At 70.8% G+C, this 56,709-nt stretch carries 54 protein-coding genes (1 of these 54 only partly in view); 32 read left to right on the forward strand and 22 right to left on the reverse strand.

The window, feature by feature from the left end:
* The 5 genes from ABKW26_RS11205 to ABKW26_RS11225 form a co-directional block, all read left to right on the forward strand.
* Positions 1-877: hypothetical protein (locus ABKW26_RS11205; RefSeq protein WP_348593703.1), on the forward strand; the 877-nt coding region annotated here is incomplete at its 5' end.
* Positions 878-2,236, forward strand: a complete 1,359-nt coding sequence (locus ABKW26_RS11210) for a trypsin-like peptidase domain-containing protein (RefSeq protein WP_348593704.1) — start codon at positions 878-880, stop codon at positions 2,234-2,236. It abuts the gene before it with no gap.
* 46 nt (positions 2,237-2,282) lie between these two features.
* Positions 2,283-2,696, forward strand: coding sequence for a Sec-independent protein translocase TatB (locus tag ABKW26_RS11215; protein ID WP_348593706.1), 414 nt, complete (start codon positions 2,283-2,285; stop codon positions 2,694-2,696).
* A gap of 68 nt (positions 2,697-2,764) precedes the next feature.
* Positions 2,765-3,793, forward strand: coding sequence for a tryptophan--tRNA ligase (gene trpS / locus ABKW26_RS11220; protein ID WP_348593707.1), 1,029 nt, complete (start codon positions 2,765-2,767; stop codon positions 3,791-3,793).
* Positions 3,790-4,326, forward strand: coding sequence for a 2'-5' RNA ligase family protein (locus ABKW26_RS11225; protein ID WP_348593709.1), 537 nt, complete (start codon positions 3,790-3,792; stop codon positions 4,324-4,326). The genes trpS and ABKW26_RS11225 overlap by 4 nt, the downstream gene beginning before the upstream one ends.
* A 107-nt stretch (positions 4,327-4,433) precedes the next feature.
* On the opposite strand, the gene ABKW26_RS11230 is transcribed toward ABKW26_RS11225, so the two are convergent.
* The 4 genes from ABKW26_RS11230 to sdhC are packed head-to-tail and all read right to left on the reverse strand — an operon-like array spanning position 4,434 to position 7,904.
* Entirely contained in the window at positions 4,434-5,198 is a 765-nt protein-coding gene (locus ABKW26_RS11230; protein WP_348593711.1) for a succinate dehydrogenase iron-sulfur subunit, read from the reverse strand.
* Complete coding sequence (gene sdhA / locus ABKW26_RS11235; RefSeq protein WP_348593713.1) at positions 5,198-7,033, reverse strand: succinate dehydrogenase flavoprotein subunit; 1,836 nt, start codon at positions 7,031-7,033, stop codon at positions 5,198-5,200. Before sdhA ends, ABKW26_RS11230 begins: the two co-directional genes overlap by 1 nt.
* 38 nt (positions 7,034-7,071) lie before the next feature.
* On the reverse strand, positions 7,072-7,524 hold the full coding sequence (locus tag ABKW26_RS11240; protein ID WP_348593715.1) for a succinate dehydrogenase hydrophobic membrane anchor subunit: 453 nt from the start codon (positions 7,522-7,524) through the stop codon (positions 7,072-7,074).
* Complete coding sequence (gene sdhC, locus ABKW26_RS11245) at positions 7,524-7,904, reverse strand: succinate dehydrogenase, cytochrome b556 subunit (protein ID WP_348593717.1); 381 nt, start codon at positions 7,902-7,904, stop codon at positions 7,524-7,526. Before sdhC ends, ABKW26_RS11240 begins: the two co-directional genes overlap by 1 nt.
* 208 nt (positions 7,905-8,112) lie before the next feature.
* Between sdhC and ABKW26_RS11250 the strand changes: the two genes are divergently transcribed.
* From ABKW26_RS11250 to ABKW26_RS11320, 15 genes are all read left to right on the forward strand, one after another.
* The gene (locus ABKW26_RS11250; protein ID WP_348593718.1) at positions 8,113-9,240 is read left to right on the forward strand and encodes a mannose-1-phosphate guanylyltransferase; all 1,128 of its coding nucleotides are present in this window, start codon (positions 8,113-8,115) and stop codon (positions 9,238-9,240) included.
* The gene (locus ABKW26_RS11255; RefSeq protein WP_348593720.1) at positions 9,237-10,445 is read left to right on the forward strand and encodes an amidohydrolase; all 1,209 of its coding nucleotides are present in this window, start codon (positions 9,237-9,239) and stop codon (positions 10,443-10,445) included. The genes ABKW26_RS11250 and ABKW26_RS11255 overlap by 4 nt, the downstream gene beginning before the upstream one ends.
* 258 nt (positions 10,446-10,703) lie before the next feature.
* Complete coding sequence (locus tag ABKW26_RS11260; protein WP_348593722.1) at positions 10,704-11,795, forward strand: BMP family ABC transporter substrate-binding protein; 1,092 nt, start codon at positions 10,704-10,706, stop codon at positions 11,793-11,795.
* A 90-nt stretch (positions 11,796-11,885) separates the two neighbouring features.
* Positions 11,886-13,403 carry an ABC transporter ATP-binding protein gene (locus ABKW26_RS11265; protein WP_348593724.1) on the forward strand — a complete coding sequence of 506 codons (1,518 nt, stop codon included), beginning with the start codon at positions 11,886-11,888 and terminating at the stop codon, positions 13,401-13,403.
* Positions 13,400-14,722 (forward strand): ABC transporter permease, encoded by a 1,323-nt coding sequence (locus ABKW26_RS11270; RefSeq protein ID WP_348593726.1) that lies wholly within the window; start codon positions 13,400-13,402, stop codon positions 14,720-14,722. The genes ABKW26_RS11265 and ABKW26_RS11270 overlap by 4 nt, the downstream gene beginning before the upstream one ends.
* Positions 14,719-16,020: an ABC transporter permease gene (locus ABKW26_RS11275; protein WP_348593727.1), complete on the forward strand. Its 1,302-nt coding sequence runs from the start codon at positions 14,719-14,721 to the stop codon at positions 16,018-16,020. Before ABKW26_RS11270 ends, ABKW26_RS11275 begins: the two co-directional genes overlap by 4 nt.
* A gap of 2 nt (positions 16,021-16,022) precedes the next feature.
* Entirely contained in the window at positions 16,023-16,457 is a 435-nt protein-coding gene (locus ABKW26_RS11280; protein ID WP_348593728.1) for a cytidine deaminase, read from the forward strand.
* An 18-nt stretch (positions 16,458-16,475) separates the two neighbouring features.
* A complete protein-coding gene (locus tag ABKW26_RS11285; protein ID WP_348593729.1) occupies positions 16,476-17,816 on the forward strand; it encodes a thymidine phosphorylase in 1,341 nt (446 codons plus the stop codon).
* Position 17,817: 1 nt separating this feature from the next.
* Positions 17,818-18,189 (forward strand): DUF202 domain-containing protein, encoded by a 372-nt coding sequence (locus tag ABKW26_RS11290; RefSeq protein WP_348593731.1) that lies wholly within the window; start codon positions 17,818-17,820, stop codon positions 18,187-18,189.
* Between the two features lie 8 nt (positions 18,190-18,197).
* Positions 18,198-18,548 carry a hypothetical protein gene (locus ABKW26_RS11295; protein ID WP_348593733.1) on the forward strand — a complete coding sequence of 117 codons (351 nt, stop codon included), beginning with the start codon at positions 18,198-18,200 and terminating at the stop codon, positions 18,546-18,548.
* Positions 18,549-18,677: 129 nt separating this feature from the next.
* Positions 18,678-18,929 (forward strand): hypothetical protein, encoded by a 252-nt coding sequence (locus ABKW26_RS11300; RefSeq protein ID WP_348593735.1) that lies wholly within the window; start codon positions 18,678-18,680, stop codon positions 18,927-18,929.
* Between the two features lie 30 nt (positions 18,930-18,959).
* A complete protein-coding gene (locus tag ABKW26_RS11305; RefSeq protein WP_348593737.1) occupies positions 18,960-20,036 on the forward strand; it encodes an adenosine deaminase in 1,077 nt (358 codons plus the stop codon).
* A 46-nt stretch (positions 20,037-20,082) separates the two neighbouring features.
* Positions 20,083-20,850: a deoxyribose-phosphate aldolase gene (deoC, locus tag ABKW26_RS11310; protein ID WP_348593739.1), complete on the forward strand. Its 768-nt coding sequence runs from the start codon at positions 20,083-20,085 to the stop codon at positions 20,848-20,850.
* Positions 20,851-20,920: 70 nt separating this feature from the next.
* A complete protein-coding gene (locus tag ABKW26_RS11315; protein WP_348593741.1) occupies positions 20,921-21,685 on the forward strand; it encodes a siderophore-interacting protein in 765 nt (254 codons plus the stop codon).
* A 193-nt stretch (positions 21,686-21,878) separates the two neighbouring features.
* The gene (locus tag ABKW26_RS11320; protein ID WP_348593743.1) at positions 21,879-24,248 is read left to right on the forward strand and encodes a rhamnogalacturonan lyase; all 2,370 of its coding nucleotides are present in this window, start codon (positions 21,879-21,881) and stop codon (positions 24,246-24,248) included.
* 47 nt (positions 24,249-24,295) lie between these two features.
* On the opposite strand, the gene ABKW26_RS11325 is transcribed toward ABKW26_RS11320, so the two are convergent.
* The gene (locus ABKW26_RS11325) at positions 24,296-26,095 is read right to left on the reverse strand and encodes a phospho-sugar mutase (RefSeq protein WP_348593744.1); all 1,800 of its coding nucleotides are present in this window, start codon (positions 26,093-26,095) and stop codon (positions 24,296-24,298) included.
* A 1-nt stretch (position 26,096) separates the two neighbouring features.
* Positions 26,097-26,924, reverse strand: a complete 828-nt coding sequence (locus ABKW26_RS11330) for a purine-nucleoside phosphorylase (protein ID WP_348593746.1) — start codon at positions 26,922-26,924, stop codon at positions 26,097-26,099.
* A gap of 103 nt (positions 26,925-27,027) precedes the next feature.
* On the opposite strand from ABKW26_RS11330, the gene ABKW26_RS11335 reads away from it, so the two are divergent.
* Positions 27,028-28,509, forward strand: coding sequence for an NAD(P)H-quinone dehydrogenase (locus ABKW26_RS11335; RefSeq protein WP_348593748.1), 1,482 nt, complete (start codon positions 27,028-27,030; stop codon positions 28,507-28,509).
* 13 nt (positions 28,510-28,522) lie between these two features.
* Here ABKW26_RS11335 and ABKW26_RS11340 read toward each other — a convergent pair whose 3' ends face one another.
* The 8 genes from ABKW26_RS11340 to ABKW26_RS11375 form a co-directional block, all read right to left on the reverse strand.
* A complete protein-coding gene (locus ABKW26_RS11340) occupies positions 28,523-29,011 on the reverse strand; it encodes a hypothetical protein (RefSeq protein ID WP_348593750.1) in 489 nt (162 codons plus the stop codon).
* A gap of 41 nt (positions 29,012-29,052) precedes the next feature.
* Positions 29,053-31,026, reverse strand: coding sequence for an endonuclease/exonuclease/phosphatase family protein (locus tag ABKW26_RS11345; protein WP_348593752.1), 1,974 nt, complete (start codon positions 31,024-31,026; stop codon positions 29,053-29,055).
* 17 nt (positions 31,027-31,043) lie between these two features.
* Positions 31,044-32,384, reverse strand: a complete 1,341-nt coding sequence (gene efeB / locus ABKW26_RS11350; RefSeq protein ID WP_348593754.1) for an iron uptake transporter deferrochelatase/peroxidase subunit — start codon at positions 32,382-32,384, stop codon at positions 31,044-31,046.
* Positions 32,381-33,601, reverse strand: coding sequence for an iron uptake system protein EfeO (gene efeO, locus ABKW26_RS11355; protein WP_348593756.1), 1,221 nt, complete (start codon positions 33,599-33,601; stop codon positions 32,381-32,383). The genes efeB and efeO overlap by 4 nt, the downstream gene beginning before the upstream one ends.
* Positions 33,598-34,491, reverse strand: a complete 894-nt coding sequence (efeU, locus tag ABKW26_RS11360) for an iron uptake transporter permease EfeU (protein WP_348593758.1) — start codon at positions 34,489-34,491, stop codon at positions 33,598-33,600. Before efeU ends, efeO begins: the two co-directional genes overlap by 4 nt.
* A gap of 111 nt (positions 34,492-34,602) precedes the next feature.
* Positions 34,603-35,106, reverse strand: a complete 504-nt coding sequence (locus ABKW26_RS11365; RefSeq protein WP_348593762.1) for an NUDIX hydrolase — start codon at positions 35,104-35,106, stop codon at positions 34,603-34,605.
* 60 nt (positions 35,107-35,166) lie between these two features.
* Positions 35,167-36,948 carry a biotin carboxylase N-terminal domain-containing protein gene (locus tag ABKW26_RS11370; protein ID WP_348593764.1) on the reverse strand — a complete coding sequence of 594 codons (1,782 nt, stop codon included), beginning with the start codon at positions 36,946-36,948 and terminating at the stop codon, positions 35,167-35,169.
* 167 nt (positions 36,949-37,115) lie between these two features.
* Positions 37,116-37,814: a Maf family protein gene (locus ABKW26_RS11375; protein WP_348593766.1), complete on the reverse strand. Its 699-nt coding sequence runs from the start codon at positions 37,812-37,814 to the stop codon at positions 37,116-37,118.
* 136 nt (positions 37,815-37,950) lie between these two features.
* Here ABKW26_RS11375 and ABKW26_RS11380 point away from each other — a divergent pair, with 136 nt between their 5' ends.
* Positions 37,951-38,709 (forward strand): thioredoxin domain-containing protein, encoded by a 759-nt coding sequence (locus tag ABKW26_RS11380; protein ID WP_348593768.1) that lies wholly within the window; start codon positions 37,951-37,953, stop codon positions 38,707-38,709.
* An 84-nt stretch (positions 38,710-38,793) separates the two neighbouring features.
* Here the strand turns inward: ABKW26_RS11380 and ABKW26_RS11385 are convergent, their stop codons facing one another.
* A complete protein-coding gene (locus ABKW26_RS11385) occupies positions 38,794-40,509 on the reverse strand; it encodes a DUF885 domain-containing protein (RefSeq protein WP_348593770.1) in 1,716 nt (571 codons plus the stop codon).
* A 109-nt stretch (positions 40,510-40,618) separates the two neighbouring features.
* Between ABKW26_RS11385 and ABKW26_RS11390 the strand changes: the two genes are divergently transcribed.
* Positions 40,619-41,314 (forward strand): vitamin K epoxide reductase family protein, encoded by a 696-nt coding sequence (locus tag ABKW26_RS11390; protein ID WP_348593772.1) that lies wholly within the window; start codon positions 40,619-40,621, stop codon positions 41,312-41,314.
* A 4-nt stretch (positions 41,315-41,318) separates the two neighbouring features.
* On the opposite strand, the gene ABKW26_RS11395 is transcribed toward ABKW26_RS11390, so the two are convergent.
* From ABKW26_RS11395 to ABKW26_RS11405, 3 genes are read right to left on the reverse strand one after another with little or no spacing between them, the layout of a single operon-like run.
* Positions 41,319-41,564, reverse strand: coding sequence for an acyl-CoA carboxylase epsilon subunit (locus ABKW26_RS11395; protein WP_348593773.1), 246 nt, complete (start codon positions 41,562-41,564; stop codon positions 41,319-41,321).
* Positions 41,561-42,139, reverse strand: coding sequence for a hypothetical protein (locus ABKW26_RS11400; RefSeq protein ID WP_348593775.1), 579 nt, complete (start codon positions 42,137-42,139; stop codon positions 41,561-41,563). Before ABKW26_RS11400 ends, ABKW26_RS11395 begins: the two co-directional genes overlap by 4 nt.
* Positions 42,136-43,734, reverse strand: a complete 1,599-nt coding sequence (locus tag ABKW26_RS11405) for an acyl-CoA carboxylase subunit beta (protein WP_348593776.1) — start codon at positions 43,732-43,734, stop codon at positions 42,136-42,138. Before ABKW26_RS11405 ends, ABKW26_RS11400 begins: the two co-directional genes overlap by 4 nt.
* 154 nt (positions 43,735-43,888) lie before the next feature.
* Between ABKW26_RS11405 and ABKW26_RS11410 the strand changes: the two genes are divergently transcribed.
* The gene (locus ABKW26_RS11410; RefSeq protein WP_348593778.1) at positions 43,889-44,740 is read left to right on the forward strand and encodes a biotin--[acetyl-CoA-carboxylase] ligase; all 852 of its coding nucleotides are present in this window, start codon (positions 43,889-43,891) and stop codon (positions 44,738-44,740) included.
* Positions 44,741-44,804: 64 nt separating this feature from the next.
* Complete coding sequence (locus ABKW26_RS11415; RefSeq protein WP_348593780.1) at positions 44,805-45,845, forward strand: adenylate/guanylate cyclase domain-containing protein; 1,041 nt, start codon at positions 44,805-44,807, stop codon at positions 45,843-45,845.
* A 25-nt stretch (positions 45,846-45,870) separates the two neighbouring features.
* Here the strand turns inward: ABKW26_RS11415 and ABKW26_RS11420 are convergent, their stop codons facing one another.
* On the reverse strand, positions 45,871-46,641 hold the full coding sequence (locus tag ABKW26_RS11420; protein ID WP_348593782.1) for an SOS response-associated peptidase: 771 nt from the start codon (positions 46,639-46,641) through the stop codon (positions 45,871-45,873).
* A gap of 135 nt (positions 46,642-46,776) precedes the next feature.
* Between ABKW26_RS11420 and ABKW26_RS11425 the strand changes: the two genes are divergently transcribed.
* The 3 genes from ABKW26_RS11425 (at position 46,777) to ABKW26_RS11435 (ending at position 49,463) form a co-directional block, all read left to right on the forward strand.
* Positions 46,777-47,349, forward strand: coding sequence for a hypothetical protein (locus ABKW26_RS11425; protein ID WP_348593783.1), 573 nt, complete (start codon positions 46,777-46,779; stop codon positions 47,347-47,349).
* A 152-nt stretch (positions 47,350-47,501) separates the two neighbouring features.
* Positions 47,502-48,686, forward strand: a complete 1,185-nt coding sequence (locus tag ABKW26_RS11430) for a multidrug effflux MFS transporter (protein ID WP_348593829.1) — start codon at positions 47,502-47,504, stop codon at positions 48,684-48,686.
* Positions 48,687-48,725: 39 nt separating this feature from the next.
* Positions 48,726-49,463: a hypothetical protein gene (locus tag ABKW26_RS11435; RefSeq protein ID WP_348593785.1), complete on the forward strand. Its 738-nt coding sequence runs from the start codon at positions 48,726-48,728 to the stop codon at positions 49,461-49,463.
* 70 nt (positions 49,464-49,533) lie between these two features.
* Here ABKW26_RS11435 and ABKW26_RS11440 read toward each other — a convergent pair whose 3' ends face one another.
* Positions 49,534-51,138: a molybdopterin-dependent oxidoreductase gene (locus ABKW26_RS11440; RefSeq protein WP_348593787.1), complete on the reverse strand. Its 1,605-nt coding sequence runs from the start codon at positions 51,136-51,138 to the stop codon at positions 49,534-49,536.
* A 271-nt stretch (positions 51,139-51,409) separates the two neighbouring features.
* Here ABKW26_RS11440 and ABKW26_RS11445 point away from each other — a divergent pair, with 271 nt between their 5' ends.
* The gene (locus ABKW26_RS11445) at positions 51,410-52,057 is read left to right on the forward strand and encodes a hypothetical protein (RefSeq protein WP_348593788.1); all 648 of its coding nucleotides are present in this window, start codon (positions 51,410-51,412) and stop codon (positions 52,055-52,057) included.
* 10 nt (positions 52,058-52,067) lie between these two features.
* Here ABKW26_RS11445 and ABKW26_RS11450 read toward each other — a convergent pair whose 3' ends face one another.
* Positions 52,068-52,499, reverse strand: coding sequence for a VOC family protein (locus ABKW26_RS11450; RefSeq protein ID WP_348593790.1), 432 nt, complete (start codon positions 52,497-52,499; stop codon positions 52,068-52,070).
* Positions 52,500-52,703: 204 nt separating this feature from the next.
* Here ABKW26_RS11450 and ABKW26_RS11455 point away from each other — a divergent pair, with 204 nt between their 5' ends.
* Positions 52,704-53,726: a zinc-binding dehydrogenase gene (locus tag ABKW26_RS11455; protein WP_348593792.1), complete on the forward strand. Its 1,023-nt coding sequence runs from the start codon at positions 52,704-52,706 to the stop codon at positions 53,724-53,726.
* 78 nt (positions 53,727-53,804) lie between these two features.
* Here the strand turns inward: ABKW26_RS11455 and ABKW26_RS11460 are convergent, their stop codons facing one another.
* Entirely contained in the window at positions 53,805-55,103 is a 1,299-nt protein-coding gene (locus tag ABKW26_RS11460; protein WP_348593794.1) for a family 16 glycosylhydrolase, read from the reverse strand.
* A 753-nt stretch (positions 55,104-55,856) separates the two neighbouring features.
* Between ABKW26_RS11460 and ABKW26_RS11465 the strand changes: the two genes are divergently transcribed.
* Positions 55,857-56,294, forward strand: coding sequence for a hypothetical protein (locus ABKW26_RS11465; RefSeq protein ID WP_348593796.1), 438 nt, complete (start codon positions 55,857-55,859; stop codon positions 56,292-56,294).
* Positions 56,295-56,477: 183 nt separating this feature from the next.
* Positions 56,478-56,709, forward strand: the beginning of a protein-coding gene (locus ABKW26_RS11470) for a hypothetical protein (protein WP_348593798.1). 365 nt of this gene lie beyond the right edge of the window; the window shows 232 of its 597 coding nt (coding positions 1-232); its start codon is at positions 56,478-56,480; its stop codon lies beyond the right edge, outside the window.

Below are 56,709 nucleotides of genomic sequence, written 5' to 3' on the forward strand. Positions count from 1 at the left end.
CCCCGGACCCATCGCGGGGCAGCATCGGCACGGACGTCTCCGCAGAGCGCGCGAGTCTCTCCGCGGTCAGCTCTCCGAGGTGCGTCCGGACCCGGAGTTCATGTCGAGGCTCCTCGCGATGAGCTGCGGAGACGGCCCAAGGGTCCAGGCCGCCCCCGGCGCCCCGGCCGCGCAGGCCTTGCGCTCGAACGAAGAGCTCCCGGCCCGGTCTCTCGCGCTCTGCGGAGACGTCCGTGCCGATGCTGCCCCGCGATGGGTCCGGGGGGTGGCCCTCAGCGCCCTCGCCGCGACGGGGGTCGCCGCTGCGGGCCTGTTCGTCCTCGGTGAGCGCCCGGTCGTCGTGCCGTCGCGCACGACGACGGACGCGCTGTCCGTCCTGGCGTCCGCACCGCGGCCGGCGCTCTCGCTCGACGGGACCTCGAGCCTGGTCCTGGACCTCCCGGCCACGGCGGGCGACCTGCCGACAGAGGACGTCTTCGGCTGGATGGGGGAGCAGGGGTGGCAGCGCCCCGAGTCTCTCCCGGACGGTGTCCGCGTCACCCAGGTGCGATTCGTCGGCGAGGACGACCTCATCCTCGAGGTCGACCTGGAGAGCCCGCTCGGCAGGGTGGTCGTCCGCGAGCAGAAGGGGCAGCTGGACCTGTCGGTCCTCGACGGGACCACGCGGACGGTCGTCGACGGGAACCCGGTGTACGTCGTCTCCGAGGCGCCGGTCCACCTCGTCTGGCAGTCCTCGGACACCGTCATCGACGTCGTGTCGGAGATGGCGCTCGACGACGTGCTACAACTGGTGTCGACGTTCACCGTCGACGAGTTCGACACAGGATTCCAGGCGCGCGTGGGTCGTGGCTGGTCAACACTGACAGGAGTCCTCTAGGTGAACGAGAACCCTCGGTCCTCTGGGCTCCGACCCGTGCCGCCGCCGCCAGACCAGGACCCGACCGCCCAGCACCCGCAGGCCCTGCCCACGCCCCGCTCGGACCTGTCGCTCGACCCTGCCGCCGATCCGTCGCCCGACCGTGCCGCGTCACAGGACGAGCCTGCCTCGCCGCGCGAGCGTCTCGCCGGGGCGCACGAGAAGCCCTGGCTCTCCGAGAGCGCGGTCATGCTCCCGTGGCAACCCGCGCCGGTGCCGGCTCGGAGGAGCGGCGCCCGAGCAGGGCTCGTCGCGGTCCTCCTCGTCGCCGCTCTCGTCGTCGGCGCGGTCGGCGGAGTGCTCGCTCCGGTCGCCGTGGACGCGATCGCCGGACGACCCGACGACGCGAACCTTCCGACCGTGTCGCCCTCCGAGGACCTCACGCGGCCCGACGGGTCGATCGCCGACATCGCGGCCACCGTCGCTCCCAGCGTCGTGTCGATCCAGGTGTCTGGAGCCGACGGGCAGGGGACAGGCTCCGGCTTCGTCATCCGGGACGACGGCTACATCCTCACGAACAACCACGTCATCGCGGGTGCGGTGCCGGACGGCCGGATCCGCGTCACCTTCGTCGACGGCAGCGAGGAGGAGGCGACGCTCGTGGGCCGCACCGCCGACTACGACCTCGCGGTCCTCCAGGTCGAGCGGACCGGCATGGTCCCCCTCGTGCTGGGCGACTCCGACGGCGTCGTGGTCGGCGACCCCGTCATCGCGATCGGTGCGCCGCTCGGGCTCGACGGCACGGTGACGTCGGGCATCATCAGCGCGCTCAACCGCCCGGTCTCGGCCGGCGACGTCACGGACACGGCCTTCATCAACGCGCTCCAGACGGATGCCGCGATCAACCCCGGCAACTCCGGCGGGCCTCTCGTCAACGGGGCCGGCGAGGTCATCGGGATCAACTCGGCGATCGCGCAGCCACCGGGGCAGATGTCGGCCTCCGGCAGCATCGGTCTCGGTTTCGCCATCGGCTCGAACCAGGCGCGCCGCACGGCGGAGGAGCTCATCGAGACCGGCGTCGCAAGCTACCCGATCATCGGCGTGCTGCTCGACTCCGCATACGACGGCGAGGGCGTCAGGGTGTCCCCGGACGACCAGGGCGGCCTGGCCGCCGTGACCGTCGACGGCCCTGCGGCCGGAGCGGGGATCGTGTCCGGTGACGTGATCCTGTCGATCGACGGTCGCCCCGTGACTCAGCCGGACGAGCTCATCGTCGCGATCCGCGCGAAGGCTCCCGGTGACACGGTCGTCCTGCGCGTACGCTCAGGGGACGACGAGCGTGATGTGTCGATCGTCCTCGACAAGGCGACGAGCAGCTAGCAACGACCAGCCCACCCGGTACCAAGCGACGAGAACTGGACGGACCGTGTTCGGAATCAACGGCGGCGAGCTCGTCATCATCCTTGTGCTCGCGGTCCTCGTGATCGGGCCAGAGCGGCTGCCCGGCTATGCAGAGCAGCTCGCGACGCTCGTGCGCCGGGGGAAGGGCTACCTGGCCGAGGCCAAGGTCAAGGTCACCGAGGAGCTCGGTCCCGAGATCGGGGACGTGGACTGGGCGCAGCTCGACCCGCGACGCTACGACCCCAGGCGCATCGTGCGCGACGCGCTGCTCGAGGACACCGTTCTCGATCCCCGGGCGAAGTCGACCGTCTCAGCACCCGCAGCGCGCGCAGCGGTCGCGACCGGTGGCGTCGGCCTGACAAAGTCTCCGGCCTGGCCGGAACCCGCAGCGCCGCTCGCCGACGGAGCGACGGCTCCCTTCGACTCCGAGGCGACGTGACGCCTGGTCTCGCCTCGACGGTGCGGCGCTGATTCGGCATTGCCCGCCCTTGCTGCCAGAATGAGTGAATGGCCAACGACGCACTGCGCCCCAGGATCCTCTCGGGGATGCAACCGACCGACGACTCGTTGACGCTCGGGAACTACATCGGCGCTCTCACCCAGTGGGTGGCGCTGCAGGACTCGTACGACACGCTCTACATGATGGCTGACCTGCATGCGCTGACCGTGAACCCCGACCCGGCGAAGCTGCGGGAGCGCACGCGTCGGACGCTGGCCCAGTATCTTGCCGGTGGCGTCGACCCGGAGCGGTCCACCCTGTTCGTCCAGTCGCACGTGGCCGAGCACGCCGAGCTGGCATGGATCCTCTCCTGCCAGACCGGCTTCGGCGAGGCGAGCCGGATGACCCAGTTCAAGGACAAGTCGGCCAAGCAGGGGGCCGAGGGGACGACCGTCGGGCTCTTCACCTATCCGGTCCTCATGGCGGCCGACATCCTCCTCTACGACGCGGCCCGGGTGCCTGTCGGTGAGGACCAGCGCCAGCACCTCGAGATCACCCGTGACCTCGCGGAGCGCCTCAACACCCGCTTCGGGCCGGGCACCGTCGTCGTGCCTGAGGCGCACATCGTCAAGGCCGTCTCGAAGATCTACGACCTCCAGGACCCGACGGCCAAGATGAGCAAGTCCGCCACGGGCAAGGGCGTCATCTGGTTGCTCGACGACCCGGCCGTCTCCGCCAAGCGGATCCGTTCGGCCGTCACCGACGCGGGCTCGGAGATCCTCTTCGACCCCGCCACGAAGCCCGGGATCTCGAACCTCCTGACGATCTTCTCCTCCCTCACGGGCCAGACTGTCGAGGCGCTCGAGAAGGAGTACGCCGACAAGCAGTACGGGCACCTCAAGGTCGACCTCGCCGAAGTGATGGTCGACTTCCTCACGCCGTTCCAGGAACGCGCGAACCACTACCTCGCTGATCCCGCGGAGCTCGACCGGATCCTTGCTCGTGGCGCGGCGAAGGCGCGCGAGATCGCGCGCGTCACCGTCAGTCGGGTGTATGACCGGGTGGGCCTCCTGCCTGCGGTGGTCGAGTCCCGGTGAACATCCCCGAGCGTGTCGGCGACCAGCGGCGCGTGGGGGTCGCCATCGAGGTGCCTCCGCCTTTCGGCGCCGAGCTCCAGCATGCGCGCAAGAGGTTCGGCGACCCGTTGGCCGAGCTCATCCCTCCGCACATCACGCTGCTCGGCCCGACGATCCTCGAGCCGCAGGACGTGGAGACGGTCCACCTGCACCTCGCCCGGGTCGCCGCGTCGGCGTCGTCGTTCACGGTGCACCTGCGCAGCTCGGCGACGTTCCGGCCCGTCTCACCCGTCGTCTTCGTCCAGGTCGCCCAGGGGATCGCGGAGTGCGAGGCGCTCGAGCGCGCGGTGCGGTCCGGGCCGCTCGAGCAGCCGTTGCGCTTCAACTACCACCCGCACGTGACGGTCGCACACGAGGTGCCCGACGCGTCGCTCGACGTCGCGTTCGAGGAGATGGCCGACTACGAGGCGAGCTTCGACGTCGACGCGATCTCCCTCTACGAGCACGGCGACGACAACGTGTGGCGATCCGTGCGGACGTTCCCGCTCGGCTGATCTGCCCCGCTCTTCCGACCGGAGCCGGACTGGATTCGAGCGTGGCACAGGACGACGAAGGCGCCCCAGGCCGGTGAGCCTGGGGCGCCTTCGTGTGTCGCGGAGGGTCAGAACGCGCGCGTGATCATCGCTCGCTTGACCTCTTGGATGGCCTTGGTGACCTCGATGCCGCGGGGGCACGCCTCGGTGCAGTTGAAGGTGGTGCGGCAGCGCCACACACCTTCCTTGTCGTTGAGGATCTCGAGCCGCTGCTCTGCACCCTCGTCCCGGGAGTCGAAGATGAAGCGGTGCGCGTTGACGATCGCGGCTGGACCGAAGTACTGCCCGTCGGTCCAGAAGACCGGGCAGGAGGACGTGCACGCGGCGCAGAGGATGCACTTCGTCGTGTCGTCGAAGCGCTCGCGCTGCTCCGAGGACTGGATGCGCTCCTTGCTCGGCTCGTTGCCCGTGGTGATGAGGAACGGCATGATCTCGCGGTAGGACGCGAAGAACGGTTCCATGTCCACGACGAGGTCCTTGATCACCGGCAGGCCCTTGATGGGCTCGACGGTGATCGGCTTGTCCGGGTTGACGTCCTTGAGGAGCGTCTTGCAGGCGAGCCGGTTGCGTCCGTTGATGCGGACGGCGTCGGAGCCGCAGACGCCGTGCGCGCACGAACGGCGGAAGGTCAGTGAGCCGTCGTGCTCCCACTTGATCTTGTGGAGGGCGTCGAGGACGCGGTCCGTCCCGTACGCGGTGACCGTGAAGTCTTCCCAGTACGCCTCGTCGCCGCGCGACGACTCGGGCAGGTATCGGCGGAGGCGGATCGTGACCTCGAAGCTCGGGATCGCGCCCATCTCTGCCTGGGGTGCTTGTTCCATGGTTGCAGTCATCAGTACTTACGCTCCATCGGCTCGTACCTGGTCTGCGTGACGAGCTTTCCGCCCAGCACGACCTTGTAGTTCTCGAAGATGCTCTCTTCGGAGAAGGCACCTGCGGTGCCGTCCGCGCTCACCACGGTCGTGTCGCCGATCGGTCGGCGGTACGCCATCGTGTGCAGCATCCAGTTGGCGTCGTCTCGTTCGGGGTAGTCCTCCCGGAAGTGGCCACCGCGCGACTCCTTGCGGTTGAGGGCGCCGATGACGACGACCTCGGCGATGTCGAGGAGGAAGCCCAGCTCGAGGGCCTCGAGGAGATCGGTGTTGAAGAGCCGCCCCTTGTCCTGGACGCTCACGTTCTCGTAGCGCGCCTGCAGCGCACGGATGTCGGCGAGCGCCTGCCGCAGCGAGTCCTCGGTGCGGAACACCTGGGCGTTGAGGTCCATCGACTCCTGCAGCGCCGACCGCAGGTCGGAGACACGCTCACCGGTAGGCCGCTCGCGCATCTCGTCCAGCTGCGCCACCACGGAGGTGGTCGCGTCGGCAGGGATCTCGAGGTAGTCGACCGTCTTGGCGTACGCCGCCGCGGCCCGTCCAGCCCGCTTGCCGAACACGTTGATGTCGAGCAGGGAGTTGGTGCCCAGGCGGTTCGAGCCGTGGACCGACACGCAGGCGACCTCGCCGGCGGCGTACAGACCACGGACGGTGTCGGTGTTGTTGCGGAGCACCTCGGCGTCGACGTTGGTCGGGATGCCACCCATGGCGTAGTGGGCCGTCGGGTACACCGGGATCGGCTCCGTGTACGGCTCGATGCCGAGGTACGTCCGGGCGAACTCTGTGATGTCCGGGAGCTTGGCGTCGATGTGGGCCGGCTCGAGGTGCGTGAGGTCGAGCAGGACGTAGTCCTTGTTCGGGCCGCAGCCACGGCCTTCGCGGACCTCGAGGGCCATGGAGCGGGCCACGATGTCGCGCGGGGCGAGGTCCTTGATCGTCGGTGCGTAGCGCTCCATGAAGCGCTCGCCGTCGGAGTTGCGCAGGATCCCGCCCTCGCCTCGGGCTGCCTCCGAGAGGAGGATGCCGAGGCCGGCGAGGCCCGTCGGGTGGAACTGGAAGAACTCCATGTCCTCGAGCGGGAAGCCGCGGCGCAGGGCGAGCGCCATGCCGTCGCCGGTGAGGGTGTGGGCGTTCGACGTCGTCTTGAAGATCTTCCCGGCACCGCCGGTGGCGATGATGACGGACTTCGCCTGGAAGACGTGGATCTCGCCGGTCGCGAGGTCGTACGCGACCACGCCGGTGACGTTGACGGCCTCGCCGTCCGGGACGTGCCCGGCCGAGAGGTCGTGGTCGACGAGAAGGTCCAGGACGTAGAACTCGTTGAAGAACTCGACCTCCTGCTTGACGCACTGCTGGTAGAGCGTCTGGAGAATCATGTGCCCGGTGCGGTCCGCTGCGTAGCAGGAACGGCGGACGGCGGCCTCGCCGTGGTTGCGGGTGTGACCGCCGAAGCGGCGCTGGTCGATCTTGCCCTCGGGCGTGCGGTTGAAGGGCAGGCCCATGCGCTCGAGGTCGAGGACGGCGTCGATCGCCTCCTTGGCCATGATCTCGGCAGCGTCCTGGTCGACGAGGTAGTCGCCGCCCTTGACGGTGTCGAACGTGTGCCACTCCCAGTTGTCTTCCTCGACGTTGGCCAGTGCGGCGCACATCCCGCCCTGCGCGGCACCTGTGTGCGAGCGCGTGGGGTAGAGCTTCGAGATGACGGCGGTGCGCACCTCGCCGGATGACTCGAGGGCGGCGCGCATGCCTGCGCCGCCCGCGCCGACGATGACGACGTCGTACTGGTGGGTTTGCATCGTGGGCGATGCCTCCTCGAGGCGAGTTGGTAGGTGGGTCAGTCGAAGCAGATGGACGGCAGCAGGTCCGCCGGAGAGCCGACCGGGCACGGCTCGAAGGTGAAGACCACGAGCGTGCCGAGCACGGTGACGACGACGAACGCGACGTAGAGCGAGATCTTCAGCCAGAGCCTGACCATGGGGCGCTCGGCGTAGTCGTTGATGATCGTGCGCACGCCGTTGGTGCCGTGGATCATCGCCAGCCAGAGCATGAGCAGGTCCCAGACCTGCCAGAACGGCGAGGTCCACTTGCCTCCGACGAACGCGAAGTCGATCGCGTTCACCCCGTCGCCGACCATGAGGTTGACGAAGAGATGGCCGAAGACGAGGACGAGCAGGACGGCGCCCGAGGCACGCATGAAGACCCAGCCGTAGAGCTCGAAGTTCGAGCGCGTGGACTTCTGCCGCTTGTAGGAGTCGCGAGGGTTCGCGATGGCAGGTGCGGAGCTCATCAGTTCCCCCCGAAGACGTGCATGAGGTGGCGTGGCAGGAATCCGGCCATGGTCACGACGAAGAGGCCGAGGACCACCCAGAGCATCACGCGCTGATACTTGGGACCCTTGGCCCAGAAGTCGACCAGGATGATGCGGATACCGTTGAACGCGTGGAAGACGATGGCTGCGACGAGGCCGGCCTCGCCGAGACCCATCACCGGGGTCTGGTAGGTGCCGATCACCGCGTTGTAGGCCTCGGGCGAGACACGCACGAGTGCGGTGTCCAGCACGTGGACGAGCAGGAAGAAGAAGATCAGCACGCCGGTCACGCGATGCGCGACCCAGGACCACATACCTTCACGGCCGCGGTACAGCGTGCCAGCTGGTGCACTGGGCACTTTGGCGCCTCCTGTGGCGAGTCAGGGGGGCGGAACTGGCGAGTCCGGTGCTCCCGTTGAGGTACCAGGCATCGTTGCCCGGACCGTTTGTCAGCCTTCACTCTAGTGAGTGTTGGGCGGTGGTCGCGCCCGGGCGGTCGTCCCCCGGCGCCTCTGTTTGGCTTTTGTGACGCAATCCACAGACGAATCGTTGTTTATGCTCAGAGGTATGTCATCGACTCCCTCAGCCCGCGTCCCCAACTTCTATGCGGTCATCCCGGCCGGCGGAGCAGGGACGAGGCTGTGGCCGCTCTCGCGCTCGGGCGCGCCGAAGTTCCTCCACGACCTCACCGGGTCCGGTCGCTCCCTCATCCAGGCGACCATGGACCGGATCGTGCCTCTCTCCGGTGAGTCCGGTGTCGTCGTCGTCACGGGTGTGGCCCACGTCGAGGCCGTGAGCGCGCAGCTCCCCGAGATCGACGCGCAGAACCTCCTGGCCGAGCCGTCGCCGCGCGACTCCATGGCAGCGATCGGGCTCGCCGCCGCGGTGCTCGCGGAGCGTCACGGCGACGTCGTCATCGGCTCGTTCGCCGCGGACCAGGTCATCGCCGGCAAGGACTCGTTCGAGCAGGCCGTGCGCGAGGGCGTCCGCGCAGCCGAGGACGGCTACGTCGTGACCATCGGTATCGCGGCCTCTCGGCCGTCCACTGCCTTCGGCTACATCCACAGCGGCGAGCCGCTCGGTCTCGAAGGCGCACCGAGCGCGATGCACGTCGTGGGCTTCACGGAGAAGCCCGACGCCACGACCGCGCAGCAGTACCTGGCGACGGGGGAGTACCGCTGGAACGCAGGGATGTTCATCACGAAGGTCTCCGTGCTCCTCGACCACCTCGCGGCGCAGCGCCCCGCCCTGCACGCCGGGCTCCGGACGATCGCGAAGGCGTGGGACACCCCCGAGCGGGACGAGGTCGTCGCGCGGGTGTGGCCGGCGCTCGAGAAGATCGCGATCGACCACGCGGTCGCGGAGCCCGTGGCCGACGCGGGTGGAGTGGTCGTCGTCCCCGGCAACTTCGGCTGGGACGACGTCGGTGACTTCAACTCGCTCGCGGCCCTCCTCCCGGCGGCGGACGACTCCGGGTCCAAGGTCCTCGGCGACGCAGGCTCCGTCGTGCGCGTGCAGAGCGCCGGATCCGTCGTGGTCCCCGCGAGCGGGCGGGTGGTGACCATCCTCGGCCTCGACGACGTGGTCGTCGTGGACACCCCGGACGCGCTCCTCGTCACGACGCGCGCGCGGGCGCAGCAGGTCAAGGACATCGTCACCGAGCTGCGCGAACGCGGGATGGACGAGCTGCTGTGAGCTCTTTCGTCACGGCCGAGAGGATCAGGACGCTCGTCGAGGGCTTCCACGACGAGCTCGTCGCGATCCGGCGTGACATCCACGCGCACCCCGAGGTGGCGCGCACCGAGACCCGGACGACCGCCCTCGTCGCGGAGCGGCTCCGGCGAGCCGGGCTCGAGCCTCGGCTGCTCACCGGCACCGGTCTCACGTGCGACATCGGTCCCAGCGCGGCCCTCACCGGCCAGCGTCGGCTCGCTCTGCGCGCCGACATCGACGCCCTGCCGCTCACCGAGACGTCCGGCCTGCCCTACGCCTCCACCGTGCGTGGGGTCGCCCACGCCTGCGGCCACGACGTGCACACGACCATCGTGCTCGGTGTCGGCCTCGTCCTCGCCGAGCTGCACACGGCCGGCGAGCTGACCCGAGCGGTCCGGCTCGTCTTCCAGCCGGCCGAGGAGGTCCAGCCCGGGGGAGCCCTCGACCTGCTCGACCAGGGCGTGCTCGACGGTGTCGGCGAGATCTATGCGCTGCACTGTGACCCGAAGGTCGACGCGGGGACGATCGGGACGAGGATCGGTCCGATCACGTCGGCGTCCGACGAGGTGACCGTGACGATCACGTCGAGCGGAGGGCACACGTCCCGGCCGCACCTCACGGGGGACGTGGTCTACGCGCTCGGTCAGGTGATCACCCAGGTGCCGGCCATCCTCGGGCGCCGCCTCGACCCGCGCTCGGGCGTCAACCTCACCTGGGGGGCGGTCCACGCCGGGCAGGCGCACAACGCCATCCCCACGACGGGTACGGTGCGCGGCACCTTGCGCTGCCTCGACGTGCGGGCGTGGGAGCACGCGGCACAGGTCCTCCACGACGCCGTCGAGCAGGTCGCGGAGCCCTACGGCGTCGAGGTCGAGGTTCACCACCAGCGGGGAGTCCCGCCGGTCGAGAACGACGGTCGGTGCACCGGAGTGCTCGAGGCCGCCGCGCACGAGGTGCTCGGCGAGGACTCGGTGGTGCTCACCGAGCAGTCCCTCGGCGGCGAGGACTTCGCCTGGTACCTCACGAAGGTGCCGGGAGCGATGGCCCGCCTCGGGACGAGGACGCCCGGCGGCCACACCTTCGACATCCACCAGGGAGACCTGCGCGTCGACGAGTCGGCGATCTCCGCAGGGGTGGCGCTGCTGTCGCGGGTCGCCGCGAGCGGCGGCGACCGCCGGCCCCGATAGGGCCAGCGCGAGCCGTCCGGAGGCGCACAGGCGGGTAGATCCCGAGGCGTGGACCCTTGCGTCCCATGGGACAGACGGAGTTTTGCGCTTTGGTAACGAAGCGACGCTGTTACGTCCTAGTAACCTCGACGAGACAGATCGAACCGTATTCTTCGGGGGAACACGAGCCGTCCGACCACAAGAGCGCGCGTAGCAAGGGCGCTTGCCTTCTCTGGTTTCACCGGGCTGGTTCCTCAACGAGATCAACAGGAGTTCCACGTGAAGAGAGTTGCTCAGTTCGCGGCGACGGGTGCCATCGCAGCCTTGGCCCTGACCGCTTGTGGTAGCGCGCCGGAGGAGACGGCCGAGGGCACCGCGACCTCCGCCGTGGGTTCCGACTACCGCCCGTGCATCGTCTCGGACGAGGGCGGCTTCGACGACAAGAGCTTCAACCAGCTGAGCTACGAGGGCCTGGTCAAGGCCTCCGACGAGCTCGGTGCTGAGCACGCCGAGGTCCAGTCGGACTCCGAGACGGACTTCGCGCCCAACCTCGAGTCCCTCGTCTCAGAGGGTTGCGAGACCATCGTCTCGGTCGGCTTCGCGCTCTCCGCGGCCACTGTCGAGTCCGCGACCTCGAACCCGGACATCGACTTCGTCCTCGTCGACGACGCAGCCGACAACGACTTCGACGGCGTCAAGGACGCAGAGAACATCAAGCCCCTCGTCTACGACACCGCCCAGGCGGCGTTCCTCGCGGGCTACCTCGCGGCCGGCTACTCGGAGGCGGGCAAGGTCGGTACCTTCGGCGGCCAGCCGTTCCCGACCGTGACGATCTTCATGGACGGCTTCAAGCAGGGCGTCGACCACTACAACGAGGTCAAGGGCACCGCGGTCGAGGTCATCGGCTACACCGGCGGCGACCAGGGCTCCTTCACGGGTAGCTTTGCAGCGAACGACACGGCCAAGGAGACGGCAGCCGGGATCATCGACCAGGGTGTCGACGTCCTCCTCCCCGTGGGTGGCCCCATCTACCAGTCGGCCATGGACGCGATCGCGGACTCCGGCCGTGAGATCGCCCTCATCGGTGTCGACGCCGACGTCTTCGTGACGGACCCCAGCACGGAGGACCTCATCCTCACCTCGATCCTCAAGCAGATGGACGTCTCCGTCTACGACACGATCATGGCTGCGGGCAGCGGCTCCTTCGACGCCGAGGCGTACGTCGGGACCCTCGAGAACGGTGGGGTCGGACTGGCCGAGCTCCACAACTTCGAGGACAAGGTCGACCAGGAGCTCGTCGACGAGGTCGACGCTCTCAAGGAGTCGATCATCGCCGGTGACGTCACGGTCACCTCGTACCTCAGCCAGTGACACCCTGACGCTCTCCCCGCAGAGGACCTGCTCCTCCGCGGGGAGAGCGTCGTCGTGTCTCCCTCCTCCCGCTCGCAAGGATCGCGGTCAATGAAGCTCGAGCTCCGTGGCATCACCAAGCGCTTCGGTGCGCTGGTCGCCAACGACAACATCAACCTCACCATCGAGCCCGGCGAGGTGCACTGCCTCCTCGGGGAGAACGGTGCCGGCAAGTCGACGTTGATGAACGTCCTCTACGGCCTGTACACCGCCGACGAGGGCGAGGTGCTCCTCGACGACGTCGCCCAGCGCTTCGCCGGCCCCGGTGACGCGATGGCGGCCGGGATCGGGATGGTGCACCAGCACTTCATGCTCGTCCCCGTCTTCACCGTCGCCGAGAACGTCATGCTCGGCCACGAGCAGACCCGCGGGCTCGGACGGCTCGACCTCGATGCCGCGCGCGCCAAGGTCACGGAGATCGCCGCCCGCTTCGGCTTCCACGTCGACCCCGACGCGGTCGTCGAGGACCTGCCCGTCGGTGTCCAGCAGCGCGTGGAGATCATCAAGGCCCTCTCGCGCGACGCGAAGGTCCTCGTCTTCGACGAGCCGACCGCCGTCCTCACGCCCCAGGAGACGGACGAGCTCATGGGCATCATGCGCCAGCTCCGCAACTCCGGCACGGCGATCGTCTTCATCACGCACAAGCTGCGCGAGGTCCGCGCGATCGCGGACCGCATCACCGTCATCCGCCGTGGCGCGGTCGTCGGGGAGGCAGAGGCCACGTCCACCGACGCACAGCTGGCTGCCCTCATGGTCGGCCGCGCAGTCGAGCTCACCGTCCACAAGGACGCACCGCAGTACAGCAAGGCCGCACTCGAGGTGGAGAACCTCGAGATCACCGACCCCACCGGAGCCGTGCTCGTCGACGACGTGAGCTTCACCGTCCGTGGGGGCGAGGTGCTCGTCATCGCGGGCGTCCAGGGCAACGGTCAGACCGAGCTCGCCGACTCGCTCCTCGGGCTCGTGCAGCCGTCCGCCGGAAGCATCCGCCTCGACGGGCGGGACCTCGTAGGCCGGTCCGTCCGGAGCTTCCTCGACGCCGGCGTGGGCTTCGTGCCCGAGGACCGCAACGTCGACGGTCTCGTCGGGTCCTTCTCGGTCGCAGAGAACCTCATGCTCGACCGCACGGACGGGCCTCCCTTCGTGCGTCGAGGCGTCCTGCAGCTCAAGACCCGCGACGACTTCGCGCGCAGCGCGGTCGAGGAGTTCGACATCCGAACGCAGGGGATCGACGCGCTGGCCGGGCGCCTCTCCGGAGGAAACCAGCAGAAGGTGGTGCTGGCGCGCGAGCTGTCTCGCGACCTGCGGCTGTTCGTCGCCTCCCAACCGACACGCGGTGTCGACGTGGGCTCCATCGAGTTCATCCACAAGAGGATCGTCGCGACCCGTGACTCGGGCGTGCCCGTGATCGTCGTGGCGACCGAGCTGGACGAGGCGGTCGCACTCGGCGACCGCATCCTCGTGATGTACCGCGGACGCGTCGTCGGCATCGTGCCGTCGACGACGCCCCGCGACGTGCTCGGCCTGATGATGGCCGGCATCGCACCTGAAGGGACGGACGCGGCATGAGCACGCCGGACGAGCGCAACCAGTACGCCGCCGACGCGGACAACGAGGCCGCTGCAGCACCGCAGCAGCAACCGGCCGACGCCGCCGGGAAGCGCGACCTCGCCCCGCGCGACGGCGACGACACCCGGTGGGCCGACGCCTTCCATCGCATCATCTCGGGCAGCTGGCTCGTGTCCCTCGGAGCGATCGTGCTCGCCATCGTCGCGGGTTCGATCATGATCGCCACCACCGACGAGAACGTCCAGGCGGCCGCGAGGTACTTCTTCTCCCGGCCCGGGGACACCTTCTCCGCGGTCGGCACCTCCGTGGGTGAGGCATACGCAGCCCTGTTCCGCGGAGCCGTGTGGAACTACCGTGCGGACGACCTCGCGACGGCGATCCGACCGCTCACGGTCTCTCTGAACTACGCCACGCCACTCATCGGGGCGGGGCTGGGCCTCGCCCTCGGCTTCCGTGCCGGGCTGTTCAACATCGGTGGACAGGGCCAGATGCTCGTCGCCGCCATCGCTGCCGGCTGGGTCGGCTTCGGCCTCAGCATGCCGTGGCCGCTGCACATGCTCGTGGCCATGGTCGCGGGAATCGCGGCCGGTGCCCTGTGGGCCGGGATCGCCGGTCTGCTCAAGGCGTTCACCGGCGCGCACGAGGTGATCGTGACGATCATGCTCAACTACATCGCGTTCTACCTGCTCGCCTATCTGCTGGCGACGCCCGGCCTGCTCCAGGCCGCCGGTTCCTCCAACCCCAAGACGGCCCCGATGAAGGAGTCGTCGATCATGCCGCAGATCCTCGGCGACCAGTTCCCGCTGCACCTCGGCTTCGTCTTCGCGCTGCTCGCCGTCGTGTTCACGTGGTGGCTCCTCCAGCGCTCCCGGGCCGGTTTCACATTCCGTGCCGTGGGAGAGAACCCCGAGGCGGCACGCGTGGCAGGCATCGACGTCCCGCGCACGACCGTCTACGTCATGCTCGTCGTCGGCGGTCTCGTCGGCCTCGCCGGAGCGACCCAGGTGCTCGGCACCGTCACCACGGGCTTCAGCTCCGACATCGACTCGGGGATCGGCTTCGACGCGATCACCGTGGCGCTCCTCGGCCGGTCCTCACCGTTCGGCGTGCTCGCCGCAGCGATACTCTTCGGCGGGTTCAAGGCCGGGGGCTCCGTCATGCAGGCATCGCAGGGGGTCCCGATCGAGATCGTCTCCGTCGTCCAAGCGCTCATCGTCCTGTTCATCGCGGCGCCGCCACTCGTGCGCGCCGTGTTCCGCCTCCCGCAGCCCGGCGCCAAGCGCCGCACGCGTCGTGACAAGAAGGAGGTGGCAGCATGACCGCCGTCCACGCCGCACCGGTGCCCAGCGCAGGCCCGGTCTCCGACCAGCTCCGGCACGTCACCGTCACCAGCCCCAAGGCACCGATCGCGTTCTCGATCGTGACGGCGCTCTTCGCGCTGCTGCTCCTGCTCTCCTCACGGGAGGGCAGGACGTTGTTCCGCTTCTCCTCCGAGGGCGACTTCTTCCAGATCCCCGACGTCTCGGTGCCGGGCATGGGGGTCGCCTGGGCATGCGTCGTCGTCCTCGTGCTCCTCACGGTGCTGTCCTTCCTCAGGGTCCGGTCGAACAAGGCCGTGCCGGTCATCGTGTCGGTCGTCTTCGCCGTCCTCGTCCTCATCGCCTTCCTGGCATGGGCAGGGGCGGGGTCCTCCCGCGACTTCCCGGTGGTCCGGCTCATCGGCGGTGCGGTGCTGCTCTCGGTGCCGATCGTCTTCGGTGCTCTGGGCGGAGCGGTGGGCGAGAAGGCCGGGGTCGTGAACATCGCGATCGAGGGCCAGCTCCTCGCGGGAGCGTTCTGCGCTGCCGTCGTCGGATCGATCACCCAGAGCCCGTGGCTCGGTCTCGTGGCGGCGGTCGTGGCGGGGGCCCTCGTGGCGCTCGTCCTCGGTGTCTTCACGATCACGTACCGCGTCAACCAGGTGATCGTCGGCGTCGTGCTCAACGTGCTCGTCGTCGGCCTCACGGGGTTCCTCTACACGCAGGTGCTCGTCCCCGAGGCTGCGACGCTCAACAGGACGACCCGGTTCCCGACCGTCGAGATCCCGTTCCTCTCCGACATCCCGATCATCGGCCCGGCCCTGTTCGACCAGTCGGTCATCGTCTACCTCATGTACATCACCGTCCCCGCCGTGTGGTTCGCGATCTACCGGACCCGGTGGGGACTGCGGGTCCGCGCCGTCGGCGAGCACCCCAAGGCTGCCGACACCGTCGGCATCAAGGTCCAGCGGGTCCGCTACCGCGCTCTCGTCATCGCGGGAGCGATCGTCGGTGTCGGTGGCGCGTTCTACACGGTCGTCTCGGTCTCGTCCTTCGGCAAGGGCATGACGGCTGGTGCCGGGTACATCGCTCTCGCGGCCGTGATCTTCGGCAAGTGGGACCCCGTCCGGGCCGCGATGGCCGCGCTCCTCTTCGGTTTCGCGTCCAACCTCGAGGGTGCGCTGAGCATCGTCGGCGCCCCGGTGCCGAGCCAGTTCATGCTCATGCTCCCGTACGTCGTGACGCTTCTCGCGGTCGCCGGCCTCGTCGGTCGGTCGCGGCCACCGGGTGCGTCCGGCGTCGCGTACGTCAAGGAGTGACGATGAACGCCACACCTCAGGACCACCCCGACCAGGTCGACCTCGCGGTCGACTGGCCTGCCCTGCGTGCCGCGGCACGGGAGATCATGACCCGCGCGTACGCGCCGTACTCGCGGTTCCCTGTCGGGGCTGCAGCGCTCGTCGACGACGGTCGTGTGGTCGTCGGCTGCAACGTCGAGAACGCCGCCTACGGCGTCGTGCTCTGCGCGGAGTGCGGGCTCATCTCGTCGCTCGCCGCCACCGGCGGCGGTCGCCTCGTCGCGTTCACCTGCGTCGACGGCCACGGCAACACGCTCATGCCCTGCGGACGCTGCCGACAGCTCCTGTGGGAGCACGGCGGACCGCACCTGCAGGTCGAGACGACGAGCGGCATCAGACCCATGAGCGAGGTGCTGCCCGACGCCTTCGGCCCGGACGACCTCGTCGAACGAGCATGAACGATTGAGGACGAGACGATGAGCGAACAGACCACGAGCACCCTCCCCGCGAACGGAGCCGGCGCCGGGCGCGCCGAGGCCTTCGACGCGGTCGACGTGATCCGCGTCAAGCGCGACCACGGCACCCTGACCCCCGAGCAGATCGACTGGGTCATCGACGCGTACACGCGCGGCGTCATCGCCGAGGAGCAGATGGCCGCCCTGAACATGGCGATCCTGCTCAACGGCATGGACCGGGCCGAGATCGCGCGCTGGACCTCCGCGATGATCGCCTCGGGCGAGCGGATGGACTTCTCCTCGCTGTCCCGGCCGACGTCGGACAAGCACTCCACCGGTGGCGTGGGAGACAAGATCACGCTGCCTCTCGCCCCGCTCGTCGCCGTGTTCGGCGTCGCGGTCCCGCAGCTGTCCGGCCGGGGGCTCGGTCACACGGGTGGCACGCTCGACAAGCTCGAGTCCATCCCGGGCTGGCGTGCCGCGCTGAGCAACGACGAGATGATGGCCCAGCTCGAGAGCGTCGGCGCAGTCATCTGCCAGGCAGGCTCCGGGCTCGCTCCCGCGGACCGCAAGCTCTACGCCCTGCGTGACGTCACGGGGACCGTCGAGGCGATCCCGCTCATCGCCTCGTCGATCATGAGCAAGAAGATCGCCGAGGGCACGGGAGCGCTCGTCCTCGACGTCAAGGTCGGCTCGGGCGCCTTCATGAAGGACGAGGCCCAGGCTCGCGAGCTCGCGCGGACGATGGTCGACCTCGGCACGGACGCGGGCGTGCGCACCGTCGCACTCATCACGGACATGTCCACGCCGCTCGGTCTCACCGCCGGCAACGCCCTCGAGGTGCGCGAGTCCGTCGAGGTCCTCGCTGGTGGAGGCCCGGCCGACGTCGTCGACCTCACTGTCGCCCTCGCCGTCGAGATGCTCGCCGCCGCTGGCCGCGAGGTCGGGGCGGACGAGGTCCGCGCTGCCCTCGGCGACGGCCGCGCGATGGATCGCTGGCGCGCGATGATCACCGCCCAGGGCGGCGACGTCGACGCGACCCTTCCCGTCGCGACCGAGACGGAGCAGGTCGTCGCCGAGCGCGACGGCGTCGTGGCGAGCCTCGACGCGATGGACGTCGGCGTCGCGGCATGGCGTCTCGGGGCGGGGCGAGCCCGCAAGGAGGATGCCGTCCAGGCCGGCGCGGGCGTCGAGATCCACGCGCGACCGGGCGACCGGGTGGTCAAGGGGCAGCCGATCCTCACGCTCCACACGGACACGCCGGAGCGGTTCGCGCGCGCTCTCGACTCTGCTCGATCTGCCGTGACGATCAGCGACCAGGCGGTGGTCCCTCGCGACCTCATCCTGGCTCGCCTCGACTGACGTGCCGGAGGACCGCCGCCCGCGCTCGGTGTATGACCACGGGAGCGAGCCGGACGTCCGATTCTCTCTCGCCAACGAGCGCACGGCGCTCGCCTGGGTGCGCACGGGGCTCGGTCTCGTCGCGGGAGGGGTCGCCCTGACGTCCTTCGCGTCGTTCACCGAGCTGCCCCTGGTCCTCGACCTCATCGCAGCGATCGCGTGCCTCGCCGGTGCGGGTCTCGCCCTCTACGCGCTGCGCACGTGGCGGCGCAACGAGCGAGCCCTGCGCACCGGCACCCCGCTGCCGGCGCCGACCGCGCTGCCTGCTCTCGTCGCAGGCGTCGTGGCCATGGCGCTCTTCCTCGCTGTGTACGCCATCACGTCGGCCTTCTAGGGGGCGGTGTGGACTCCGTCCCGGACGACGCGACCCCGCCGGACGCGTTCCCGCCCGGCGCCCAGCACGAGCGCACCGCGCTCGCGTGGCAGCGCACCCTCCTCGGTGCCGCGCTGGGCGGGCTCCTCCTCGCGATGACAGCCATCCGCGCCGACGTGGCACTCGTCGGCGGAGCGTCCGCGGCGCTCGTCGTCTACGTGGCTGTACGCCTCGCGCATCGCGGCCCCGCACACGAGCTGCGGGGCGGGCGCCGCGCCGTGACCTGGGACGTGCTCGTACGGATCGTCGGGGTCGTCGTCGCGCTCGCCCTGCTCGGAGCGACGATGTCGATCATCGAGGCGACCCGCGGGACTGGCTGAGGCGCCGGGCCGTGGGAGCTGCCGTCGAGGCTCGGGTGGCACCGGCACGCGCCGAGGACGAGCATGGACAGGTGGCCCGCGAGCGTCCTGCGCGGCGTCCGTCCTGTCGGAACAACGAGGAGGATCGACATGAGCACCGTCCCCGGAGACGACGCGCTGCGCGACGCAGGCATCATCAGCCACGACCTCGACGAGGCGGTGAACCTCGTCGACGAGATCGAGCGACCGCTCGTCCCCGCGCACGTCGAGACCGCCGCGGTGCCCGAGGACTACGACCCGGGCACGGCGCGACCTGACCTGGCGGGCGGTGCGGACGAGGCCGACGTCCTCGACCAGGCGTGGGTGGTACCGGTCGACGAGGAGGACGTCGATCCGGCGTGATGCCGCAGGCCGCAGCGGTACCGTTGTCCCATGACGTCTGAGCTCCCCATCGCCGCCCTGCCCAAGGTCCTCCTGCACGACCACCTCGACGGTGGACTGCGCCCGCAGACCATCATCGACCTCGCGCTCGAGATCGGCCACGAGCTGCCCGCCTCCGACGCGGACGCGCTCGGCGCCTGGTTCGTCGACGCCGCCAGCTCGGGCTCCCTCGTGCGCTACCTCGAGACCTTCGACCACACGATCGCCGTCATGCAGACGGCTGACGCGCTGCGCCGTGTCGCTCGAGAGTCGGTGCTGGACCTCGCCGCCGACGGTGTCGTCTACGCCGAGCAGCGCTGGGCCCCCGAGCAGCACCTCACCGGCGGCCTCACGCTCCAGGAGACGGTGGACGCCGTCCAGTCCGGGCTCGACGAGGGGGTCGCGATGGCGGCCGAGCTCGGTCAGGACATCCGCGTCGGTCAGCTCGTCACAGCGATGCGCCACGCCGACCGCTGGGACGAGATCGTCGAGCTCGCTCTCGCCAACCGCGACCGCGGCGTCGTCGGCTTCGACATCGCCGGGGCCGAGGACGGCTTCCCGCCGTCCCGCTTCCCGTCAGCGTGGCGCACGCTCAACGACGCGTCCTTCCCCGTGACGATCCACGCGGGGGAGGCTGCCGGCGTCGACTCGATCGCCGAGGCGGTGCACCTCGGTCAGGCCAGCCGCATCGGCCACGGTGTCCGCATCGTCGAGGACATCGAGGGACTCGGCACGGACTCGCCCGTCCTCGGGCTCGTGGCCCACTGGATCCGGGACAACCAGGTACCGCTCGAGCTCTGCCCGTCGTCGAACGTCCAGACGGCCGCGGCCGTCTCGATCGCCAAGCACCCGATCTCGCGCCTGCGCGACCTCGACTTCGCCGTGACGATCAACACCGACAACCGGCTCATGTCCGGGACGTCGATGACCCGAGAGATGACTCTCCTCGTCGAGGAGGCCGGGTGGACGCTCGACGACCTTCGCGACGCGACGCTCGCCGCCGCCTGGAGTGCGTTCGTCCACCACGACGAGCGGCACGCCCTCGGCGAGCGCATCATCGCTGCCTTCGCCGCGCACACCACGCCCTGAGCGTCCCGACACCGCCCTCCGCACGCCTCGAACGATGGAGAAGAACATGAGCCACACGACCATGGACGCCGACGAGCTGGCGCAGCTCGTCGACCACACGCTGCTCAAGCCCGAGTCGACCCCCGCGCACGTCGCGGCCCTCGCTGAGGAGGCCACGGAGCTGGGCACGTACTCGATCTGCGTGTCACCGTCGATGCTGCCCCTCGCCATGCCGGCCGGCAGCACCGTGAAGATCGCCACGGTCTGCGGGTTCCCGTCCGGCGCTCACCCCAGCCAGGTGAAGGCTGCTGAGGCGGCACACTCCGTCCGCGCGGGTGCTCATGAGGTCGACATGGTCATCAACCTCGGGGCCGTCAAGGCCGGTCACTGGGAGTACGTGGTGGGCGACATCGCCGCCGTGCGGGGCGCTGCGCCTCGTCCGGTGGTCCTCAAGGTCATCATCGAGTCGGCAGCGCTGACCGACGACGAGATCGTCCAGGCGTGCCGTGCCGCCGAGACGGCGGGGGCAGACTTCGTCAAGACGTCGACCGGCTTCCACCCTGCCGGTGGCGCGACCGTGCACGCTGTCGCGCTCATGGCTCGCACCGTCGGGGACCGGCTGGGCGTCAAGGCCAGCGGCGGCGTCCGCACGGCCGCGGACGCACTCGCCATGATCGGTGCCGGAGCCACCCGCCTCGGGCTCTCCGGGACGGCCGCCGTGCTCGCCGGTCTCGCCGACCTCGACGAGACGGGGAACCCGGTCGGAGGCAGCCATGGTGATCCTGCCAAGACGTCCGGCCCCGGCAGCGTCGACGTCACCGACGGTGCGTACTGAGCTGCCTGGTCCGCAGAGCGCGCCGAGCGCTGCACCCCAGAAGAGAGAACGACCTGTCACGCGTGTGACCGTGGTCCGCACCGAGCGGATCGCGGAGCACATGGTGCGTCTCGTCCTCGCGGGGGACGGGCTCGCGCTGCTCGACCCGACCGGGTTCACCGACCGGTACGTGAAGCTCCAGTTCGCTCCGGAGATCGAGGGGCAGAGGGAGCGGCTGCGCACGTACACCGTCCGCCGCTGGGACAGCGCCCGTGGCGAGATCACGCTCGACTTCGTCGTCCACGGGGACGAGGGGATCGCCGGGCCGTGGGCGGCGCGGGCACAGCCCGGCGACGAGATCTCGTTCCTCGGACCCGGGGGAGCGTACGCGCCTGCGGTCGATGCGGACTGGTACCTGTTCATCGGTGACGAGAGCGCCCTCCCGGCGATCGCGGCGGCTCTCGAGGTGCTCCCGGAGGCGGCTCGCGCGAAGGTGTTCGTCGAGGTCGGCACGACCAGTGACGAGATGCCGTTGGCGACCGTCGCGGCGCCGGTCGAGGGAGATCTCGTCACATGGGTGCACCGGGACGCCGCCGAGCCGGGCATCACCCCGAGCCTCGTCGAGGTGGTGTGCTCGTGGGACCTCCCACCAGGCACCCCGGACGTCTTCCTCCACGGGGACGCCGGGTTCGTCCGCGACCTGCGCCGGTACCTGCGTCTCGAGCACGCCGTCCCGGCCGCCAGGATGTCCGCCTCTGGCTACTGGCGGCGCGGCCGCACCGAAGAGACGTGGCGCAGCGAGAAACGTGAGTGGAACGCCGCGGTCGAGGCGGACGAGGCGGGGTCCGCGGGCTGAGGCTCCTGCATACGCTGCGCGACGTCTGGGTCCGGCGTGGGGTTGCGCATGGGCGTTGTGTCCCGAATACTCGGTCTGGGAAAGCGCTCTCTTGCGCAGGTCGGTCAAGGACGTCCGACCCACGCCCATCCGGGGGACAGCGGCTCGATGCATGAGAGATCGCCGACTCCCGGCCGATTGAAAGGATTCAAAGATGAGTTCTCGCTCCTTCGCCCGCGCGGGGGTCTGCCTCGTAGCGGGCGTCGGCCTCGTCCTCACCGGTATCGCCCCGGTGACTGCTGGTGGCCGCCCCTCGCCGAACCAGCCGAAGGTCCAGCTCGAGCACCTCGACCGCGGTCTCGTCGCCGCGTCCACGTCGGAGGGCACCTTTCTCAGCTGGCGCCTCCTGGGGACGGAGGTCACCGGGTCCGGAGCCACGGGCATGACAGGCCCTGACTTCGTCGTCTTCCGGGACGGCAAGGCCATCGCCACCGTCACCGACAGCACGAACTACCTCGACACCGCCGGCTCGGCGACCTCTGTCTATCAGGTTGCACCCGCCAAGGGGCGCGCCCAGAACGCGAACGCCTACAAGAAGACCATCAGCGCGAAGGTGAGCCCGTGGGGCGACGCCTTCACCGACGTGCCGCTGACGAAGCCCGCGGACGGCGTGACGCCTGCGGGCGAGACGTACACCTACTCGGCGAACGACATGAGCGTCGGTGATGTCGACGGGGACGGCGCGTACGAGCTCGTCGTCAAGTGGGATCCCTCGAACTCCAAGGACGTCTCCCAGGTCGGCTACACCGGCCCGGTCTACATCGACACGTACGAGACGGACGGGACCCTCCTGCACCGTCTCGACCTCGGCGTGAACATCCGTGCCGGTGCGCACTACACGCAGTTCCTCGTCTACGACTTCGACGGTGACGGACGGTCGGAGACGATGCTCAAGACGGCGCCCGGGACGCGAACGCTCACCTACGACGACGCAGGGAACGTCGCCTCCGAGGAGTACGTGACCCTCACGGAGGAGGATGTTGCGGCGGGATACGCAGACACGGACGACTACCGCCTGAGCGCGGCGGGCTACCACGAGCGCCTCGTCGAGATGTTCATGGGCTGGCAGGACCACCCGGAGGTCGTCGCCGGCAGCTGGCCCGTGACGCTCGAGGAGGCGTTCGGTCAGCCCGTGACGCACACCTACCCGCTGTCCCGCGAGTCCGCCGTCGAGCTCGTCGACTACTTCATGGACGTCTATGCGCCGAGCCGGAGCGCACGCAACGTCCTGCGGAGCTTCGAGGGATTCATCCTCGACGGACCCGAGTACCTCACGGTCTTCGACGGGGCCACGGGCGAGGAGCTCGAGACGATCCCCTACGCGCCAGGACGCCACGACGACGGCCTCCTGTGGGGCGACTACGCGATGGCGCGGATCGAGCCCGGAAACCGGGTCGACCGCTTCCTCGCCGGCGTCGCGTACCTCGACGGGAAGACGCCCAGCGCGGTCTTCGCCCGCGGGTACTACACGCGCTCGACGCTCGTCTCCTACGACTGGGACGGCAAGCACCTCACACAGGTGTGGGACGTCGACAGCGGCTGGGCTCCGATGGACAACCCGTTCAACGCGTCGCCGCACGGCGTCGACGGGACGGACCCCGAGTTCGGCACGCTGACGACGCAGGGCTTCCACTCGCTGAGTGCCGCCGACGTCGACGGCGACGGAAAGCAGGAGGTCGTCTACGGGTCCGCCACGATCGACGACGACGGCTCGCTCCTCTACAGCTCGTTCGGCGAGATGCCTGCGGGCAGTGCCACCCCGGGGATCTCCGCACGCCTCGGCCACGGAGACGCGATGCACGTCACGGACATCGACCCGGACCGCCCGGGGCTGGAGATCTTCACCGTCCACGAGGGCGGGACCTGGGCCCCGTACGGCATGGCGATGCGGGACGCCGCGACCGGGAAGGTGCTCTTCGGCCAGTACTCCGGCCGGGACACGGGCCGCGGGATGATCGGTGACGTCCGCTCGGACGTGCGCGGGATCGAGAGCTGGGCCGGCAACCCCGACGGGTCCGACCCGCTCGGCCTGCGGTCGGCCGCGGGCGCGCGCCTCGACGGACCGACGCCGGGGACCAACATGGCTGTCCGGTGGGCGGCCGACGGCACCACCCAGGTGATCAACGGCTCCGGCACGGCGACCCCGACGATCGACGACTGGACACGGGGCACGTTGCAGACGCTCACCGGGACGCTGACGAACAACGGGACGAAGGGCACCCCGTCCCTCGTCGCCGACATCACGGGCGACTGGCGCGAGGAGGTCCTCGTGCGAACGGCCGACTCGTCCGCGGTGCGGGTGTACCTCTCGACCGAGGTGACGACCCGCAAGATATACACGCTCATGCACGACGCGCAGTACCGGGCCGAGGTCGCTCGGCAGCAGACGACGTACAACCAGCCGTCGTACCCCGGGTTCTACCTCGCGTCGGACACCAGCTGGGCCGACGTCCCGGTCCCACGGATCTCCACCCCGGTGGCCGACACGTGCCACGGGAAGCGCTGCCACGGCGGGCACCGCTGACCTGACGACCGACGGGGCCCCGTCGTGCTGTGCTCGTCGTGCCGGGCTCAGACTCCCAGGGCGGCCGCCATGTCGGCGCGGACGGCGTCGAGCCGGTCGCGGGCGGTGTGGCGCGCAGCCGTGACGTCCTCGTCGGTCGCGGAGGCGTCGACGGGCACGATCACCTCCAGGTAGCACTTGACCTTCGGCTCGGTCCCGCTCGGTCGCACGATGACCCGGGTGCCGTCCTCGGCGAGCAGCCGCAGACCGTCGGTGGGCGGCAGGTGCTCGCTGCCCTCGGCCAGGTCGACGATCTCCGTGACCGGCGACCCTGCGAGCGTCGTCGGTGGTGCCTCGCGCAGCCGGGACATGGTCTCGGGGATGCGTGCGAGGTCCGAGAACCGCAGCGAGAGCTGGTCGGTGAGGTGGAGCCCGTGCGCGCGGGCGAGCCGGTCGAGCTCGTCGACGAGCGTGCGTCCCTCGCTCTTGAGCCGGTCGGCGAGCTGGACGAGGAGGAGCGCGGCGCTCAGCCCGTCCTTGTCCCGAACCGACGCGGGGTCGACGCAGTATCCGAGGGCTTCCTCGTAGCCGAAGACGAGGCCCTCGACGCGCGAGATCCACTTGAAGCCCGTGAGCGTCGACACGTGCTGCAGGCCGTGGGCCTGCGCGATCCGGGCGAGGAGCCGAGAGGACACGATCGAGCTCGCGAGGAGCGCGCCGGGCGTCCTCGCAGCCGTGGCGGCGACCTGCTCACCGAGGAGCGCTCCGACCTCGTCCCCGTGGAGCATCCGCCACCCCTCGGCGCGAGCGGTGTCGCGCCCGGAGTTCTTCTTGAGGTCGTGGGCGGCCCGGGGGTCTCGGACGGCGATCGCGCACCGGTCGGCGTCGGGGTCGTTGGCGACGACGAGGTCGGCGTCGAGCGTCTCCGCGTAGGCGAGAGCGAGGTCGATCGCTCCGGGCTCCTCCGGGTTGGGGAACGCGACCGTCGAGAAGTCCGGGTCCGGCTCGGCCTGCTCGGGGACGAGGAACAGGTCGTGGTAGCCGGCAGCGCGCAGCACGCTCTGGAGCACTGCTCCGCCGACGCCGTGGAGCGGGGTGGCCACGATCGACAGGTCCCGTGGCGCTGCGTCGTCGGCAAGGAGGCCGACCGCGCCGAGATACGCGGCGAGCAGCTCGGGTCCCAGGACCGTCCAGCCCTCGGTGGCTCGGGGGACGGAGACGGCGGAGGTGACGGCCGCGATGCGCTCGGCGATCTTCGCGTCGAACGGAGGGACGATCTGTGCGCCCTGCCCAGCCCCCTCGACGACCCGGCCGCCCAGGTAGACCTTGTAGCCGTTGTCGGCGGGCGGGTTGTGGCTCGCCGTGACCATGACGCCCGCGTCGGCCGAGAGGTGGCGCACGGCGAAGGCCAGGACAGGCGTCGGCAGGGCGTGGTCGAGCAGCAACGCCTCGATACCGGCGGCGGTGAGCACGCCCGCGGTGTCGATCGCGAAGTCGTGGGAGTTGTGCCGGGCGTCGTACCCGATGACCACGCGAGGCACCGCCTGATCGTCGCCGGTGAGCGCTCGGACCTCGTCGAGCAGGTAGGACGCGAGCCCCGCCGCTGCGTGGATGACGACGGCGCGGTTCATCCGGTTGGGGCCGGCAGCCATCGCACCGCGCAGCCCGGCCGTGCCGAACTGCAGCATCCCCGAGAAGCGGTCCTTGAGCTCGAGGAAGGCCTCCGCACGGGGTTCCGTGAGCTCGCCCTCCGGTCGTCCGGCGGTGCGCAGGAGCTCGGTCAGCTCGGCGCGGGTCTTCTCGTCGGGGTCGTCGGCGATCCACTGGTGCGCCAGCTCGACGAGCCGGTCCAGGTTCTCCGTGCGCATGTCACACCCTCTTCGTGATCTCGGCCAGGAGCGCGCTGATGCGCGGACCGGCGGCCTGTCCTGCCTCGATGACCTCGCCGTGCGAGAGCGGCACCGGGCTGATGCCGGCAGCGAGGTTGGTCACGAGCGAGATCCCGAGGATCTCCATGCCCGCATGACGTGCGGCGATCGCCTCGAGCGACGTCGACATCCCGACGAGGTCTCCACCGAGCCGTCCGGCCATCCGGACCTCGGCAGGCGTCTCGTAGTGGGGGCCGGGGAACTGGACGTACACCCCCTCGGCCAGGGACGGGTCGACCTCGCGCGCCAGCGCGCGCAGGCGCTGGGCGTAGAGGTCGGTGAGGTCGACGAACGTCGCACCCTCGAGCGGTGAGGTCGCCGTGAGGTTGATGTGGTCGGAGATGAGGACCGGTGTGCCCGGCGCCCAGTCCGTGTTCAGGCCGCCGCACCCGTTGGTGAGGATCGCCGTCTGCACGCCGGCTGCCGCCGCGGTCCGCATCCCGTGCACGACCGCGCGCACGCCCTTGCCCTCGTAGAGGTGCGTCCGCGAGCCGAGCACGAGCGCGTGCTTGCCCGTCGCCTCGATGCGGATCGAGCGGAGCGTGCCGACGTGCCCGGCGACGGCGGGCTTGCTGAAGCCCGGTACCTCGTCGCTCGAGAGCTCGGCGACCGTCTCGCCGAGGAGGTCGGCCGCCCCGCCCCAGCCGGAGCCGAGGACGAGGGCGATGTCGTGGGAGGCGATACCGGTCGCGCGGGCGATGTGCGCCGCAGCGTCGCGGGCGAGGTCGAACGGATCGACGTCGTGGTGGGGGGCGGAGAGGGATGTCATGCACCGAGGCTATCGGGGTCCGGGGCTGTCCACGAGCACGGACACCCGGAGAGCCGGCCGAGGGGAAGATGTCGCTCCTGAGGGTTCGGGGGATACTGGCCCGGTGACTGAGACCCAGACCCCGCCGCCCGTCCCCAGCCCCGCCGATCCGACCGCGACGCAGGACCTCCAGGCGACCCGCATCGTCATCCTCGGTGGAGGCCCCGGAGGCTACGAGGCGGCCCTCGTCGCCCGCCGGCTCGGTGCCGACGTGACGGTCGTGGAGCGTCAGGGCCTCGGTGGGGCGGCCGTGCTCACCGACGTCGTGCCCTCGAAGACGCTCATCGCGACCGCCGAGTGGATGGCGGTCGGCCGCACGGCCTCGGAGCTGGGCATCCGCGTCGGCGACGCGGCCGGTGATGCAGCCCAGAGCCTGGTGGTCGACCTCGCCGCCGTGAACACGCGGGTCATGGCCCTCGCTGCGGCACAGTCGGCCGACATCCGTGCCCGGCTCGAGCGCGAGAACATCACGATGGTCATCGGCGACGGTCGCCTCGACGGGCCCTCGCGCGTCGTCGTGTCGCCCGAGGGGACGGACACCGAGGAGATCGTGCTCGAGGCCGACGTCATCCTCGTCGCCACCGGGGCGACACCGCGCGTGCTGCCGGACGCGCAGCCCGACGGCGAGCGCATCCTCACCTGGACCCAGCTCTACCGGCTCAAGGAGCTCCCGCCCAAGCTCATCGTCGTGGGGTCCGGTGTCACCGGCGCGGAGTTCGCCGGCGCGTACAACGCTCTCGGCTCCGAGGTCGTCCTCGTCTCCAGCCGCGACCGTGTGCTGCCCGGCGAGGACGCCGACGCCGCGAACCTCATCGAGGACGTCTTCCGCTCGCGCGGCATGACGGTCATGTCCCGGCGACGGGCCGAGTCCGCCCGCGTCGTCGGTGAGGGCGACGACGCCCACGTCGAGGTCGTGCTCTCCGACGGCACCGTCGTCACCGGCTCGCACGTGCTCATGGCTGTCGGGTCGATCCCCAGCACCCGTGGCCTCGGGCTCGAGGAGGCCGGCGTCCGTCTCACCTCGTCCGGGCACATCGAGGTCGACAAGGTCTCGCGCACGAGCGCCCGGGGCGTCTACGCGGCCGGTGACTGCACCGGCATCTTCCCGCTCGCGTCGGTCGCCGCCATGCAGGGTCGGGTCGCGATGTCCCACGCGCTCGGTGACGCGGTCCAGCCCCTCAAGCTGCGTACCGTCGCGGCGAACATCTTCACTGCACCGGAGATCGCGACCGTCGGCTACAGCGAGAAGGCGCTCCAGGACCAGAGCTCGAAGTACTCGGTGACGATCCTGCCGCTCAACCGCAACCCGCGCGCCAAGATGCTCGGCATCCGAGAAGGCTTCGTCAAGATGTTCGCCCACCCTGAGGCCGGCGTGGTGCTCGGCGGGGTCGTCGTCGCCCCGCGCGCGAGCGAGCTGATCTTCCCGATCACGCTCGCGGTCGCGCACCGCCTCACGGTCGACGACGTGGCCGAGTCGTTCACGGTCTACCCGTCGCTCTCCGGCTCCATCGCCGAGGTCGCGCGGATGGGCCACCACCGCGGGTGACGGTGGTCGCCCGCTACCGGAGCCGGACCGCGCCGATGTCGGCCGTCACGTGGACGGCCCCGTCGCGCACGTCGAGCGCCGTGAGCGTCACGCCCTCGACCTCCGCGGCGACCGCGTCCCGTACACCGATCGCGAGCACGGGCTCGCCCGTGCCCCGGCGGATCTCGACGAGGCCGTCGGGGAGCCCTCTGCTCGCGAGCGCACGGTTGACCGGGCCCACGAGGTAGTTGAGGAGCTTGTGGGCCGGGAGCGCGCGAGCCTGCGCGGAGACCTCGAACGTGGCGACCGAGCCGTCGAAGCCTGTGTAGCGCAGCGCGACGCTCACCGTGCCGAGCGCGCTCGCGGCCAGCCGCAGCGCGGTCGGAGGGTCGGGTACGGCACGCAGGTCGATCTCCGCGTGCACGGTCGATCCCTCGGCGACGACGGACCGCACGACGTTGGGCAGGGGACCACGGGCGAGTGCCAGCGAGAGGGCTTCGGCGACGGAGATGACGAGCTGCATGGGCGGCCTCGGTTCGTGTCGGTTCGGTCTGGGGGAGCCGTTCAGGGCTCGACGGTGATCGTCGTGGCGATCGGCAGGTGGTCGGAGACGGTGGTGTCGAGCACCTCGACCTCGCTGAAGAGGATGCCGGAGCCGTACACCCAGTCGATACGCGACTCCGGTGCGTGGCTCGGGAAGGTCAACCTCGTGTCGTCGCCGGCCGCGTCCTGGGCGCTCACGAGCCCTGTCCGCTCGAGGAGCCGGGTCTCGGACCACCCGGGTTCCGCGTTGAGGTCCCCGGCGAGGACGTAGGCGCCCTCGACCGGCTCGGCGTCGAGGAGGGTCTCCAGCTGCTCGATCCTCGTCGGGGTGTTCTGCACCCGGTGCTGGAGGTGGACGGAGGTGATCCGCAGCTGTGTGCCTCCCATGTCGAACGTCGCGGAGACCGCAGAACGCCTCTGGGGACCCATCCCGTACGGGAGACCGGTGCGCTCGACGGCCGAGGCGTCCCCGAGATAGCGCTTCCAGAGGATGACGTTGCCGAACTGGTGGTCCGCCGCCGGGGCGAAGACGTAGTCCATCCCGAGCTGCTCGGAGAGGTAGGTCGCCATGTCGGTGCCGCCGCCCATGACCCATCCTCGCGAGACCTCCTGCAGGGCGACCACGTCTGCACCGGAGCCGTCGATGACCTCGACGATCTCGTCGAGGTCGACCCCGGGTCCCGCGTTCACCCCGTAGTGGAGGTTCCAGTCGAGGAGGCGGAGCGTGGCCGGGTCGCGGTCCACCTGCTCCGCCGCAGCGGCGGGGACGGCTGCGACGACCGCGCCGACGACCGCCAGCGCGGTGACCGTCGCGGCGACGGGACGGACGGTCGAGCGGGGGAGGGGGTGATCGACCACGGTGATCTGGTCCCGCAGCGCCCGGGAGAGCCGACGCGACCGGAAGCCCGCGGCGGCGAGCAGTACCGAGACGAGCACGGGCACGAGCGCGTTCGGGACGCCGAGCGGCACCTCGTAGTCGAGCTGGTAGACGAGGAGCGGCACGATGACTCCCAGGCCGGTGCAGGAGGCGCTCCAGCTCAGACGCAGCGACGTCTGGCGGTGGACCGGGCGGGTGAGGGCCTGTGCCAGCGCGACCGTGGCGCAGGTACCCAGGAGGACGACGCACACGAGGACGAGCACGGAGACGGGAGCACCGGCCTGCCCCGGCCAGTCGCGGGCGAAGAAGAGACCCACCGGGGCGACGACGAGCACGGCGACGAGCACCCAGTCGAAGCGTGCCGGGAGCGCTGCGACATCGACGAGCGACCGTGTCATGAGGGCCGTGACTCCGACCGCCGTGACGGCGACGGTCAGCCCGGCGAGCGCCGGGTGCGTTCCCGACTGGGACGCGACGAACGCCGGGTTGGCGAAGGTCGACACAGCGAGGGCCAGGTACGGTCCGAGCACCCACAGGCCGCGGACGGCCGGTGCGGCGGGCAGCGTGCGCAGCCGCCACGCGAGGCCCAGCGAGACGGCACCGAGGGCGACGGGGACGGTCCATCCCACGACCCCGGGCCGCCACACGGCGTCCCAGGTCGAGAGGATGAGGTTCGCGGCCGCGGACCCGAGCACGCCGCACGCGACGGCGAGAGCGACCGCTGTCCCCGAGATGCGCCCGACGACCGCTGCGGCGACGACGACGACCGCGAGGGCGAGAGCGACGGTCGCGAGCGTCACGCCGTAGCCCACCGTGCCGTCGAGCCCTTGCGCGGCCAGGCGGCCGACGACGAGCGCCGCGACACCGAGGAGGAGCACCCGCCCGTCGAGGGGGCGCCGGGCGGAGAGGACGAGGACGAACAGGCCGGCTGCCGCGAAGGTCCCGAGAGCGGTGAGCGCGGCGGTCACGGCGCCCGAGGTGAAGGCCACGTCGATGAGCGGGCCGCTCGCGCGGACGAGCTCGAGGCAGGACGCGGTGAGGACCGCGAGCAGCGTGACCGGTGCGGCGACCGTGACGGGCGGGGCCGCGCGGTCGTCGAGTGCTGGGTGGGCGGCCATAGGGTGACGCTACCCTGCTACTCCTCGAAGAGAGACTGCCCGACGAACGCCCCGTCCGGGCCGCCTGTCGTCGCGCCGGCGGGAACACCGGCGGGGACGGCCCAGATGCCCGAGCCCGTGTGGCGCAGGTACTCGCTCATGAGGTCGTCCCGCGCGAGGGTGTTCTGGACCGGGACGTACTGTGTCGCGGGGTTGCGGACGTAGGCGATGAAGAAGAGTCCGGCGTCGAGACGACCGAGGCCGTCGGAGCCGTCGGTGTAGTTGTAGCCCCGCCGGAGCATCCGTGCACCGCCGTGGGCGCTCGGGTGCGCGAGCGCCACGTGCGACGCCGGGTCGATGAGCGGGACACCGCCGCGGCCGGCGCGTGCGAAGTCTGGCTCGGTCGACTCCTCGCCGCCGGAGAGGGGTGCGCCCGACTGCTTCGTCCGTCCCACGATGGTCTCCTGCTCGCGCAGCGACGACCGGTCCCAGGTCTCGATCATCATGCGGATCCGCCGTGCGACGAGGTACGAGCCGCCGGTGAGCCAGGCGGAGTCCTGACCGCTCGTGCTCTTCGCGTCTTCGGCCTGGACCCACACGTGGTCGTCGACCGCCTGGGTCTCTTCGGACTTGATGTTCGAGGTGCCGTCCTTGAAGCCGAAGAGGTTCCGCGGCGTCACCTGCTGGGTGGAGGTCGACGAGGTGCGGCCGTACCCGAGCTGGCTCCAGCGCACGGTGGCGGTGCCGAAGCCGATGCGCGCGAGGTTGCGGATGGCGTGGACGGCGACCTGGGGGTCGTCGGCGCAGGCCTGGACAGCGATGTCACCACCGCTGCGGGCGTCTTCGAGGGCGTCCGCCGGGAAGTGCGGGAGGTCGACGAGGAGGTCCGGGCGGCGGTGCGCGATCCCGAAGCGGTCCGTCCCGGCGGAGTCGGTGAAGAGGGACGGACCGAAGCCGAAGGTGATCGTCAGCCCGGAGGCGTGCAGGTCCTCGGCCTCGCCCGTGTCGTCCGGCGGTGCGTCGTAGGGCCCCGAGGTCGTGCCGAGCTCTCCGGCGGGCTCGCCGCGGGTCATCCGTCGGGCGGCGTCCGTCCACGCACGCAGGAGCTCGACGAGGTCGTCGCGAGAGTCGGTGACGATGTCGAACGCTGCGAAATGGACCCGGTCCTGGACCGGGGTGGTGATACCTGCCTGGTGCTCACCGGTGAACTCGTAGACGTCCCGGACGGCGACGGACACGTCCGGGGGCTCGGTCGCGCGGGCCGCGGCGAACCCGCCTGCCGCCCCCGCGCCGAGCGCGGCGATCCCGGCGCCGGCGAGGCCGAGCAGGCCGCGGCGCGAGACCCCGGCCGGTTCTGCCGTCTCTGGACGCTCGGTCACAGCACGACGGCGGCTGTGAGCCGCGAGAGGGGCTCGCCGAGCGCGTTCACCGCGTCGGCCAGCTCGCGGACCTCGGAGTCGGTGAGCTCGGTGTACAGGCGGAAGCCGTCGCCGGCGCGCTGGGCGTCGAGCAGCGCCTGGATGGTCACGAACTGCGCATCGAGGTCCTCGGCGAGTGCGGCGTCCTGGGCGAGGACGACGTCACGCAAGCCGTCGTAGGCGACCTTGGCGCCGTCGATGTTCGCCTGGAAGTCCCAGAGATCGGTGTGGGACCAGATCTCCTCTTCGCCGGTGACCTTGCCGGTCGCGACCTCGTCGAGGAGGCCCTTCGCCCCGTTGCCGATGCTCGCCGCGTCGATCTGCTCGGCGAACTCCGACGTGTGGACGCGGTCGTCGAGCTCCTGGGTGTCAGCGAGGAGCTGGTCCGCGTACTGCGTCCGCTCGCCTGCGGTGAGCGGGACGTACGGGGCGCCGCCGTTCTCCTCGGGTGCTGGCTGCCACAGGTCCTTCTCGAGGAGGTGCCAGCCTGTCCATTCCTGGCCTTCCTCGAGGTCGGCCTGTCGGAGGTCCATCCGGGGGTCGAGGTCTCCGAACGACTCGGCGACGGGCTCGATGCGCTCCCAGTGGACGCGGGTCGACGCGTAGAGGGCACGGGCGCCCTCGTCGTCACCGCTCGTGTACGCGGCGACGAAGGCCTCGGTTCCCGTGAGGAGCTGCTCGGTCTGGTCCTTGACGTACGCGACGTAGTTCGTCGTCGCGGCCTCGATCTGCTCGGCCAGCTCGCCGGTGGGCGTGACGTCGGTCCCGGAGTCGGTCACGGTGAAGTCCGACCGGATGCCGTCGCCGACCATCCCGGGCTTGCACGCCGTGATGTAGCTCCCCGGCTTGGCCACGAGCACGAGGTCGCGGGTGAGACCGGGCCCGATGTTCTCGACCTCGGAGACGATGCGGAGCCCGTCCTCGGCGAGGAGGTAGAACTCGGTGACGTCCTCGCCGGTGTTCGTCACGGAGAAGACGACGTTCCCCGACGGTGCCTCTGCAGCAGAGAGGGTGCACGCGTCCGCCGAGGAGTCGACGGTCAGCCGGGCGCTTGTGCCCTCGGCGGCCGGGGCGCTCTCGTTGCTCGTGCACGCGGCCAGCGGCGCGAGGAGTGCGAGCGCGCCGAGCGCGGCCGCGAGGTGGCGGGCCGGCTGGGCGGGTCCGTGGGAGCGGGTCATGGGGTACCTCCGGTGGTGGCGTCGGCGGAGAGGACCGCGGACGAGGCAGCAGTCGCGGCGGGGGCGGCTGGAGATGACGTGCGTGGACGGGCGCTGCGCACGGAACGGATGAAGAGCGTGAGCACGGGCACCACGTAGAGCAGCCAGGCGACCGCCTCGAGCCACGTGGTCGCGGGTGAGAAGTTGAAGACACCCTTGAGCAGGGTGCCGTACCAGCTGGACGGCGGAACCTGCGCGGAGACGTCGAACGCCAGAGACCCCAGGCCGGGGAGGATCCCGGCTTCCTGGAGGTCGTGGATGCCGTACGCGAGGACGCCCCCGGCGACGACCACGAGGAATGCGCCTGTCCACGCGAAGAAGACGCGCAGGTCGAGGCGCACGGCGCCCTTGTACAGGGCCCACCCGAGCACGACGGCGAGCGCGAGGCCGAGGACGGCGCCGAGCAGCGGCTGCGTGCTGGCACCGGTGGCCTGGGCGCCGGCCCAGAGGAACAGGGCCGTCTCCAGACCTTCACGACCGACAGCGAGGAGCGCCATGAGCAGGACCGCCCAGCGTCCGGCGGCCACGGCGTCGTCGAGCCGTGCGTGGAGGTCGGTCTTGAGGTGGCGCGCGGTGCGCGCCATCCAGAAGATCATCCAGGTGATGAGACCGACTGCGACGATCGAGAGCGTGCCGCCGATCGCCTCCTGTGCCTCGAACGTCAGGCCCCGCGGACCGAACGTCAGGGCGGCACCGAAGGCGAGGGACACGATCGCGGCGACGGCCACGCCCGCCCAGATCTGCGGGAGCAGGTCGCGGCGGCCGGTCTTGACGAGGTAGGCCACGAGGATGCCGACGACGAGAGCGGCCTCGAGGCCCTCACGGAGGCCGATGAGGAAGTTCGCGAGCACGGCATGGCCCTTTCGTCCAAAGCAAGGTATGGCTAGCCTTATCGCAGCCGTGAGAAATGTACCGCCTCCGCGCGGCGCGACGGAGTCCCGCCGGACAATGTGGCGGACGTCTCAGGCGTCGAAGCGGTCCAGGAGCTCGCGCCAGACGTCACCGAAGGCGGGGAGCAGGGTGCGGTCCTCGATCTCGTCCACGGCGACCCAGACGATCTCCAGGCTCTCCGGGTCCGTCGGTCGTACCTCGACCCGGGTCCCGGGGACGATCTCGGCGAGGATGGTCGTGTATCGCCACGTGCCGTGGTCGAGGACGTGCTCACCGACGACGCGGACGGCGCCGGGCGGGATGCCCGCCTCTTCGTGCGCCTCGCGCAGCGCTCCGTCGAGCGGAGTCTCGCCCGGCCCGACCGCACCGCCGGGGATGCCCCACGTGCCGCCCTGGTCGCTCCACAGCGCACGGTGCTGGAGGACGACGTGCGAGACCGCACCGTCGCTGTCGCGTCGCGCGAGCACGAGTCCTGCTGCGCCGAGCCGGCCCCAGTGCCGGCCGCGCTCGCACGTGCAGTCGACCCAGCCGTCGCCCGCGTGCCGAGTGGCCGCGGGTGGTCTTCTGGTCGTCACAGGACGAGCCTCTCACGCGTGCGCGGGGCCGCGCGAGGCTCCGCACACGCGTGGCGGGCCTCAGTCGAGGATCTGGCAGATCGCCGTGCCGGAGCTCACGCCCGCGCCGACCGCGGCGCTGAGGCCGGAGATCGTGCCTGCCCGGTGGGCGAGGAGCGGCTGCTCCATCTTCATCGCCTCGAGGACGACGACGAGGTCGCCGGCCGCCACGAGGGTGCCGTCGGTGACGGCCACCTTGACGATCGTGCCCTGCATCGGTGAGGCGAGCGTCGTGCCGCCGTTCGACCCTGCGGCTGCCGACACGGTCCGGCGTGCAGGGCGACGGGACGCCCCGCCGCGGACGCGAGCCCCGCCGATGTTCATCCCGGCCGGGATGACGACCTCGAGGCGCTTGCCGCCCACCTCGACGACGACGCGTTCGGTGGTGCCCGCCTCGGGCTCGTCGTCCGCGTTCGAGGACGGTGCCGCGCCCAGACCGGCGCAGGTCTCGGCGAAGTCGGTCTCGATCCACCGGGTGTGCACGGTGAAGGGCTCGTCGCCGGCGGGGACGAAGGCCTCGGCGTCGAGCACCGCACGGTGGAACGGGACGACCGTGGGGACGCCCGTGATCTCGAGCTCGCGCAGCGCGCGCCGGGCACGCTGGATCGCCTGGGCGCGGGTGGCCCCGGTGACGATGACCTTCGCGAGGAGCGAGTCGAAAGCACCCGAGACGGTGTCGCCCTCGACGACGCCGGTGTCGACACGCACCCCGGGGCCGGACGGGAGCCGCAGGCCGGTGATCCGGCCGGGGGCGGGGAGGAAACCGGCTGCGGGGTCCTCGCCGTTGATGCGGAACTCGATGGAGTGCCCGCGGACCTCGACGGAGGAGTAGCCGAGGGGCTCGCCGGCGGCGATGCGCAGCTGCTCGCGGACGAGGTCGATGCCGGTGACCTCCTCGGAGACGGGGTGCTCGACCTGGAGCCGGGTGTTGACCTCGAGGAACGACAGCGTGCCGTCGAGGCCGATGAGGAACTCGCACGTCCCGGCGCCCACGTACCCGGCCTCGCGGAGGATCGCCTCGGACGATGCGTAGAGCTCGTCCCGCTGGGCGTCGGTGAGGAAGGGCGCGGGTGCCTCCTCGACGAGCTTCTGGTGGCGGCGCTGGAGGGAGCAGTCGCGGGTGGACACGACGACGACCGTCCCGTGCTCGTCGGCGAGGCACTGGGTCTCGACGTGCCGCGGGTTGTCGAGGTAGCGCTCGACGAAGCACTCGCCGCGACCGAACGCCGCGACCGCCTCGCGGACTGCGGAGTCGAAGGCCTCGTCGATCTCCTCGACGGTGCGTGCGACCTTGAGGCCGCGTCCGCCGCCGCCGAAGGCGGCCTTGATGGCGACCGGCAGGCCGTGCGCCGCGGCGAACGCGTGCACCTCGCTGACGTCCGCGACAGGGTCGGGGGTCCCGGGCACGAGCGGCGCGCCGGCGCGCTGCGCGATGTGGCGCGCGCTGACCTTGTCGCCGAGCGAGTCGATGGCCGACGGCGGTGGGCCGATCCAGACGAGGCCGGCGGCGATGACCGCGCGCGCGAACTCGGCGTTCTCGGCGAGGAACCCGTACCCGGGGTGGACGGCGTCCGCGCCGGCCCGGCGGGCGACGTCGAGGAGCTTGCCCATGTCGAGGTAGGTCTCGGCGGCACGGGTGCCGCCGAGGGCGAAGGCCTCGTCCGAGAGACGCACGTGGAGTGCCTCGCGGTCGGAGTCGGCATAGACGGCGACGGAGGCGATCGAGGCGTCAGCGCACGCGCGAGCGATGCGGACGGCGATCTCTCCGCGATTGGCGATGAGGACCTTGGAGATGAGTGGCACGGCTCACCGTAACGTGCCTGGAGCGTGCAGCACACGATGGCACGCTCGCTCGACCGAAGGTTTGGGGGGAGGACCAAGGGCCTATGGTCGGCTTTGGAGGGTTCCTCCATGGTGGTGGTCCACGACCAGGGTGCGAGCCCTCGGTCGAGGGGCTGCGTTGGTGGTTCTCACATGAGAGGGGCGCCTGCGGCGGGGCGGGTGGTCCGGTCGCCGTCCCACAGGTCTGTCCACTCGATACCGATCTGTCCCAGCAGCTCCCGCAGGAGCGGGAGGCTCACACCGACGACCGAGTGGTAGTCGCCCTCGATGCCCGTGACGAACGCGCCGCCGAGTCCGTCGACGGTGAAGCCGCCCGCGACCGCGAGCGGCTCCCCGGTGGCGACGTACGCGTCGATCTCGGTGTCGCTGAGATCGGCGAAGTGCACCGTGGTTGCGCTCGTCGCCCCGAGCGTTCCGCCGGTGCCGCCCGCGTCGGCGTCCCGGAGATCGACCACCCAGTGACCGGTGTGCAGGATCCCGGACCGGCCGCGCATCGCGCGCCAGCGCTGCACGGCGACCTCGGCGGTGCCGGGCTTGCCGTAGATCTCGCCGTCGAGCTCGAGCATCGAGTCGCAACCGAGGACGACGTCGGGCTGAGCGTCGACGTCGTCCGTGGCCGACTCGATCGTCCGGGTGACGTCCTCGGCCTTGGCCTGAGCGAGCAGGAGGACCGCGTCCGCGGGGTCGAGAGGGCCGAAGCGCTCGCGGGCGGCCGCGAGGACGGCGTCCTCGTCGACGGCGGAGACCGTCACGGAGGGTGTCACACCGGCGGCGGTGAGGGTGCTGAACCGGGCGGGGGAGGCTGAGGCGAGCAGGAGCGTGGTCACGGGAGCCAGCCTAGTGAGCCCGATAGCCTGATGCCGACCACACACCGGGCGGCAGCGGAGTCCGCTGTCTGCCTCTCCCGTGCGGCGTCGGACCTTCGTCCCGCACGCTGCACGGTCTGCCGAAGGAGAATGAGCTATGTCCACTCTTCACGCGCCGCGTGCCCGGCGCGGACTCGCGCCGGGCGTCCTCGTGGCGTTCGCGAGCCTCGTCGGGCTCGTGGGGTGCGCCTCGGCACCGGCCGCGAAGGTGAGCGCGTCGGTGGACATCGAGGCGACCGCGCCGGAGACCGACGAACCGTCGCCGGAGGAGTCCACCGAGGGCTCGTCCGGGCCGGGTGAGATGGGCGTCACCGTCACCGAGGGGTCCGTGATCCTCGGGGACGAGGACGCGACCACCGAGGTGCTCGTGTTCCAGGACATGGCGTGCCCGCACTGTCGGTCGATGCACGAGACGATCGGCGAGGACCTGCGCGAGTGGGCTCTCGGCGGTGACGTGAGCGTCGAGCTCGTCACGGTGGACTTCCTCAGCCAGGGGTCGAGCAGCTTCTCGACCCAGGCGGCGAACCTGCTCGCGACGGTCGCTGCGAACGAGCCCGGTGCATGGTTGGCCGTCCAGGACGCGCTCTTCGAGGCGCAGGACGACGATCTCGACGACGACGGCTACCTCTCGCTCGCGCGAGACGCCGGTGCCGACCTCTCCGACGACGCAGAAGAGGAGTTCGCGGACCAGGGCGACGACGGTTTCGTCGACGCGGCCCGCGACGACGCGCAGTCGGAGGGCATCTCGTCCGTCCCGTCGATCTTCGTCGACGGTGTTCAGATCGACGGGATGACGTACGCGGAGATCCGTGACGCCCTCGTCGACGCGGTGGAGGAGTCCATCGAGGCAGGGTGACACCTGGCTCCCACGATCGCGCTGGGGGCTTGCCGAGCGTCCCTCAGCGCGCGGCGAGCCCCCAGTGCCCGTTCTGTGCCATGCCTACCGGGCGAGCGCACCCTGGAGGACGTCGAGGCCGACCGACCCGAGGCTCAGCGCACGGGCGTGGAACGCGCGGACGTCGAAGTCCTCACCGCGGGCCTCGGCCGACGCGCGAGCGGCGTCCCTCGCCTGCTCCCAGAGACGCTGGCCGACCTTGTACGACGGCGCCTGGCCCGGCCATCCGAGGTAGCGGTTGAGCTCGAAGCGGACGAAGGCCTCGGGCATGTTGACGTTGGCGCGCAGGAACTCCCACGCCTTGTCGGCGTCCCACACGCCGCCGCCCCACTCCTGGGGCGCGGTCTTGCCGAGGTGGACCCCGATGTCGAGGACCACGCGCGCTGCGCGCATGCGCTGGGCGTCGAGCATGCCGAGCCGGTCGCCCGGGTCCTCGAGGAAGCCGAGGTCGGCCATGAGGCGCTCGGCGTACAGGGCCCAGCCCTCGCCGTGACCGGAGACCCAGCAGGCGAGCCGGCGCCAGTCGTTGAGCGTCGCGCGCTCGTAGACGGCCTGGCCGCACTGGAGGTGGTGGCCAGGGACGCCCTCGTGGAAGACCGTCGTCTTCTCGCGCCAGGTGTTGAACTCCGTGACCTCCGGTGGCACCGACCACCACATGCGGCCGGGGCGGGAGAAGTCGTCGCTCGGGGGCGTGTAGTAGATCCCGCCGGTCTGGGTGGGGGCGATGCGGCACTCGAGCTCGAGAACGGGTGCCGGGATGTCGAAGTGAACACCGTTCAGGGCGCGGACGGCCTCGTCGGAGGTCTCCTGCATCCAGGCGCGCAGCGCATCGGTGCCGTGCAGGGTGCGGGACGGGTCGGCATCGAGGATCGCGACCGCGTCCTCGACCGTGGCACCGGGGCCGGCGATCTCCGCCGCGACCGCCTCCTGCTCGGCGATGACGCGCGCGAGCTCGGCGAGCCCCCACGCGTACGTCTCGTCGAGGTCGACCGTCGCCCCGAGGAAGTGCCGGGACGCGAGCGCGTACCGCTCGCGCCCCACGGCGTCGACGGTCGGCGCCTGCGGTGCGAGCTCGTCCCGGAGGAACGCCGACAGCGTCGCATAGGCCTCACGTGCGGCGACGGCGCCGTGCTCGAGCTCCTTGCGCACGACCGCGCAGGCCGACGAGTCGTCGAGGACGAGGTCGACCGCGCCCTCACGGACGAACGTCGTGAAGAACGACTCCGCGGGGTCGGCGAGCTCGTCGGACTGCTTGAGGCACTCCTCGACCTGACGCACGGACGCGACGTGACCGCGCCCGGCTGCGTGGCGCAGCGAATCCACGTAGCCGGCCATCGCCTCCGGGAGGGCGTTGAGCCGAGCCGCGATGTTCTCCCAGTGCTCCACGGTCTCCTGCGGAGCGACGTCGAACACGTCCCGCATCTCTTGCAGCGGCGACGCGATGACGTTGAGCATGCGGTGGTGCTCGCCTGCAGCCTCGAGCTCGAGGTCCAGCCCGAGACGTTCTCTCATCGCGGCGAGCGTGACCGCGTCGACCGCGTCGACCGGGTCGAGCCCGGACAGCTCGTCGAGCGTCTGGCGCACGAGGGCGGTGCGGGACGCGATCCCGGCGGGGGAGAGGTCGGTCACCAGGTGGTCGAACCCGGGGATGCCCAGGGACGTGGCGGTGAACGGGTCGAGCCGAGCGGTCTCGCGGACGAACCGGTCGGCGACCCCGTCGATGGCAGAAGGGGTACGCACGGGCGTGTGCTCTGTGGTCATGCTCCGACCGTACCGGTGGGTGGGGCGCGAGGACGATCGTCCCGGGAAACTCCCAGACGGGTGCGGGAGCATCGTGTGTAGCCCCACCCACCTGAGGGACCGAGGACCGATGCCCGACGACGACCTGACTACTCTCGACGCCAGCGCGGACGAGGAGCTCGAGATGCTCGAGGAGGAGATCGAGCTCGAACGAGCGTCGACGGAGCTCCGCGGCTTCCGCCACTCGGACCTCTGGATCTTCGGCACGATGGCCTTCTCAGCGACGCTGAGCCTCATCGCCGCGTTCGTGCTGTCCTACGACGCGGTCGAGCTCGCCGCGGACCCCTCTGCGGCGCTCAGCTGCAACATCAACGCGGTCCTCAACTGCGGCTCGGTGGCGCTCTCCTGGCAGGCCAGCCTCTTCGGCTTCCCCAACGCGTTCCTCGGGCTCATCACCGAACCGGTGGTCATCACCATCGCGGTCGCGGCGCTCGCGGGCGTGCGCTTCCCCCGCTGGTTCATGTTCACCGCGCAGGTCATCTACTTCCTCGGTCTCGTCTTCGCCGTGTGGCTCTTCACCCAGTCGATGTGGGTCATCGGCGCGCTCTGCCCGTGGTGCCTGCTCATCACGATCTCGACGTCGCTCGTGTTCCTCACGCTCCTGCACTACAACGTGCGGGAGGACAACCTCTACCTGCCCGCCGGTGCCCAGGCGCGGCTGCTGGGCTGGGTGCGCAAGGACTACGACCTGTACGCGGGTCTCGTGTGGGTGGCGTTCATCCTCGGGCTCATCGTCATGAAGTACGGCGAGCGCCTGCTGGGCTGAGCGTCTAGGAGCGCAGGCTCCAGCGCCAGGCGTCGCGCGACGGCGTCGCGCGGACGCCGGGCAGCGACCGGGACCGGTCGCTCCAGGCGGAGCGCACCGGCTCCTCCGCGTGCAGCGTGCCGCTCGCGGCCGCGACGAGACCTGCGACGAGGGCAGCCAGCTCCATGTCGTCCGGGGCGCCGCGCACCACCCTGACGTCCGCGGGGGACGCCTGCGCCGCGGCGTCGGTCGACGATCGGGGGCCGTTCACTCGTCACCGTCGTCGTGGCCGTGGTCGTCGAAGAGCACGGGGACCCCGCGGGACGCGCCCCACTCGGAGACCTCGAAGCCGCTGTCGATGAGGCGCTGGGCGATCTCCTCGCCGCTCGCGTCGACGAGGCCGAGCACCGAGTCCATCGAGAGGTCGGTGGTGCCGACGGGAGGGCCGACCACGAAACCGAGGTGGAACGTCTCCGGCTCGTCCTCGTGGGTGTCGTCGGTGTCGGAGCCGGCGTGCTCGTCGTCGTCCCAGGTCATGCCCGTGAGGTCGGAGTGGATGCCGAGCCGCTCGTGCACGAGGTCGTAGAGGGTCGCGTTGAGCGTCGACACCTTGGACTCGATCGCGAGGATGCGCGGGTCCTCGTCCGCCTCGTGCGCCCCGAACTCCGCGCGGACGCCCGTCGCGGTGATGACGTAGTCGTGGAGCGCCGACGCGATCTCGTCGACCGTCGAGTGGAGGATCGCCACGTCGACGTTCGGGAGGGGCTCCGGGCTGTGGGCCGCGTCGCCGTGTCCGTGGTCGTCGTCGTGCCCGTGGAGGCTGTTCGTGATGTCGTCGTCGTTCATAGGGGGATGTTTCCGTGCTTCTTGGGAGGGAGGGTCGCACGCTTGGTGCGCAGGGCTCGCAGGGCCCGGACGATCTGGATGCGGGTGTCGTGGGGCGCGATGACCGCGTCGACGTACCCGCGCTCGGCCGCGTCCCACGGGTTGACGATGGCGTCCTCGTACTCGTCGGTGAGCCGCTTGCGCTCCGCGTCGACGTCGAGGCCCGCGTCCGCGGCTGCCTTGAGGGCGCTGCGCTGGAGGATGTTGACGGCACCGCCGGCGCCCATGACGGCGATCTGCGCCGTGGGCCACGCGAGGTTGACGTCGGCACCGAGCTGCTTGGAGCCCATGACGATGTACGCGCCGCCGTAGGCCTTGCGCGTGATGAGGGTGACGAGCGGGACCGTCGCCTCGGCGTACGCGTAGATGAGCTTCGCGCCGCGGCGGATGATCCCGTTCCACTCCTGGTCGGTGCCGGGCAGGAAGCCGGGGACGTCCACGAGGGTGATGACGGGGATGTTGAACGCGTCGCACGTGCGCACGAACCGGGCGGCCTTCTCCGCGGCGTTGATGTCGAGCGTCCCGGCCATGGAGAGCGGCTGGTTCGCGACGATGCCGACCGACTGGCCCTCGACGTGGGCGAAGCCGACGAGGATGTTGCGCGCGTAGAGCGGCTGGACCTCGAGGAAGACGCCCTCGTCGACGATCGACTCGACGACCGACCGCATGTCGTACGGCTGGGAGTCCGAGTCGGGGACGAGGGCGTCGAGCGCGAGATCGGTCTCGGTGACCTCGAGCTCCGTGTGCTCGGGGGCGAACGTCGGTGCGTCGCTGAGGTTGTTCTGCGGAAGGTACTCGAGCAGGTGGCGCACGTAGTCGAGGGCGTCGTCCTCGTCCGCGGCCATGTAGTGGGCCACGCCCGAGCGCTCGTTGTGGGTGAGCGCGCCGCCGAGCTCCTCGAAGCCGACGTCCTCACCGGTCACGGCACGGATGACGTCCGGGCCGGTGATGAACATGTTCGACGTGCCGTCGGCCATGACGATGAAGTCGGTGAGCGCAGGGGAGTACACGGCGCCGCCGGCGCTCGGGCCGAGGATGAGCGAGATCTGGGGGATGACGCCCGACGCGGCGACGTTGCGGCGGAAGATCTCCGCGAACTGCGTCAGGGCCGCGACGCCCTCCTGGATCCGTGCGCCACCGCCGTCGGAGATGCCGATGAGCGGCACGCCGGTGCGCAGCGCGAGGTCCATGACCTTCGTGATCTTCTGCCCGTGCACCTCGCCGAGGCTGCCGCCGAACACCGTGAAGTCCTGTGAGTAGATGCAGACCTGGCGACCGTCGACCGTGCCGTGGCCGACCACGACCCCGTCGCCGGCGATGCGCTTCTTCTCGAGCCCGAAGTTCACGGAGCGGTGCTTGGCGAACGCGTCCATCTCGACGAAGCTGCCGGGGTCGAGGAGCCCTTCGATGCGCTCGCGGGCGGTCTTCTTCTTCCGGGCGTGCTGCTTCTCGGCGGCGGCGGCCTCGGGGGCCTCCACCGCGCTCGTGTACCTCTCTGCGAGGTCCGCGAGCTTGGCGGCGGTGCCGGTGTGGGCGTGCGTGGTTGCGTCAGTCACGCAGCCGAGCCTAGTTGCTGGCCGGTCCCGTTTCATGTGCGCCCATCCGCACGGTTCACCCGGGAGCCTTTGGCGGGACCCTACAAGCGACCCCGATGTGCTGGAAACGTCCTCGACAGCCCCTGCCGTCCGTGGCCTGCGGCATGATGGGCACATGGACAGTGCTGACCGCCAGCCGCTCGACGCCGGTTTCCTCCGCGAGCTGCTCGTCGCGCCGACCGGTCCGCTCGCCCGGCTCGAGATCGTCGATCGCTCGGAGTCGACGAACACCGAGCTCGCGGCCTCCGTCGCAGCCGACCCGGACGCCTGGCCTGCCCCCGCGCTGCTCGTCGCCGAGCATCAGGTCGCGGGACGCGGTCGGGCCGGCCGTGTCTGGGAGACGCCCGCCCGGTCCGCGCTGACGTGCTCGCTGCTCGTCCGCCCGCAGGTCCCGCGCGAGGCGATGAGCTGGCTCCCGCTCCTGGCCGGGCTCGCGACCGTCACGGCGCTCCGCTCGACCCTCGGCCTGCACGCCGCCGCGAAGTGGCCCAACGACGTCCTCGTCGAGGACGCCGGCCCGCACGTCGAGGGGTGGGGGACCGCACGCAAGGTCGCCGGCATCCTCACCGAGCTGCTCCCGGACGGCGGAGCGATCGTCGGCATCGGCGTGAACGTCTCCCAGACGGCCGAGGAGCTCCCCGTCGAGAGCGCGACCTCCTTGGCGCTCGCGGGAGCAGCGACCACGGACCGGGTCGTCATCCTCACGGCGCTGGGCGAGGCGTTCACCTCGGTCCTCGCCCGCTGGGCTGGGGCCGGTGGCGACGTGGTGTCGTCCGGTCTCGACGAGGAGATCGCGGCGGTGTCGGCGACGGTCGGCAGCCAGGTCCGCGTGAGCCTGCTCGACGGGTCGGCCGTCGTCGGTGAGGCGACCGGTCACGCGCCCGACGGCGGGCTGGTCGTCGCGGACGCCCAGGGGCGGACGCAGACCGTGCACAGCGGTGACGTGCATCACCTTCGCGTAGGCTGACCCGGTGCCCACCCTCCCCCCTCCTTCGCCAGCAGACGCACCCCGGCCAGCAGACGAGGATCCGGTGCACCCGGCCGCAGAGGAGGAGGTGGACGAGCCCGACCCCGGTCGCGCCCTCGACGAGGCGCTGCTCGGTGGGCCGCGACGGCTCACCCTCGACACCCTCGCCGAGCAGACGAACCTCAGCCACACCTACCTCCGGTCGTACTGGCAGGCCCTCGGCCTCCCGGTGATCGCCGACGAGACGACGTTCACGGACGACGACGCCGAAGCACTGCGGCAGATCGCACGCTTCGCCGACGACGAGCAGCTCTCCTCCCGGTCGCTCACGACGCTCGTCCGCTCCGTCGGTCACACCGCGGAGCGCCTCGCTCTCTGGCAGGCCGAGGCTCTCGTCGAGCAGATGACGCACCGGCACGGCCTCGACGACACGAGCGCGAGGCTCCTCGTCCTCGACCGGCTGCCGAGCCTCGCGCCCGTGCTCGAGGCGCAGCTCGTGCACGCCTGGCGTCGTCAGCTCGCCGCGCTCGCGGGGCGGTGGAGCGTCGAGTTCTCCGGCGCCCGCGCGACGGACGAGAGCGGACAGGGAGAGCTTCCCCTGCCGCGCGCCGTGGGCTTCGCCGACATCGTCTCGTTCACCACCCGGACCGCGAGCATGAGGTCGTCCGAGCTGGCCGAGTTCGTCTCGGACTTCGAGGCCGGAGCGCGGGACATCATCACGTCGGCGGGCGGGCGCGTCGTCAAGACGATCGGCGACGCGGTGCTCTTCATCGCGGACGACGTCCAGACGGGGGCGCGTGCCGCGCTCGGCCTCGCGACGGCGGGGGAGAGGGGCGACAGAGAGCTGGGCGAGGTACCGCAGGTACGGGTGAGCCTCGTGTGGGGTCGTGTCCTGTCCCGGTTCGGCGACGTCTTCGGACCGTCCGTCAACCTCGCGTCCCGGCTCACGGACGAGGCAGACCCGGGCACGGTCCTCATGGACCCGGCCACCGCGAAGCTCCTCGCCGGCGACACCCAGTACGCGCTCACCGGACAACCCGGCCGGGAGATCCAGGGCCTGGGCGTCATCGCCCCGGTCCGCCTCCAGCGGGCGTACGCGCCCTGACCGTCGCCGGTTGCATCGACCGGCCTCACGGGTGCTCGGCGCCGCCCGGAGCAGGCGGGTCGACCGGCGTGAGCAGCTCGGGCCCCTGGGTGCCGACGCGATTGACGGTCGTGCCTACCTCGTAGAACGACTGGTCCGGTGCGGGCGCGTCGAGCAGGGCGACGGCCTCCTCGGCGCCGACCGACGGGTCGAGCCACTGGTCCCACCGGTCGCGTGAGAGGGCGACGGGACGCCGGTCGTGGAGCTCGGCGAGACGACCGGTCGCGGGCGCGGTGACGATCGTCGTCGTCACGAGCCACCGAGCCGGGTCGTCGTCCGCTCGCGAGCGGTCCCGCCAGAACTCGTAGAGCCCGGCGAGCGCGAGGACGTCGCCGTCCGTCGGGTGGACGAAGCAGGGACGCTTGAGCTTCGGGGCGGCCGGGTCGGGCTTGCGCCACTCGAAGTAGCCGTCGGCCGGGACGATGCACCGGCGGCTCGCCGCAGCGCGCTTGAACGCCGGCTTCGTGAGGAGCGACTCCGAGCGCGCGTTGATCATCCGGGCGCCGCCACGCGCGTCCGTCGACCACGACGGGACGAGGCCCCACCGGGCCGTCTTGAGGGACCGGACCGGGGGTGATCCCTCGGCAGCGCGCTCGACGACGATGCGCACCGGGTCGGTCGGCGCGACGTTCCACGACGGCGCCAGCGCCGCCACCTCGTCGTCGAACACCGCCAGGACGTCCTGGATCCCGGCGCGGATCGCGAAGGCGTCGGCGAGGTCCTGGGCCTGCCGGAAGGATGCATACCGTCCGCACATGGTCCCAGCGTGCCTCATCCGGCGGCCGCGTGCCGCTCGTCCGTGCCCAGCCATCATGTTTCGCACAGCACTGCCGATGAAGTAAGGGAGATCACACGGACACAGGTGCAGGACCATCGGTGCGGGAGGCACGCCATGCGAGGACGACACGCGATCACCGTGGCGATCGTCGGTGCGGTGGCGATCCTCGTCGCGGCCCCGCTCACCTCGTGCGGAGCCCTCGGCAGCCTGACCCGCGGCTCTGCGGAGTCGCACTCGGCCGTGTCGGTCGCCGACTCCCTCGCGCTGCCGACCGAGGTCGGCGAGGTCGTCTCCGAGGAGCAGGCACCTCTCCTCCCGGAGGGGCAGGTGGCGTACGAGCTCGACAGCGGCCCCACCGTCCTCGTCCGGACGGACGCAGCCCTGCCGCCCGCCGTCACGGCCGACGTGCTGGCCGTCTCCGCCACGCTCTCGAAGGACGCCGGCTCCGAGACGGCGGCAGACACGGCAGCCGACCTCGCGCAGCACGCGAGCGACACGACCGGCAAGAACATCATCATCGTGTTCCAGGACGACGACGGGCCGGCACCCGGTGTCTGGACGCACACCCGTGCCGCCGACGTCCCCGTCCCGCGCTCGACCGATCTCGAGCGGGTCACGCGCCATCTCGAGGACTGGGTCGCCGCACAAGCCGCACCCGCGTCGTTCGAGATCATCGTGACGGACTGACGCCCCGTCCTGACGGTGCGCCAGGGGCGACGTTCCGCCGATCGAATCGTTATGATCGACTCGTGACGACGCCCTCCGCCGGCCCCGCCGGCAGCCCCAGCACCACCCCGCAACCCGCCCCGCTCCGGACCGCCGGCTTCAAGTACGTGCTCATGCTCGGTGCGCTCGCAGCACTCCCGGCGATCAGCACCGACATGTACCTGCCCTCGCTGCCCACCGTCGAGAGCGACTTCAGCACCACCCAGGCCGCCGCCCAGTTCACGATGTCCGGCATGCTCATCGGAGGCGCGGTCGGCCAGCTCGTCATCGGCCCGTTCTCCGACCGCTTCGGCCGCAGGCTGCCCCTCCTCATCGGCATCTCCCTCCACGTCCTCACGTCGCTGCTGTGCTCCGTCGCGCCCGGGATCGAGACCCTCATCGGGCTGCGCATCGCCCAAGGATTCTTCAACGCGGCCGCCGCCGTCGTGGCCATCGCCGTCATCCGTGACCTCTTCGTCGGCTCGGAAGCGGCGCGGCTGCTCTCCCGGCTCATGCTCGTCATCGGCATCGCACCCCTGCTCGCACCCACGGTCGGCGGGGCGATCGCCGAGACGTGGCACTGGCGCGCCGTCTTCTACGCGCTCGCCCTCATCGGCCTCGTCCTCGTCCTCATCGTCTGGCGGTGGATGCCGGAGACCCTCCCCGCGCAACGCCGACGGGTCGCAGGACCACGCGGTGTGGCCGGTGGATACGGCGCACTCCTCCGCGACCGGCACTTCATGGCGCTCGCAGTCCTCCCCGGTCTCGGTATGGCCGTCATCATGAGCTACGTCGTGGGCTCGCCGTTCGTGCTCCAGGACGACTACGGGCTCAGCTCGACGCAGTTCGCCGGGATCTTCGCGCTCAACGGGGTCGCGCTCGTGCTCTCCGCACAGGTGAACGCGTCCCTCGTGCGCAAGGTGTCGCCGGTCCGGATCCTCCGGGCCGCGATGCTCGCCCAGCTGACGCTCGCTGCGGGCCTGCTGGCCGTCGTCCTCACCGGGGCGGGCGGACTGGTGGGGCTCGTCGTGGCCCTGTGGCTCGTGCTCGCGATGCAGGGGTTCATCCCGGCCAACGCGTCGGTCCTCGCGCTCGGCGGCTACGGTCACATGGCCGGGACGGCGGCTGCGCTCATGGGCGCCATGCAGGCCGGTGTCGCCGGGATCGTCAGCCCGCTCGTCGGGGTGTTCGGCGGCGGCGCCCTCGCGATGGTCGGCGTCATGATCGGGAGCATCGTCCTCGGCGTCGTCGTGCTCGCCACCGCCACTCCCGCGTTCCGCAAGGGTGGGTGGCACGCTCTCGAGGCTGCACGCCAGTAGCCTGGACCGCGACCACCCACCGAGCAGAGGAGCGGGACAGTGCAGAGCAAGGGAGTGCTGGCGCTCTGGGCCGTGGTGACGGCGCTCGTGGTGGGCGGCCTGACGTTCGCGGTGCTCGCATTCCTGGGCGGCGACGACGAGCCGGAGGCGTCGGGCGTCGTGGTCGACGAGCCGGTCGGCGCAGCGCTCGACGACCTCGGGTCCGAGGGAGGCGCCGACTCCCCGACCGTCACGCCCCCGCCCGAGGTGGAGAGCGTGCTGGCCGAGGACGTCGGCTTCTACTCGGTCCGGGCGTACTCGCTCACGCGGATCAACGACCTCTCGATGTCCATCGAGAAGGACGACGTGCTCGTCACCGACGGCGTCTACCAGGCCGTGCTCGGACCGGAGATCATCGAGGCGAGCGAGGTGTACCAGGTCGACGTCCAGGACGAGGAGGCTGCCGACCTCAGCGTCGGCACCACGACGGTGACCGACGCCTCCTGGTCCGTCTACACGCGCTTCAACGACGCCGCCGCGCTCAAGGCCGCGACCTCCGACCTCGGCTGCCACGAGTCGCCCGACAACATGATCGCCATGGTCAAGGGGACCGAGCTGCTGCGGCTCGTCGCGCTGCCGACCGACTACTGCGGGGACGGCTTCACGCGAGGACAGATCGTCTGGCTGACGTTCTACGGATCCGACGGTGTGGCGTCGCAGGACGCGGAGAAGACGGCACGAGACCTTGCGGCCGCTCTCCTCGGCGACGAGACCACGGGGGCTGAGGAGACCGGGTGACGAGGCCGTCGATCCCGACGGTGCTCGCAGCCGATCGCGACGGTGCCCTCAGTGGACCTCGACGGTGACGTCAGTCGACCTCGACGGTGACCTCGTGCCAGCCGCTCGCTCCGTCGGGCGCCGGCGGCGCCTCGGTCGAGGTCTGCACCTCGCCGGTGGCATCCGTCGCGCGCACCCGGAGGGTGTGCCGGCCGGGCGTCGCCTCCCAGAGGTAGCTCCACTGGCGCCACGTGTCGGTCGAGGCCTCGTCGGCGAGCGTCGCGGGCTGCCAGTCGCCGTCGTCGACCTGGACCTCGACCGCGTCGACGCCGACGTGCTGCGCCCACGCAACGCCACCGACCGGGATGGTGCCGGCCTCGAGCGCCGCGGAGGAACGAGGGACGTCGATGCGTGAGGCGGTCTTGATGGGCCCGCGCTCCGTCCAGCCGCGCGGGGTCCAGTACGCGACGTCGTCCGCGAAGGTGGTCACCTTGAGCTCCGTGACCCACTTGGTGGCCGAGACGTAGCCGTAGAGGCCTGGCACCACCATGCGCACCGGGAAACCGTGCCGCAGCGGCAGGGGCGCGTCGTTCATCCCGACGGCGAGGAGCGCGTCGCGGTCGTCGGTCAGCACCTCGAGCGGGGTCGATGCCGTGAAGCCGTCGACGCTGCGCGAGAGGACCATGTCCGCCTCCGGCAGGGGCTTGGCGCGGGCGAGCAGCTCACGGACCGGCAGCCCGAGCCACTTCGCGTTGCCGACGAGGTCGCCGCCGACGGGGTTGGACACGCACGCGAGCGTCACCCACGCCTCGACGAGGTCTTCCTCCAGCAGCTCGTCGAACGTGATCTCGACGACGTTCTCCACGAGGCCGTAGACGCGCAGCCGCCAGGTGGCAGGGTCGACCTGCGGGATGATGAGGGCCGTGTCGATCCGGTAGAACTCCTCCGTGGGCGTCGCGAAGGGCACGACGCCCGGTGTCGCGGACTGGACACCGGCCGGGAGCGCAGGCGCTCGCCGGGCGGGTGCCGGCAGGCGCAGCATCTCCCGCGCGGTGTCCGCGACGCGGCGGGACGCGCTGAGCAGCTGGCCGCCGACAGCGGCGATGGCCGCGACCGACGTCGTGAGGACGGCGGCGCGCAGGAAGGCGCGTCGGTCGGTCGCGCCCGGCCCCGGCTCGGACGATCCGGGCCCCTGCGCGCCCGGCACGCGGGCCACGAGCGCACGGAGCGCGAGCATCCCGGCCACGGTGCCGACGAGCGTCGGGATCGCGTCGGTCGCCCCGACACCCTCGCGCGTGAGCACGGCGGCGAGCGCGACGGCACCGAGGGCGACGACCAGCGCGAGAGCCACCCGCAGGCGTCGCACCGCGACGAGGCCGATCCCGGCGGTGAGCGCCAGCACGACGATCGCCATGCCGACGAACAGCGCGGCCTTGTCGTTCGTGCCGAACCTCGAGATCGCGAGGTCCTTGAGCCAGGCCGGCGTGGCGTCGACGAACGCGCCACCGACCGCGACGACGGGGTTCGACGACGGGTCGAACAGCACCGACACGAGCGAGGCGACACCGAGCGTCACAGCCCCGGCGAGCACACCCGAGAGAGCCGCCGGGACGTGGGAGGAGCGCCCGGGGACTGGCGTCGGCCGGTCCGACGGCTGCGGCGTGGAGGCGGTCGGTTGCTCGCCGGTGAACGTCATCTTCCGAGTATGGACGTGCTTGCTGGGTGACACCTGCGGGACACGACCTCGTCGAGCGCTGTTCGCGGGGCGCCGTCGCGTACCCGGATGTCCTTCGGCCCGATGACGGACACCCACGCGACAGACGGTGCAGGCCCGCCGGGCGCGTCGTCCTCGACACCCGCGACAGCCTCGAAGCTCAAGCAAGGCAACACCGGTCCGCTGTGCGGTCCTGTACCTCGTGTCGCGCCTCGCCTCCCGCGCGGGCTAGCCTCCCGCTATGGCCACCCCGATGACTTCTCCCGACACGTACGCCGCGGCCCGCCGCGGCCCGCTGCTCGTCACGCTGGCGCTCGCGGCCGTGTGCCTGCTCACTGCATGGGCGACCTTCTCCACCGCACGCGGCGGCGGGATGGACCCGGCCCCCGACGACCCGGCGTGGCTCGGCGCGATCCCGTACGTCATCGCCGGCGGCGCCGCCCTCCTCGGGCTGTGGGCGCTCGCCTGCGTCCCCGGTGTGCTCAGGCACCGTCTCGAGATCGACCGGGAGGGCATCCGGTGGCGGTCGATCGACCTCCCCTGGGACCGTGTCCAAGCAGTCCGGGTCCTCGTCCTCAGCACGACGAAGCCGCTGGTGACCTCACCGACGCCGCGTTCGGCGCGCACGAGCGCACGGGTGTCGCTCGAGGTGAGCCTGCGTGAGCCGGAGCTCGCCGAGGGACAGCAGCCGGCGCTGCGCTCGCTTCGGATCCCCGGGACGGCCACCGAGGGCTACACGCACCACGTCCCGCTCGGTCCGGGCGCGGTGTTCCCGGGCTCGGACCCAGCGACGTTCGCCCCCGACGTCCAGGCGGTGCTCGCCCGGGTGGCGGCCCCGATCTACCACGGTGCGGTCATCCGTCAGACGGCGACCACGTGGACACGGGGCACACCTGCGTGACGTCCTGACGTCAGACAGCGATGCAGAACTCGTTGCCCTCCGGGTCGGCCATCGTGATCCACGACGACGGCCCCTGCTGACCGACGTGCAGGAACGTCGCCCCGCGTGCCTCGAGGGCGGCGCGATGCTCCTCGAGGTCTCCACCGGCCCGCACGTCGAGGTGCAGGCGGTTCTTCACGGACTTCGCCTCGGGGACGAGCTGGAACAGCACGCGCGGCGTCCCGGGCGGTCCCGCCGGGTCGGTGATGGCAGCGCCGACCTTCCACACGAGCCGGCCGTCGTGCGTCGTCGTGTCCTCCGCGGTGGCGAAGCCCTGGTCGACCATCGACCGGATGAAGGACTCGTCGCCACGCTCGACCTCCCACCCCAGCGTCTCGGCCCACCAGTCGGCGAGCGGGTGCGGGTCGGAGCAGTCGACGACGACCTGGACGGCGTATCCCATCGTCCGATCGTAGGACGCGGGTATCCGTTCTACCAGGGGCCGGGACCGGCACCGCACGACCGACTACGACAGGTGTCGTAGAAGGGTCGATCTCCTCGGCTGACGTGGACGCCCGAGACCGGAGCGACGATGGTCTCGTGATCGGGACGGGTCCCGATCACGCCAGACGTCGCCGCCACCACGCGGCAGAAGGAAGGACCAGCCATGAGATCTGTCCACGTCACCGCGCCCGGCACCACCGCGTGGGTCGAGACCCCACGACCGGAGGTGGGCGCACGCGATGTCCTCCTCAAGGTCAGGGCGTGCGGCATCTGCGGCTCGGACGCGATGTACACCCAGATCGGAGGCATCCCGCCGCGACAGGGCGCCACCCCGCTCGGGCACGAGCCGGCGGCCGAGGTCGTCGAGGTAGGACCGGAGGCCACGGGCGTCGAGGTCGGTGACCACGTGGTCGTCGACACGATGGCGTTCGTCGACGGCTTCCTCGGCTCGGGCGGCGAGCAGGGCGCGCTGTCCGAGTACGTGCTCGTCAAGGACAACGAGCCCGGGCGCCAGCTGCGCGTCATCCCGCCGCACGTCCCGTGGGAGGTCGCTGCGCTCAACGAGCCGATGGCCGTCGCGGCGCACGCCGTCAACAGGACGAGCCCGAAGGCGGGGGACAAGGTCGTCGTCTTCGGCGCGGGCCCCATCGGTCTCGGCGCTGTGCTCGCCTACAAGCGGCGCGGGGTCGCGCACGTCGTCGTCGTGGATGTCATCGCGTCCCGGCTCGCCAAGGCGCTGGAGATCGGTGCGGACGCCGTCGTCAACTCCGCTGAGGAGGATGTCGCGGCCCGCCTCGTGGAGCTGCACGGGAACGGTGCGACAGCGCGGGTGCGTGGGGTGCGCTCAGCGACGGACATCTTTCTCGACGCGGCGGGAGCCCCGCCCGTCCCGGCGACCGTTGCCGCGGTCGCGTCCCACGGTGCGACGTTCGGGATCGTCGCCGTCCACAAGCGGCCGGTCGAGCTCGACCTCGGGGCGCTGCTCTCCACCGAGCTGACGATCGTCCTCTCGATGGGCTACCCGACGGAGATCTTCGAGGTGACGGACGACATCGTCGAGAACTGGGAGAAGTACTCGCTCATCATCAGCGACGTCCTGCCGTTCGACCGCGCCCTCGACGCGCTCGAGCTCGCGCAGACCCCGGGAGCAGCGGACAAGGTCGTCGTCGTGCTCGACGAGGACTGACAGCCGGGCGAGACGCACCGGCCGCCGAGCGCCCGGAGGCGCACGACGACCGGCGGTGTGCCTGATCGACCAGCAGCGTCAGACGGTCCAGCGCTGGTTGGCCTGACCGTTGCACTCCCAGAGGTGGATCTTCTGGCCGTCGCGCAGCGGCAGGCCGCCGGAGGCGTCGAGGCACTTCCCGGACTGCGGGTTGCGCAGCACGCCGGTCGACGCGGTGTACGTCCAGCGCTGCGCGCCGGTCCCGTTGCAGGTCCACAGCTGGACCACGGTGCCGTTGGCGGTGGCGCCACCGGCGACGTCGAGGCACTTGCCGAGAGCGCGCACGCTGCCGTCGGCCGCGCGCGTCCACGTCTGTGCCGCGTTGCCGCTGCAGTTGGCGAGCTGCAGCTGCGTGCCGTCCGCGGTCGAGGCCCACGGGACGTCGAGGCAGAGGTTCCCGCCGTTGGCGCGCAGAGCGCTCGTGCCGGTCGAGCCGCCCGTCCCGGGATTGCCGGGGATGGAGCCGGCGTTCGATCCGTTGTCGAGCACGCGGATCCAGTCGACCTTCATCTGCTGGGGGAAGGTCGTGCTCCCGTCGGGGTAGCCGGGCCACTGGCCGCCGACGGCGACGTTGAGGATGAGGAAGTACGGCTTGTCGAACACCCACGCGTTGGCACCGACGGACGCACGCGTCACCTGGTGGTACTGGACGCCGTCGACGAACCAGGTGATCGATCCGGGCTTCCAGTCGATCGCGAACGTGTGGTAGTCGTCGGCGTAGGACCAGCCCTGCGGGTGCATCTTGCTGCCGGTGATGCCCGCGCCGCCGGAGTAGCCCGGCCCGTGCACGGTGCCGTGGACGATGTGCGGCTCCTTGCCGACGTTCTCCATGATGTCGATCTCGCCGGAGGCGGGCCAGGACGCGGCCGGGAAGTCCCCGCCGAGCATCCAGAAAGCGGGCCAGATGCCCTGTCCGCGCGGGATCTGGATCCTGGCCTCGACGCGCCCGTACTGGATCTCGACCTTGTCGTTCGTCTGCAGACGGGCCGAGGTGTAGCCGCCGTTCGCCTCCTTGCGCGCGGTGAGGACGAGGTTGCCCTGACCGTCGAGCGCCGAGTTCTGGCGGGACGTGGTGTAGTTCTGCAGCTCGGCGTTGCCCCAGCCGTTGTCGCCCGTGTCGTAGTTCCACACGGAGGTGTCTGGCCCGGCGCCGGCGGCACCGTTGAACTCCTGGGACCACACGACGTCGCCGATCGCAGCGGGGAGCGGGGCGGTCGGAGCCGCGCCGTGCGCGGCCGCGGTGGCGGTGGTGCCGGCGGCGACGAGGACGAGTGCGCTGAGCAGCGCCGCGAGCGGGCGTCCCTTGCTTACCGGGACGGATCTGGACATGAACGGCATATGGGTCTCCTTTGACGGAAGTCGCCGACACTAGCGGAGGAGTTTGTTCACTTCAAGAGCGAAATACCGTATGTCCCGGGCGACGCGCCGCCGGCGCGGTCCCCGACCGCCCCCGATCGAGCGTTGTCGCAGGTCGGTGGGGACTTCGCCCCATCGCTGGGCGGCGACGGGCTCGGGTACGGTCCGGGGCATGGCTGGAGGGGGTGTCCCGGACACCCTCCGGGACAAGGCGCGCGTGATGCGTACCTGGGCGCTGGGCGTCCAGACGACGCGGGACTCCGTGGCTCATGGACCATGCGATCACCAGCGCGCCGTGGCTCGTCCAAGGAGCAGCGACAGCATCCTCGGCCCGAGGCTGGCATACGTGCTCTCCGGCGGCCGGCTCTTTGGCGCATTCCACGACGACGGCAGCTTCACCCCGGTGCTCGTCACCGACATCGACGAGGGTATGAAGGCCCCTGGGTCGGTCGAAGAGATCTTCGTCCAGCAGCCTGTGGGTCAAGCACGTCGGGGATCCCGAGCCTGGCTCGAACCTCACTCCTGCGCTGGCTCCGGCATGCGCATGACGTCCCGCCTGCGCCTGGTCCGTGGTGTCGACCGTCCAGCGCTTTACTCACTGACCAGCCCCGATGGGGAGTTCTGTCCATCCAGACCGCCCCGCTCGGGGCTCCTCGTGGACTAGCCTCTTCAACAGAGGCAGTACCGCGCTCAGGTCCAGGCCAGAGCACATCCGTCGTCCATGCAGGGAGCACCGTGACCACCGGATCACCAGCGCTGACGGGTACCGTCGCGATCAACCACGACATGTTGGTCGCCAACATCGGCAAGGTCGAGGGACTTCTGGAGCAGCTCGGCAGAGCCCGAGAGCAGCTCGAGCTGATCACCACGCGGCCCCTGCGGCAGGCGTGGTCGTCTGTCCCGTCGCTCGTGTCCTTCGCGGGCTCGTACGTCGACGCCTGCGCGACGACGATCGCCATCCTCGATCAGGCGGAGCTCAAGGTGGTGGGGATGGCCGACTCGCTGCGGGCGTTCGTCACGGAGATGTACGGCCAGGACCAGGCGGCCCTCGACGCGCTCACCGCACTTGAGGAAAAGGTCGACGACGCTCTCGCGGCGGCGCCTCTCCCGACACCGGACGTGCAGTACAACGGGCGGATCATCAAGACCCACCAGCATCAGCAACCGATCTGACCGAGCTGGTTCGTCATCGAGCCGGTTCGTCGAGCAGCCCGTTCCAGCAACAGAGAAGGTGTCATCGTGTCGCAGTGGGGTCCACCAGGCCAGTCCGCTACCGAAGGGCCTGCGTCGTCCTCTGTATCTCGGGAGAGGGGCGGTCGTGGCCTGATCGTGGCGGTCGTTGCTCTCGTTGTCGTCGTGGCTATCGCAGCGATCCTGTTCGTCACCGGAGTGTTCGACCTTGACTCTGACAGCCGGAGCGGGGACGGCGGCTCAGCCGCGGAAACCCCGGACGCTGCCGAGGAGGTCGTGCCGGGAGTGACTGTCGGTACGCCGGAGAACCCGTACACCGGTGGTGAGAGCTTCACGGTCATGGAGGACTGGACCTTCACCGTCGGGGACTCGGACACCGACGCGTGGCCGGACGTCG

This window comes from Sanguibacter sp. 25GB23B1 (genome assembly GCF_040012415.1).
GTDB lineage: Bacteria > Actinomycetota > Actinomycetes > Actinomycetales > Cellulomonadaceae > Sanguibacter.

What these genes read in the sequence shown, in the direction of transcription:
- trpS (WP_348593707.1), top strand. Translation starts at nt 2,765, where the DNA reads ATGGCCAACGACGCACTGCGCCCCAGGATCCTCTCGGGGATGCAACCG.
- ABKW26_RS11230 (WP_348593711.1), bottom strand. Translation starts at nt 5,198, where the DNA reads ATGACTGCAACCATGGAACAAGCACCCCAGGCAGAGATGGGCGCGATC.
- sdhA (WP_348593713.1), bottom strand. Translation starts at nt 7,033, where the DNA reads ATGCAAACCCACCAGTACGACGTCGTCATCGTCGGCGCGGGCGGCGCA.
- ABKW26_RS11240 (WP_348593715.1), bottom strand. Translation starts at nt 7,524, where the DNA reads ATGAGCTCCGCACCTGCCATCGCGAACCCTCGCGACTCCTACAAGCGG.
- ABKW26_RS11250 (WP_348593718.1), top strand. Translation starts at nt 8,113, where the DNA reads ATGTCATCGACTCCCTCAGCCCGCGTCCCCAACTTCTATGCGGTCATC.
- ABKW26_RS11265 (WP_348593724.1), top strand. Translation starts at nt 11,886, where the DNA reads ATGAAGCTCGAGCTCCGTGGCATCACCAAGCGCTTCGGTGCGCTGGTC.
- ABKW26_RS11270 (WP_348593726.1), top strand. Translation starts at nt 13,400, where the DNA reads ATGAGCACGCCGGACGAGCGCAACCAGTACGCCGCCGACGCGGACAAC.
- ABKW26_RS11275 (WP_348593727.1), top strand. Translation starts at nt 14,719, where the DNA reads ATGACCGCCGTCCACGCCGCACCGGTGCCCAGCGCAGGCCCGGTCTCC.
- ABKW26_RS11280 (WP_348593728.1), top strand. Translation starts at nt 16,023, where the DNA reads ATGAACGCCACACCTCAGGACCACCCCGACCAGGTCGACCTCGCGGTC.
- ABKW26_RS11285 (WP_348593729.1), top strand. Translation starts at nt 16,476, where the DNA reads ATGAGCGAACAGACCACGAGCACCCTCCCCGCGAACGGAGCCGGCGCC.
- ABKW26_RS11300 (WP_348593735.1), top strand. Translation starts at nt 18,678, where the DNA reads ATGAGCACCGTCCCCGGAGACGACGCGCTGCGCGACGCAGGCATCATC.
- ABKW26_RS11305 (WP_348593737.1), top strand. Translation starts at nt 18,960, where the DNA reads ATGACGTCTGAGCTCCCCATCGCCGCCCTGCCCAAGGTCCTCCTGCAC.
- deoC (WP_348593739.1), top strand. Translation starts at nt 20,083, where the DNA reads ATGAGCCACACGACCATGGACGCCGACGAGCTGGCGCAGCTCGTCGAC.
- ABKW26_RS11320 (WP_348593743.1), top strand. Translation starts at nt 21,879, where the DNA reads ATGAGTTCTCGCTCCTTCGCCCGCGCGGGGGTCTGCCTCGTAGCGGGC.
- ABKW26_RS11325 (WP_348593744.1), bottom strand. Translation starts at nt 26,095, where the DNA reads ATGCGCACGGAGAACCTGGACCGGCTCGTCGAGCTGGCGCACCAGTGG.
- ABKW26_RS11330 (WP_348593746.1), bottom strand. Translation starts at nt 26,924, where the DNA reads ATGACATCCCTCTCCGCCCCCCACCACGACGTCGATCCGTTCGACCTC.
- ABKW26_RS11340 (WP_348593750.1), bottom strand. Translation starts at nt 29,011, where the DNA reads ATGCAGCTCGTCATCTCCGTCGCCGAAGCCCTCTCGCTGGCACTCGCC.
- ABKW26_RS11345 (WP_348593752.1), bottom strand. Translation starts at nt 31,026, where the DNA reads ATGGCCGCCCACCCAGCACTCGACGACCGCGCGGCCCCGCCCGTCACG.
- efeO (WP_348593756.1), bottom strand. Translation starts at nt 33,601, where the DNA reads ATGACCCGCTCCCACGGACCCGCCCAGCCGGCCCGCCACCTCGCGGCC.
- ABKW26_RS11380 (WP_348593768.1), top strand. Translation starts at nt 37,951, where the DNA reads ATGTCCACTCTTCACGCGCCGCGTGCCCGGCGCGGACTCGCGCCGGGC.
- ABKW26_RS11385 (WP_348593770.1), bottom strand. Translation starts at nt 40,509, where the DNA reads ATGACCACAGAGCACACGCCCGTGCGTACCCCTTCTGCCATCGACGGG.
- ABKW26_RS11390 (WP_348593772.1), top strand. Translation starts at nt 40,619, where the DNA reads ATGCCCGACGACGACCTGACTACTCTCGACGCCAGCGCGGACGAGGAG.
- ABKW26_RS11400 (WP_348593775.1), bottom strand. Translation starts at nt 42,139, where the DNA reads ATGAACGACGACGACATCACGAACAGCCTCCACGGGCACGACGACGAC.
- ABKW26_RS11410 (WP_348593778.1), top strand. Translation starts at nt 43,889, where the DNA reads ATGGACAGTGCTGACCGCCAGCCGCTCGACGCCGGTTTCCTCCGCGAG.
- ABKW26_RS11420 (WP_348593782.1), bottom strand. Translation starts at nt 46,641, where the DNA reads ATGTGCGGACGGTATGCATCCTTCCGGCAGGCCCAGGACCTCGCCGAC.
- ABKW26_RS11425 (WP_348593783.1), top strand. Translation starts at nt 46,777, where the DNA reads ATGCGAGGACGACACGCGATCACCGTGGCGATCGTCGGTGCGGTGGCG.
- ABKW26_RS11430 (WP_348593829.1), top strand. Translation starts at nt 47,502, where the DNA reads ATGCTCGGTGCGCTCGCAGCACTCCCGGCGATCAGCACCGACATGTAC.
- ABKW26_RS11440 (WP_348593787.1), bottom strand. Translation starts at nt 51,138, where the DNA reads ATGACGTTCACCGGCGAGCAACCGACCGCCTCCACGCCGCAGCCGTCG.
- ABKW26_RS11445 (WP_348593788.1), top strand. Translation starts at nt 51,410, where the DNA reads ATGACTTCTCCCGACACGTACGCCGCGGCCCGCCGCGGCCCGCTGCTC.
- ABKW26_RS11450 (WP_348593790.1), bottom strand. Translation starts at nt 52,499, where the DNA reads ATGGGATACGCCGTCCAGGTCGTCGTCGACTGCTCCGACCCGCACCCG.
- ABKW26_RS11455 (WP_348593792.1), top strand. Translation starts at nt 52,704, where the DNA reads ATGAGATCTGTCCACGTCACCGCGCCCGGCACCACCGCGTGGGTCGAG.
- ABKW26_RS11460 (WP_348593794.1), bottom strand. Translation starts at nt 55,103, where the DNA reads ATGCCGTTCATGTCCAGATCCGTCCCGGTAAGCAAGGGACGCCCGCTC.